Here is a 57671-nt window from a genome sequence, read left to right on the forward strand (position 1 = left end):
CCCGTGTGACCAGAACAGCCGTGGCCGGGCCCTGACCTGCAAAATCACAGACTTCTGCAACACGCTTTATGGGACGTCCTGTAACCCCACCATGTCTAAGGCCGGACAGACAGCAAACATGCGGGGTGAAGGCCATGAGCGCGGCGGTGCAACGCGCAGACGAGCAGCAAGACGAAGTGGACGTCGAGGAGATCAAGAAGACGATCGTCAACGCCTTAGTGACGCGGACGGTACTGCCGCCGTACGAAGAACTACGCGACCTGCACAAAGCGTTGCTGGGGCACATGCAGACGTTGATGCCACTGGCAGAGAAGCGGATCGACCGTCTGAACCGGGCCACTGTGGCCTGGTACTCGAAGCGCAGCAGGTTGAACACCATCCCGCATGAGGTGAGGCAAGGGCTCGGCTCCGGCTTGCGGTCGGCTGAGTGGCACGTCCGGAGCCTGGGCTACACGTGTCAGTTCCTCCTCAACAACTCCGGACTCGCCCAGGAAGGCGACGGGTGACCTAGAGACCGGGCGGGAGCTGCTGCCCATGGGAAGGACCCGCAGCTCCCGCCCTCCCTGAGCACGGTGACTGCGCGGCGGACAGCACCCCGTTCGCCTCGCGGATGTCACCCACCACGCCCAGGAGCGGCGGACACTGCCCCGTCCGCCGTCAGCGGTCCGGCTCCCCATGCCCGCGCCCAACAGGCGATCCGCGAGGCCGGGAACCGGGCCGCACAGCACAACAACCGCAAACGCAAACGCAAACGCAAAACCGGACTACCCCTCAAAACCCTTGCAGGCCAAGGGGTAGCCCGGTGGGAAGTCCGTGATCAGGACCCCGGTGCCGATGGTACCGGGGTGATTGTCCTGTACTCCTGGGCGTTCGCTTTCCGGCGCGATGACGGCACGCTGAAGCCTCGGAACGAGGTGGAGGAGCCGCCAGCAGAGATCGCAGCGGCGCTCAATTGGATCGCGCGGAAGTCCGTGAAGGTGACCGACCTCGACACACCTTCCGTGCTCCGCACCGCCCTGGAGGCGCTGACGCTCAAGCTGGACGGGAAGCGGGCCGCTGAGAACACCATCCACCGCAAGGAGACCGTGTTCAGCAACGCTCTGCGTTACGCGGTGGAGTGTGGCGCGCTGGTCTCCCTGCCGCTGGGCAAGGTGGACTGGAAAGCCCCGGAGACAGACGACGAGATTGATTTCCGGTTCGTCCCCGGCCCGCGTCTGGCCAAGAGCCTGATTGCAGCCGCTGGCGAGCAGGGTGAGCGGGGTAAGCACCTGCGCGCCTTCTTCGGGTGCTTGTACTACGCAGCCATGCGCCCTGCTGAAGCCACTGACCTACGGGAGTCGGCCTGCAAGCTCCCTGAGGAAGGCTGGGGTGAACGCCGATACCCCCGGTGCTGGTCCGCATGCTGCGGGACCACATCGGCACATACGGCACGGCGGAAGACGGCCGTCTGTTTCGGGCTCACCGGGGCGGTCACGTGCTGTCCAAGGAGTATACGGCGAGCTCTGGCAGGCCGCACGGTTCAGCGTGATGTCACCGGAAGAGTTCAAGACCCCGTTGGCCGAGAGGCCGTATTGCTCGAATCGGGTGTGGCTCCCGCCGAGGTCGCCCGGCGGGCCGGGCACAGCATCGCCGTCCTGTTCCGGTTCTACGCCAAGGCGATCCACGGCAACCAGCAACGCTCGAACCATCAGATTGAGTGGGCGCTTAACGCCGCTGACGAGGAGTAGGCCAATGGCCGCTACAACGGCGCCACCTCTGCTCACGTCGGGCAAGGTGGCGCCTTCGTGGCTGAGAGCAGGCGCGGCCTACCTCCGCAGAAGCTCGTGTATAAGGGTCACCACTGCGGCGGCCGTTCCGAGCGCCGCCCCTACGGCCGGGCGTTCCAAGACCAGGTAGGCCGTGAAGACCCCAACGAGTATGAGCAGAAGAGTGCGCGTGCTGATCTGATCCATTTACATCTCCAAGTAGGTGCCTTGGAGCCAGCGTCAGCGGTAGTCAGCCTCGGTTGACGATGTCTGACAACCCCTTCGTAATCTCTTACAGATCCTGACAGTTCATGACGCTAGGTGACATCATGGGCAAGTCATGTGGGAGAGGCAGCCGGGGGGTAACACATGCCACAGTGGCTTAGGCCAAAACTTCCTGAAGGCCCCCTCCGGGTCTTCAACCGTGAACTACACGCGCTGCACGGCAAAGCGGGATACCCCTCAGCCCGAAAGCTCTACCTGGCCGTGGGGAAAGCCGTCAGCCATACGAACATCCACCACGCCTTCGTGAAGCCCACTCTGCCATCGTGGGGTGTCGTTGAAGTGGTTGTGGAGCAGCTAGCCCAGTTGGCCAGGCCCCGTCTTGTAGCTGACGCTGAGATCAACCGCTTCAAGGATCTGTGGGACCAGGCGCATGCCTCAGTTTCTCCCTCCACAAGATCGGCCAGCGGTCCCAAGCCACAGTCAGCAGGCGCAGGTGAGCCGTCATCCGACACCATGCGTCCAGCCCTCCTGCCCAGTGCCTTCTTCAGCAGGCGAAACGCGCTGATCCACCAGGCGATCGTGGATCTACATAGGGCAGGTAGGCCAGTAGGCGTGCCGCAAGTCGCCGCTGAGCTTCAGCTACGCGGCCAACTCGAATTCTGCGGTGGCGAAGACACTATCTGTTCGAGTGCGTGAAGGTTGCCATCAAGGACGCATACGAGGCGGGCATGAGCATGCCCGAGTTCGCTGTCCTGAACGCGCAGAAGGTCCGCACAGCCGCAGACGCTCGCGCAGAATTTATGGCCTCGCTGTTCGAGCCCGGCTCGGACCCCGACCTCGCGCGAAGGGCAGGGGACCGGGTCACCCAGCTGCCTCCGCACTGGGCGCGCCAACAGCCCGGGAGGGCCCCATCACCCTGACTGCCTGCCCCTGACGTGCCTGATCAGGGGCGCGCTTGAGGGGAGATCTGGTCCACGCCTGGTCCACACACGCTGGTCAACGGTGGGATTCCGGCGGCACAGCGTGAGACGGCAGGCACGCAGAAGGGGTGCCCCCGAGCCAGGGGCACCCCTTCTGACCAGCTAGTTCGCTGACCTCGGCGGAGGCTGAGGGATTTGAACCCTCGGTGACATCGCTGCCACGACGGTTTTCAAGATCTCTCGCCGATCATGCAGGCTGCTCGCTCTGCCGCAGGTCAGAGGGGTGCAGGCGTCCCAGCGGAGCCGTCGCCATCGTCGTCGTGCCCGCTACGTGCCCCAGGCTCATGGTTGTGCCCGCTGAGCCAGGAGTCCGCTGCTTCGGCCACCTGGTCGTCACGTCCGGCGACTGGTCGGGCGTAGTGCCGGGTGGTGACGCTGGCGTTCGAGTGGCCGAGCCGGTGCGCGGCGGTCATGACGCCGTACCGATCGGCGACCCACGTGCCGTGTGAAGCCCGGAGGTCGTGCGGGGTCACGTCGGTCAGCCCGGCCGCCGTCACCGCAGGGTCGAAGTACGCCTTACGCCACTGGTTGTAGCGCAGGGGCTTGCCGCCCGGGGTCGTGAACAGGAGCGCATCATCTCCACCGGGCAGGGTCTCCAGGTGTCGGCCGAGCCGCTTCGCGAGGGACGGGCCGACTCGCAGGAGCCGCTTCTGGTGGGACTTCAACGACATGGTGCTCAAAGCGCTTCACGCCGGGCGGTTCCACGTCAACGAGGCTCAGCTTCACCCAGGGGTTGTCATACAGCGTGCGCTCACCATGGATCTGCCAGGGCTCGAGGTCCGCCGGCGCTTCGGTGGTCACTGACCGATCCGGCACCCGGTAGGAGCTACGGCCGTGCACCTCGACGACACCTTCAGCAAGGAGCTTGGCCAGCACCTGCCGCAGGGCCGTACGGCCGATCTCCAAGTCCTCCGACAGGGTCCGCTCGGACGGGAGCTTGGAACCTGGCGAGTACTTGCCCGTAGCGATCCACTCGCGAATCGTGCGGTAGACCCGCTCCGACTTCGGTCCCATCCGGTGAGCACGCTCCTGCCGTCGTTAGGTGTTCGTTGGGTGTAGCTACACCAGCGTATCCGCGTGCCTACTCACGTGAGTAGGCATCGACCGACCAAGACGATCAACCAGTGTCGGATCCCAGCTGATGCACGACGTTCTGGTCTCACCTGATGCTTGACGGTGGGCCTAGACAACATGGGAAGCTCCGTGGGGCTTGTTTGCTTTCACGTTACGGACCGGGACATCGGTCGTGCGGCGGATGACCCGGATCTGTCCGTCCAGCTCGACGGTGATCGTCGTATCCGACACGTGCACGGTCACGGTCTGGCCCGCGTAGGGGCGGCCGAGTGAGACGGTCTGGCGGCAGACCATGACCGTGCCGACCGCACTGACCCGCCGCTGCACACGAACCGGCTCGACGCGGGGCCGTGGAGCCGGTCCCGCGGGCCGCAGTCCCCTCAGACGCCGCACCTCGTCGGGGTTGAGCGGGTTGGTCCGCACCCGCAGCAGCTCCCGCGAGGACAGGTCGAAGAACGACAGCGTCTCCTCGTCGATCCGGATGCCCACCTGGCGGCCACCGAGGATCTCCGCCGCCAGCACCTGGCGCCCGCCCAGGTTCACCAGCCCGCTGTTGTTCACCACCCGGTCCACCTCGAACGCGGACGCGTCACCGGCCGGAAGCGGGGCCGGACCGGCAGCACGCCCTCCCCGGGCCGCCAGCTGCGCGAGATCCGCCACGGACAGATGCGACCGCACGGTCTTGATCCTCACCCCGACAATCACCAGATGGATCACCGAGGTGTCGGCCCAGACCGTCACCGTCAGGCCTGAGCGGGCCGGACCGAGCCAGAACTGCTTGCCCGCGACCTGGAGATTCCCACTCGCAGGCACCACCCGTTCGAACTCCACCGGCCCGCCCTCATCCACCTGCACCACCTCGGGAAGAGTGGCAGGAACAGGCGACGCCTCTGCCGGTTCAGACACCACAGGAGCCATCCGCTGCTGCGGCACCAGCGCGAGCACTCCAGGGATCTTCAGGCCCAGGACGTTCCGCTCCTGCCCAGCAACCGGAGTGAACCGGTCTCCCGGGCACTGTATGTCCAGGGCCTGATGCGGCCGCATGGAGTTGTATTCCTCCACCCACGCATCCAGCGCCGCCTGAGCTGCCTGGATACTCTCGAATGCGCCGCAGTCGTCGAGGAGTTCACGCCGCAACGTCGATGAAACCGCTCGACCTGCCCGTCGTGGTCGGGGAGGCCGGCTGGGTCAGCCGGTGCGCGATCCCGTTCTCCCGGCAGATCCGGTCGAACAGCACCTCACCACCTTGCCCGAACCGGTCGATGAACTGCTTGCCGTTGTCCGTCAGCACCTCTTCCGGAACCCCGAACCTCTGCAAGGCCCCGGCGAACGCCGCACACACCGCCCTCCCAGTCGCCCGCTCGACCACCGACGCGATCACGCAGAACCGGGAATGGTCATCCACTCCGGTCACGACCTTCGCCTCGGACAACTCCCCGGTCAACGGGTCGACCAGCATCACCCCACCGACGATGTCCATCTGCCACAGCTGCATCGCACGGTCCCGCTGCCAGCGCTTGTAATCCGACCGCTTCCGGCGCCGCACCCCCGGCTCCACCAACCCGTGACGGACCAGGATCCGATACACGGTCATCCGCGACGGCACCGGACTCACCGTCCCGGACCGCTCCAGCACATGCGCGATCCGCCGCGGACCCCACTTCGGATGCTTGCGCCGCAGCTCGCACACAGCCGTCTCCACCTCGGCAGACGCCTGATGCGGACACGACGCCGGCCTACGCGAACGATCAGCCAGACCCGCCAGGCCGGAGGCCTGATACCGGGACTTCCACCCGCTCACCGTCTGCCGCGACACCCCCAGCGAAGCCGCGACCTCGGTCACAGTCGCACCCGCCAGCACCGCCAGAACAGCCCGGTATCTCTGCTCAACAACCGACAACTCCACCAGCGCCAATCCCGGCCTCCCCACACACGCCGCCACGACGCGCACAGAAAAGCCGATCACGGCCACTGTCAACCATCAGCTGGGACCGAACTGTCAAGCATCACCCGGGATCGGACAAGACGATCAACCAGAGCGCGGTAGAACTTTCCCTACTCGATCAAGCACCCGTCGTCGCTCCGCTCCTCCGGGCGGACGCGGGCGGCCGGCGGCGCCCGCGCTCATGTCTCCGCCCCGCTCGGCACCGTCGGCCGCCCGCTCCCGCCCAAGAGGCGGGCACACGGGGCATGAGGTCAGAACACATCGTGGATGGGGCGGTCGGCTCCACGGCTTTAGGCAGCCACCTTGGCGCGAGCCTGGAAGATCATGGCCCCACATCGGGCACTTACGGGCAGGTCCACAAGCCTGCCCGATCCGCGGGCCAGCGTAAGGGGCCATGATCACTCGCGCCAAGGCAGCTCCAGCCCAAAGCCGTTCCGCCGACCTCACGTCACCGGCTGACCACAGCGCTACGCCCCGCTAGCGACGATGGACGGGACAAGAGCTCTGGCCCGGCCCTTACGAGTCTTCGTTGCCGTCATTAGCCTCCTCTTCCAGCGCTGCTTCATCCTCTTGACTCTGCCGCTCCTCAGCAGCCTTGAGCCTTTGGTACAACTCATGCTTTATGTCCTGGGCAACAGCATGCATCGGCTTGAGGTCGTCGAGGGTGAAAAGCGGCGGCCATCCAGTGTGCTCCGATTCGAGCTTGATCAGCTCATCGAGCGCGTGCCGCGCGTCGCCAAGCGACTCCTTGAGCACCCGGCGTTCGTCTGCAGCGCGTTGAGCCAGCGGACGGGGAGCGCTAGACTCCGCGGCAGTCCCGACCTCAGCGGAGGGTCCTTCTTCCGAATTCTCCTCATTCCCGGGTTCATCAGCTGCCGACTGCTGACTGCTGATCGCGGGAGCGGGCGACAGGGGAACCGGCGAACTAGAACGTGCTCTACGCGCCATCTCGCTGTTCGCGCGGGGTTCGTCGGATGCCCATACAACATCCCACTGCGTAAGAGGAATCGGCTTCCCCGCCACATCCCGCGCCACCCGGTCGGATGCCTGGAGATCCACTAGAACGTGGACATAGTCGTTAGACTCGACTGCGGTCCCTTGCTTACGTGTGAGCTGGCGCGTGGTGGCAGAGTTTTGCGGCAACCGCACTGCCTCAAATCGCTGCGCCGCTAGGGCGAGTGTCCACAAGCCCAATTCGTTGTCTGCTTGCGCAAGGCCTCCCACAACATCGTTGACGTCGGCGCGGAATGGAACACCTCCCTTATCCTTGGGCGCCATAAGGGCAGAACCAACGTTCCTCGTTAGCAACTTGTCGGCAATCAGTGCCGTACCACCGGCGACCGCCAGCGTGAACCGCGCGTTTACGTCACCCTGCCGAGCGGGCTCGACCAGCGTGGTGAAGTCAGTTGTGGGAACAGGTTCCCAGACGCTAGCAAGCAGATCCTTGGCGAGAACGCCGCCGTTGGCCCAAGCATTGCGGGCCTGCTTGATCACGTCGCGCTTTGCGCTGCGCCATGGAAGGTCCACAATGGGCGCGAGCAAGCCACCGAATCCCTTTTCGGACATTCGACGCTCACCCTTGATAGCCTTGGACTGTTCCTTGAGTGGCTCATAGAGACCTTGATGTGTCAGGGCATGCACGAGATATACAGCGCGCCACAGATCCGTGCCTGGAATTTCGTTGTTCCCGTACTCCTTCGGCAGGTCTTCCGCAGGAGTGCGCCCGACAGCCAGACCGTACACTACTTGGAGATCGTCTTTATCCCAGCCTCCCAACCCAAGCTGTATGACCCGCTTGAGTGCGCGCGTAGCGACTTCAACATTCTGAGCGAACGAGTCCCATTCTTTGAACTCCAAATGCACAGATGCCAGGATGGAGCGCATCGCGTCATCAAAGAGGTCCTCGGCAGCCAGCGCCGGTCCGCTCATGTGCCTTTGCACCCCAACGGTGACCTGGACAGGCACGGCGCATGTTTGGGCCACCTGAATGGCCCTTACCCCCGGCTGAACGCCGACCCAGTCGTTAGCGAATTCCGTGGCGAGTGTACGGCGCCGAGCTTCCCGACTTGCAGCCATCCGCTGGGTCAGAGGCTTATCCCCTGCCTTCTTCACCGGAACCGTCCCAAGCAGCGCATTCACCGCCGCGGTTGCTGCATCATCCACGCTCATGCCGGGACCCGCCAATACCTTCCAAGCGCTTGCCAAACGCGTGATTCCGTCGCGCACCACGAGGGCGTAGATTGATTCGGTGCCGTCCTCGAAAGCGAATTCGACAGGATGAGCGATCAGCGCCCGCGTCACCTTCCGGCTGAGGATTGAAGGCGTGTAGTTGTTGAGGATCAAGGTACTCTGGATCGTCTGCCACACGTGGCTTTTGAGATCTTCTAGGGTCTTATACGTGTAGCGCAGCAGTGTAGACGGATGCCCACTTTCCGTCACGCCTTCTACCCGCGGGTCAGAGGTCTCCATGACCTCCATGCCCGTGCGTGGCTGAATACCCGGAAACAGCTCCAGCAGCCAGGCCCTGGAGAGAACCGACCGGAGTGTCGCACCTTCGACGTGCTCTTCCTGCAACAGACCGCCGGGTGCATTCTTGGACTGCCGGAGCTGCGCAGCCACGGCCGCAGGGGTGACCATGGCCCGAGCCACCGCGTGCCAAGCGTCTACTGGAAGGGAGGTCATGGGATTAGAGGCTCCCGCGGCAACAACCTCACCGCGATCATCTCCCGTCGATAGCGCCGGCAGGTTCCGCTCAACGTTCGAAACGATGATGGTTTCGCCCTCCCAGTTGACTGAGATGGCAGGAGAGGGTGTGGAGCTGTTCATGACGCCTCCGTTGCTCGCTCGCTGATGTGGGAAGCTAGTAGTTGGCGGTCCTGGTCCGGACGACCGGGCTACCAGGTCCGCATACCGGGCTCCGGCAGTGATGCCGGAGCCCGGACCTCGTTCGTCAGAGCTGAAGCGGGCCTTCGACCTTAGGGATCAGCTCCTGGAGCCATTCCCACATGAACCGCCGATGCGGTTGGCGGACCAGCTGCTGGAAGCCGCTGTAGGCGACCTGGTCCGCAGCCTGAAGCAGCGGGCTGCAGCGAGCCGGTACGAGGTATGGATCGCCGACAACGTGACGGGGCTCGCCGAGACGGCGGTGGGCACGGCGCAGACCCGCCTCGGATCCGTCGCCGTCAAAGATGATGAAAGCTTGACTGCCCGCGGCTGCGTGCGCGGCATTGACCCGTCGCGTCCAAGCCTCATACAAATCCTGCTTGAGCTGCCCGTAGTGAACGCCCGGCTCCCCCATCCGGAAGGCACTGCCGACGGCAACTCCCGGCATGAAGCTGATCGCGGCCAGTGCCCGACGAATGACTTCGCGGTATGGTTGCTTCGCAGAAGTTCCTGGCGGACGGCGGACACCATAAACCGGGCGGCCACGCCCTGCGGCGAGTGACACTGCATGCAGGCTGTCGCCCGGGCGAATGTCGAGGTAAGGGTCGGCGTAAAGCTCCGAAAGAAGTGCTTGCCAATGCCCGAGGGGACCGGCACAGGAACCGATATCGACACGAATCCAGCCGAGTACGGCTATCCGACGAGCGTCGCCGCTGTCATCTACGAAGTAGATGCTCGACTTCAGGGATGCGGTGGTCACGGCGACCAACTCCGTACGGGAGAGCAGTCAGCCATGTTCGGCACACGCCGGGCTGTCTTCCTGATGCCTCGGCAGACCGATGGAACAGGGCGGTGGGCACTCCCCTAGCCACGCGCGACGTCTCGCGACGCCGAGCCGACGCGGTTGTCGTCACGCGGGGGTAAAGACGCCCTTGCGTCGTACCTCACCACTGACAACAGCTCGACCGGCCCGGTACCCCCGGCAGCAGAGCCTCCGGGGCAGCCCCCGGCTCCATACGTCGCAGCACGCCCTCGCACCACGTCCAGGCACAACTGTAAGCACATGCCGAGCACGCTGTCCCATAAATCACCCTGAACTTGCATTACTTGGCAAATTATGCCAGCATCTCCGCCGTCGTCAGGCAGTAAATATGGTGTGTTGCTGTCGACTTGCCCCCGAGCGGAACTGGTGGGCGCTCAACGACGCATGTTCTCTGCCCCGGAGACAGGAGCCAGTCTCCAGCAGGGTCGAAGTAGAAGAGGGAGCTGAGCCAGGGCGAGAGCGCTCAGCCGACCGTGCATCGCCATGAGAAAGCAGGGAGGTCTCGGAACGTATCCGAGGCTCCCTGCTGTACTGCACATGACTGCTAGCCAGAACCCGCGGTGGCAAATCGACCGGGGGTTCCCCTGAGGGTTGCTACTCAGGCGTTACCAGACGGTGCCCGCGGCTGGTCGCCACGCGCAGCACGTCCCGCAGTGCGCCAGCCAACTGCGCCGCGACGAGCCTCAGTTTCTCCAGATCTTCGGTCTCATCGTCGAGTACCTGAACTGACTGCCCGAGCAGTTCGGCCGCCATCCCGAGTTGCTCCGCCTCGATGTGGTCCGCCAAGCGGGACATAAAGCCTTCTCGGTCGTCGGTATCCAGGTAGCACGGCTTGCCCTCCGGCCCCGTCCACGGGAGAAGCCTCAGTTTGCTCTGTGCCGTCATTCCTGCGGCTGCCTCTCGGTGGATCTCGCTCATTGCTTCGCCTCTGCTGGCCGGGCCTGGCCGGAGACCGAGTGACACGGGCAGTCACACGCCTCGTAGATCAACGGCACGTCGACCGGCGCCAGAGCTGGAGAGGACTCAGCGCAAGCGTGGTGTGTGCCGATCCGGCAGGCGGTTGATTGGTAGGGGACAACCGAAGCGTCCGGGCTGTCGGGCTGTCGTTGAGAGGGCATCAGCGGGCCCCCAGGAGAGCCGACCGGGCCTCGGTCGACAGATGGGGAGCGACGACGACCGCCGGGTGCTTTCGTGCGCGCCTTTCCCAGGCCAACACGTACGGGCGGACAAGCGCGGTTTCCTCGCCTGCGAGCGCGTAGCGGTGCCTCGACCAGCCGGAGGCCCACCCAGGACAACCGTCGGGTCGTCGGCGGGCGCAGAGAAGACGGGAGCGACCGGTGGGGGCGGCGTTAAGGGGCGGCGGTGCTTGCCCTTGGGGAAGTGCCGCGCCCTGGTGAGGGAGGCGGCGCGGCGGATACGGTTGAGCACGTTGAATCAGCTCCTATCGCTGATGGCCCGGTCCCCTGACATCGCCCGTCGTGGGGACCGGTTTTTCTACGACCGCCCGGAGAGTGCGGCCGTTCTGGCAGGTGACGAGGAGCCCGAACCGATCGGCCTCGGCCACCGCCGCCAGGACCTCCTTCCATGACTCGGCGGAGAGCGCTTCCGGCACCTCCGCTTCGACCGATGTGAATCGGGCGTGCTCCTCCACGCGCGTGGGGAGCCCGACGGCGGACAGCCGGGCGGCGATGGCCGCCGCGCTAACTCCCGGAACGGGCACAGGGCAGCCTCCGTCAACTGGCGATCACTTTCAGTGAAGCTAGTTAACTAGATTAGAGCTAGTGGACTAGATTTTCCATATGCCTGAGCAGCCGCCTTATCTCCGCGTCGCCGACGAACTCCGGCGGCGGATCGCGGAGCACGTATGGGAGCCGGGGGACCGCCTGCCGTCCCGCGCCCAGATCGGCCAGGAGTGCGGGGTGGGCGAGAACGTGGTCCGCCGGGCGCAGGAGTTGCTGATCTCCCAGGGCGTGCTGGAGGGCCGAGCCGGATCGGGTACCTACGTCGCCGAGCCCCGACAGCGGGTGCGGGTTGTCCGGTCGTCAGCGCGCGAGCAGCCCGAGGGGTCGCCGTTCCGTGCGGACATGAGGGCAGTCGGCAAGCACAGCGACTGGGAGAGCCGGACCGATGCCAAGGTGCCGGCCCCGACGGACATCGCGGCGCGACTCGTTATCGCCGAGGGCGAGTTGTGCGTCCGGACGTCGTACGAGTTCCTGGCCGACAGCAGGCCCGTACAGCTGTCGACGAGTTGGGAGCCGTACGACCTCACCGCCGGCACGCTCGTCGTCCTCCCCGAGGGAGGGCCGCACGCCGGGGCGGGCGTCGTGAATCGCATGGCCGTTATCGGAATCACCGTCAGCCATGCCGTGGAGCAGCCGGAGCCCCGGCAGGCGACCGCCGAGGAGGCGTCGCTTCTCGGCATCCAGAAGGCCGCGCTCGTCACGCACATCCGGCGGACGTACTACAGCGATCAGGGGCGGCCCGTGGAGACGGCGGACATCGTCGTACCCGCCGCTCACTGCGAGATCGTGTACGAGATTCCGATCAATCGGGATCGGTAGTCGGCGGGGGCCTCTGAGCCGGTGTCCTACCGTGCCCCTTCCGTGCCCGATCGGTCGGGGAAACATGGGGAACGGCGGTCTCCGGCGGGTAGCGCGCATGACGACGGCCCCCGACCGTCTTGCCTGGTCAGGGGCCGTAACACTGCGGAGGCTGAGGGATTTGAACCCTCGGTGACATCGCTGCCACGACGGTTTTCAAGACCGTTCCCTTAGGCCGCTCGGGCAAGCCTCCCCGCGCCATTCGTGATGGCGCGGGGATCAGCCTAGCGCGTCAGCTGTCACCCTTGCGCTTGCCCAAGGTGACGTCCACCTTGGACACCTTGCCGCCGCGCTTGTAGGTGAGGGTGACCTTGTCGCCGGGCTGGTGGGTCCAGATCTCGCTGATCAGGGTGGGGCCGCTGTCGATGACCGTGTCGTCGAGCTTGGTGATCACGTCGCCGGACTTGAGGCCGGCCTTGTCGGCCGGGCCGCCGGGGACGATGCCGGGGCTGCCGCCGGTGCCGTTGGAGGCGATGGTGGCGCCACTGGTGGAGTCCTTCATGTTGACCGTGGCCTCGATGACCGGGTAGACGGGCTGGCCCGTCTTGATCAGCTGCTCGGCGACGTTCTTGGCCTGGTTGATCGGGATCGCGAAGCCGAGGCCGATGCTGCCGGACTGCTGGGACTCGCCGAGGCCGCTGCCGTTGCCGGCGGACTGGATGGCGGAGTTGATGCCGATGACGCCGCCGTCCGCGTTGAGCAGCGGGCCGCCGGAGTTGCCCGGGTTGATGGAGGCGTCGGTCTGGAGGGCGCTCATGTATGAGGAGTTGCCGCTGCCGCCGTCGCTGGAGGCGACCGGGCGGTTCTTGGCGCTCACGATGCCGGTGGTGACGGTGCCGGAGAGGCCGAAGGGGGCGCCGATGGCGACGGTGGCGTCGCCCACGGCGACCCGGTCGGAGTTGCCGAGGGGCAGCGGGTCGAGCTTGGCGTCCGCGGCGTTCTTGAGCTTGACCACGGCGACGTCGTAGCCCTGGGCGCGGCCGACGACCTGGGCGGTGTACCGCTTGCCGTTGGAGAAGGTGGCGGTCAGCTTGCCGTTGTCGGCGGCCGAGGCGACGACGTGGTTGTTGGTGAGGATGTGGCCCTGCTTGTCGTAGACGAAGCCGGTGCCGGTGCCGCTCTCGCCGTTGTTGCCCTGGGCCTCGATGGTAACGACGCTGGGCAGGGTCTTGTTGGCGATGCTCGACACCGAGCCGGGCGCGCGGCTCTCCGTCTTGGGGTTGCCGTAGGCGGAGACGGTGGTGGTGTCGCCGCTGTCGCTCTCCCGGTCGGCGGCCCAGAAGCCGATGCCGCCGCCGATGCCGCCCGCGACCAGGACGGCGGCCAGCACGGCGGCGACCAGTCCGCGGGGCTTGCGTTCGAAGGGGCCGGAGGACGGCGGCACGGGAGCGGTCCCCCACGGTCCGCCCGGGCCGCCCTGTCCGTCGCCCTGCCCGCCCTGCCCGTCGCCATAGCCGCCCGGCCCGTCGCCATGGCCGCCGTGCGGTTGCCCGCCTTCCGCCGACCACCATTCGCCGGACTGCCCGCCGTCCGGGCCGGGGCCCGGGGCGCCGGGTGCGCCGCCGCCTGCCCCGTCGCCCGCGCCGGCCGACGCCGAGACGGCCGCGGGAGCGGCCGGTGACGCGGGCGGGGGCGTCGACGGGGGCTGGGCGGGGGGCACCGACGGCGCGGGGCCGGGGGCTCCCGGCGATCCCGCGGCGTCGGGCGTGCCTATGGGCCCGTCCGGCCGCGCGCCCGCGGTGGGCTCGTAGTCCGGCGCGGGCGGCACCGCCTGGTTCGGGTGCGGCGCCGGAGGGGCCGGATGCGGCCCGGGCGCGGGCGGGACGGCAGAGCCCTCGTTCTCGGTGCTCACAGCTCTCTCCTCAGGTGCACGACAGATTTTCCTCGACGGCCTGCGTGTACGTCTTACCGTTACGTCTTACCGTCGTCAGCTTTTCCCACAGCGCGTCAGACCGCCGTAAGGAGCGACAGCCCCGTGGACTACCACCCTTTATCCCGGACAATTCGCCCTACCGCCATTCCGTGCGAACGAACGGAGGGGCTGTGTCCACCGGCTCACACCGGGCGGTGGCACCATAACGCGGTGACCTATGCGCGCCCTGCCCGGGACAGCCGCCCCGGACCGCACATCGTCTCCGTCGTCGCCCACCGCGGGGCCTCCGAGGACGCCCCGGAGCACACCCTGGCCGCCTACCGTAAGGCAATCGAGGACGGTGCCGACGCCCTGGAGTGCGATGTCCGGCTGACCGCCGACGGCCATCTCGTCTGTGTGCACGACCGCCGCATCGACCGCACCTCCAACGGCCGGGGCGCGGTCTCGGCGCTGGAGCTGTCCGATCTGGCGACTCTGGACTTCAGCTCCTGGAAGGGCCGGGCCACCGACAGGGAGGAGCCGGACCGCGACAACCGGGACAGCACTTCCGTCCTCACCCTGGAACGGCTCCTGGGGCTCGTCTCGGACGCCGGACGCCGGATCGAACTGGCGATCGAAACCAAGCATCCCACCCGGTGGGCGGGTCAGGTGGAGGACCGGCTGCTCGGGCTGCTGCGCCGGTTCGGCCTGGACGCGCCGCCGCCCGGCGAACGTTCACCCATCCGTGTGATGAGCTTCTCAGCGCGCTCCCTGCACCGGATCCACAGCGGGGCCCCCGCCATCCCCACCGTCTACCTGATGCAGTTCATACTGCCGCGCCACCGGGACGGGCAGCTGCCGCCCGGGGTGCGGATCGCGGGGCCGAGCATCCGGATCGTACGGAACCACCCCGGCTATGTGGCGCGGCTGCAGCGCGAGGGGCACCGAGTGCACGTCTGGACCGTCGATGAACCGGAGGACGTCGAATTGTGCGTCCGCCTGGGCGTTGACGCCCTGATCACCAATCGCCCCAAACAGGTACTGTCCCAACTCGGACGCTCATAATGGGCATTACAAGGCGTGCACCGGCGCGTTCGGTACGTATTCGATCGTGACGAGTGCGTCACACGATGCCACTTGGCCGGTTTCCGCTCCAGCACCGCGGGGCATTCATCCCGTGGCGTGGGGCTAAGGAGGTCTCGGGGGTGGCTTTGGTGGTGGCACGGCAGGTGCCGACGTCGTCGACCATGGCCGTACCCCATGGTCCTGCGGGCGTCCGCGCGGCAAGACAGCGGATGCGCATCGATTTGGGCAGGACTGGGGTATCGGATTCGGTCATAGACGACGCTGTATTGATCCTTTCAGAACTGCTCAGCAACGCATGGCGACACGGCCGCCCCTGGCGTTCCGACCATGGTGGCGGCACGGTCCGGGCTGCATGGACCGTTGACGAGGACGACCGGCTGACGGTCGAGGTGACGGATGGCGGCGGACCCACAAGGCCACTTCCGGCCAAGCCGTCGGTGACCGCACGGGGCGGCCGCGGGCTGAACATCATCACGTCGCTGGCCGAGGAATGGGGCGTGCGGGACGACATCGGCGAAGTCACCGTATGGGCCCTTCTCCCGCCCGACGACGAATTCGCCCGCCGCGTCACGATTCCCTCGGATCTCTCCCCCGAGCGGAATCCCCACCTGGGTGCGGAACTGCCCTCCGGGCTGCGTCCGGGCCTCGACGCGCATCTCGAGGCCGGTCTCGACGCGAACCTCGGCTCGGAGTTCGGCTCGAACCTCGGCCCCGAGCTCGGCTCAAATCTCGGCTCGAACCTCGGCTCGGAGCTCGACGCCGATCTGGGCCCCGGCCTGGGCTCGAATATCGAGGCGAACATCGACCCCGATTTCGATCGCGAGCTGGACTTCGCCGATCTGGACGAGCTCGCGTAGCCGACGCGGCTCAGGGAGCCGACGCGGTTCGGCCAAAGGGCTAGGCTCGCGCCCGTAAACCAGTCGTACGCGCCGTAAGAGAGCACCGCCGCGGCCGTACGCAGACCGTCACGGGCGTACGTACGCAGACCGTCACGGCGTACGAGCAAGCCCTGAGCCGCACGATCGGGAGACAGCCTCACCATGGCCAAGAAGCGCCGCCCCCAGACGAAGGCCGCAGGCCCACGGGTCGCCAACGGCGAGATCCCTGTGGTGGGCGCGCGGGAGCCCTGCCCGTGCGGCTCGGGCCGTCGCTACAAAGCCTGTCACGGCAGGGAAGCCGCACACGCCGTCACCGAGCTGGTGCAGCGCCCCTTCGAGGGGCTCCCCGGCGAATGCGACTGGGTGGCCCTGCGCGAGCTGGTGCCCGCCGCGACCGTCGAGCTGACCCTCGCCGAGGGGCTGCCCGAGGGGGTTCCGTCGGTCACCCTGGCGACCGTGCTGCCCATGGCGTGGCCCGCGCTGCGCCGCGACAACGGCACCGTGCTGCTCGGCCTGCAGAACGACACGCCCTCCGGCGACATCAGCCGCGACCTGGCCGACACCCTGCGCCGCGCGCTGACCGCCGAGCCGGGCACCCCGGTGGCCGCCGAGCGGGCTCCGGGCGACGGTCCGCGGCTGCAGGATCTGCTCGACCCGAAGGGCACTTTCTCGCCGACCCTGCACGAGGGTTTCGAGTTCTGGCTCGAGGACGCCGCGAACGCGACCGGAGAGGTCGCCGCGTCCCTGGAACGGGCCAACGCGGCCGCGATCCCCACCGCGCGGCTCACCGGCGTGGAGGCGGCCTACTGGTGCGAGACGCCGGAGAAGAACCACCTGCGCTGGGTCATGTCCCACCCCGAGGAGAAGCTGCTGGACGCGCTCGCCCGGCTGCACGCCGCGGGTGCCTCCTCGCTCGGCGAGAACACCCGGCTGGTGGGCTCCTTCCGGGCCCATGGGCTCACGGTGCCGGTGTGGGATCTGCCACGCGGGATGAGCGCCGAGGACACCGAGAAGCCGGCCGTGGACCTCGCCGGACGGCTCGTGGAGGCGCTCGCCTCCGACGCCCCGCTGACGCCCGAGCAGCGGCGCGCCCGGGGCGGTCTCACCAACCGTCAGGTGACGCTGAGCTGACGTCCCCCGGACGGCCGGAGGGCGCCGCGGGGGCACGTGACGCCGCTCACAACTCACTGTTACGCCCTGCAAATCGACGTCCGGAAATCCGCGATCGAATTTGCTATCGGCCGATCTCTTGTTACGGTTCTAAAAGCCCGGTCGCTGGTGCATCCCCCGTCGCCAGCGACCGGGCGCTTCCATGTCCGCGTCCGGACGGCGGCGCGGGACGGTGGGACAGGTACGGACCAACTGCCTCCGGCAGCGCGGGAGTTGCTCCCGGGGCCCGGTGAGGGAGTTGCTCCGGGGCTCGTAAGGGAGTTGCTGCGGGGCCCGGAGTGCACGGCGGGGCCCACGGTGCGCGGCACTGGCACGCGCGGGAAGCCCCTCAGCGCCCTGTGCCCGCGAAAAACGCCGTCCCCGGAGCCAGGACGGGCCCGGAGGCCGGGAAGTCGCCTCCCCGGCCTCCTGGCCCTCACACGCCCGCGAGCGTCGCGCTCAGCGGTCCGCCGCGCTCAGCGGCCCCCGAACCCCCGCACCCGGGGCCCGCCTCAGTAGGCGAGCCGGCTGCCTCCGTCGGGCGCGCTGGTGCTGGCCTCGACCAAAGCGTTCACCACCGTGGCCACCTGGGGCAGCCAGGGCCGCCCGGAGCGGCGCAGCGGCTGCCGCTCCCAGCGCACCCGCCCGGAGCCGGTCTGCGACGGCGGCAGCACCACATAGCCGCCCTCGCCGTGGAACCGCAGCGAGCTGGGCACCCAGTCCTGCTGGCTCAGCAGCTCGCCGAGGTCCTCGAGGGAGTACGGCTCCACCAGCAGCGACCAGCGGGTCGGCGTGGCGACCACCGGGCCGAGCCGTACGCCCGCCCGGTCGAAGACCGCCAGCGCCCGTGCCCCGGCGACCGCGGGCAGGCTCACCGCGCAGGGCGCGTGGCCGCCCGTGGCCAGCAGGAGGGGCGCGGAGGGCCGGTTGCCCCACCACCAGCGCACCATGCGCTCGTCCGTGGTGGCGGCGAGGAGAACAGGGTCGAACGGATGTCCACCCGGAACCGCACATTCCGGGTCGGGGCAGCCGCACACTCGCGGCCGTCCGCCGCCGGACCGGAGTCCGACGCCGGGGACCACGGGCCACTGCCACTCGGTGGCGCAGGTGAGCGCCGCACGCAGCAGCGGCGACCGCGCGCCGCGCCGCAGCGAGAACTTGCGTCGCCTTCCGAGGATCTCGCGCATGAGCGCTCGTTCCTTTCCGTTAACGCCGAGGGCTGTCCGTCGCACTACATCGCACTTCAGATGGCACTTCACTTGGACTTACGTGGCGCTGTCCGGCATCGTTCGGCCCGTCACAGCAGGTGGATCACAAGTCACTGCGCGTACAAGGCAGCGCATCACGCCGCGGGCCGAGCGTGGAACGTGGCGAGGGGTGGCGCGCGCATGGCGCTTGCCGTCCGGTTGGTGCCTTCCTCGCCACTCGGGGATGGGCGCGGCCGTTGTGGTCTATGACGCCTGGACCGGCCGCGGGGTTCCGGGGCGATCCGAACTGCCCCTGCCCCTTCTCCGATGTGTACCCGCCGCGGTGGAGACGACGCGCTGTCGAACGACGTCAGTCGACCTCGAAGGGATAGCCTAACGACTTTTTTTCGGCCAAGTTCAATTCCCCCCAGACACCAACAAGACCACCGGGACAATGCTGGACATCGCATCTGCGCTCCGTGTACATCTGGAGACAGTAGCGGCACAGTAGCGGCGCAGCACGACAGGGGGTTTGCGATGCTATTGAGCGAGCCGGACCCGACGGGTGAAGGCAGCGGGCCATGAACTCGCCCCACGCGCCGAAAGTGGCTGGAATCGATCCTGCCCTCCCCTCGCCCACGCAAACTGCCGACCCCGTCACACCGCCCCTGGCGGCGCCCAACTCCGGTGTCCAGGACCGGCTGGCGGGCTGGGTCTCGGACCTCACCACCCTTCATGAGCTCACCGAGCGGCTGGTCCGGACCGACACCCTCGACGAGGCACTGCGCGAACTGCTGCGCGCGGGCGCGTCCCTGGTCGGCGCCCGGCGCGGACTGGTCGCGCTCGAACCGGCCGACGGGCTCGGCCCGGTGATCACCGTGGGGCTCGGTCTCGGCCACGCCGACCTCGGCCAGATCGAGACCATCCCGCGCGGCTCCGCCTCCGCCGGCCATCTCCTGGACGGGCTGCCCGAGCCGGGCGGCGAGCGGCGCGCCGATGTGACCCACCCCGATATCGCCAGTGAGGCCGACCTCGACCCGCGCCACCGCGAGGTGGCCGCGCGGCTCGGCTTCTCCGCGAGCTACGCCGTGCCGCTGGACCCGTTCCACGCCGCCCCCCGCACCACGCCCGGCCTTTCCGCCATCCCCGCGCCCGCCCCCGGCGCGGACGGGTCCGGTGCCGGCACCGGCACCGGCTCCCCGGCGGGCGCGGGCGACCACCCGGCCCCCGGCGTCCCCGGCGTCCCCGGAACGACGAGCGTCACCGACGCCCCACGCGTCCCCGGCATCGGCCATGTCGGTGAATCGGCCGCCGCGTCTTCGCCCGGCCTTACGGCCGCCATGGGCGCCGACGGCCCCTCCGGGCGGCTCGGCGCGGCCGCCTGGCTCTACGACGAGCCCGCCGAGCCCGCGGAGCGCCAGCGCCATCTCGTGGGCCTGTACTGCCAGTACGCCGCCGCCCACATCGCCCGGCTGATCGAGCTCTCCCGCGCCCGCGCCGCCGTCGCGACCGTCCAGGAGGAGCTGCTGCCCACCCGGCTGCCCCGCGTCCCCGGGGTGCGCCTGGCCGTCCGCCACCACCCCGGCCCGCGCGGCGGCGGGGACTGGTACGACGCGCTGCCGCTGCCGGATGGAGCGCTCGGGCTCTCGGTGGGCGGGGTCTCCGGCTCCGGGCCGAGCGCCGTGGTCGCGATGGGGCGGCTGCGGGCCTCGCTGCGGGCGTACGCGGTGATGGAGGGCGAGGACCCGGTCGCCGTGCTGTCCGACCTGGAGCTGCTGCTGCGGCTCACCGAGCCCGCCCGCTCCGCGACCGCCCTCTTCGCCTACTGCGAGCCCGGGACGCGCAAGGTGGTGCTGGCCGGGGCCGGGCACTGCCCGCCGCTGCTCACCGGGGAGCGGCGCACCGAGTTCGTGGAGACCACCCTGTCCGCGCCGCTGGGGATGCTCTCCTGCTGGGAGGCGCCCAGCGTGGAGGTCACACCGTCCTCCGGAGAGACCCTCCTCTTCTACAGCGACGGGCTGCTCCACCGCACCGGGGAGCCGATGGACCGGGCCTTCACCCGGCTGCACACGGCCGCCGCGAGCGCTCCCAAGGGCGTCCGCGGCGACCCGGACGCCTTCGCCGACCATGTGCTCCGTACGGTGCTCCCCGACGGTCCGGCGGCCTCCGTGGGGCGGCCCTCGGAGGACGGCACCGAGGACCTCGTCCTGCTCGTGGCGCACTTCGACTGACGCGGGGCCCACTTCGACTGACTCGGGGCCCACCTCGGCCGACTCGGGGCCCACCTCGGCCGACGCGGGGCCCACGCCGGACGCGTGGCCCACGCCGAGTGACGCGTGGCCCCCTTACGGGTGCGGCTCGAGCGGGACCACGGCCCCCGCTGGAGCCGTGGTCGCCCGGCGCCTCGGGCCCTCCCGGCCGTCAGGCCCCCCACATACGATGGGTGGGGTCCAGTTCGAGGAGGAAGACGTGACCGAGGAGCCCACCTCCGAAGCCCCGGAGACCCCGGAAGGCGAGGAGCCCATCAAGCAGCGGAAGAACGGCCTGTACCCAGGCGTTTCCGACGAGCTCACCGCGAGCATGAAGTCCGGCTGGGCGGACACCGAGCAGCACGATCCGGAGCCCCTCGCACAGGCTCCGCAGACCGCCCGCCGCCGTGCCGCGCTCTCCGCGCGCTTCCCCGGCGATCGCCTGGTCGTCCCCGCGGGCAATCTCCGCACGCGCTCCAACGACACGGACTACAGCTTCCGCGCCTCGACCGAGTACGCGTACCTCACCGGCGACCAGACCGAGGACGGTGTGCTGGTGCTGGAGCCCGAGGCGGGCGGCGGCCACACCGCGACGCTGTATCTGCTGCCGCGCTCCGACCGGGAGAACGGCGAGTTCTGGCTGGACGGCCAGGGCGAGCTGTGGGTCGGCCGCCGGCTCAGCCTTACGGAGGCCGAGAAGCGGCTGGGCCTGCCCGCCAGGGACGTCCGCAAGCTGGCCGACGAGCTCCGGGACGCCACCGGCCCGGTCCGTATCGTGCGCGGCCACGACGCCGGGCTGGAGACCGCCCTGACCGACAAGGTCACCGGTGAGCGCGACGAGGAGCTGCGGGTCTTCCTCAGTGAGCAGCGTCTGGTCAAGGACGAGTTCGAGATCGGTCAGCTGCAGGCGGCGGTCGACTCGACGGTCCGCGGCTTCGAGGATGTCGTCAAGGTTCTGGACAAGGCGCGGGCCACATCGGAGCGCTATATCGAAGGAACGTTCTTCCTTCGGGCCCGGGTCGAGGGCCACGACGTCGGCTACGGCACCATCGCCGCCGCGGGCCCGCACGCCACCACCCTGCACTGGGTGCGCAACGACGGCCCGGTCCGCTCCGGCGAGCTGCTCCTGCTGGACGCGGGTGTGGAGACCACCACCCTCTACACCGCCGACGTGACCCGCACCCTGCCGGTGAACGGCACCTACAGCCCGCTGCAGCGCAAGGTCTACGAGGCGGTCCACGAGGCGCAGGAGGCGGGCATCGCCGCGGTCCGGCCGGGCGCGAAGTACCGCGACTTCCACGACGCCGCACAGCACGTCCTCGCCACCAGGCTCGTCGAGTGGGGCCTGGTCGAGGGCCCGGTGGAGCGGGTGCTGGAGCTGGGGCTGCAGCGCCGCTGGACGCTGCACGGCACCGGCCACATGCTCGGCATGGACGTCCACGACTGCGCCGCGGCCCGCACCGAGACCTATGTGGACGGCACCCTGGAGCCCGGTATGTGCCTGACGGTCGAGCCGGGGCTGTACTTCCAGCCCGACGACCTGACCGTGCCGGAGGAGTACCGGGGCATCGGCGTCCGGATCGAGGACGACATCCTGGTGACGGAGGACGGCAACCGCGTGCTGTCGGCCGCGCTGCCGCGGACCGCCGATGACGTCGAGGCGTGGATGGCCCGCCTCACCGGCTGAGACAGCCATACGGCGGCTCATCGCCCGATCGTGCGGGTCCCGTGGGGAGCGGCGGCGCCGCTCCCCACGGTGCGCTCAGTTCCGCCCCGGCACCTTGCGGGTGGTCACCGCGATCCGGTTCCAGGAGTTGATCGTGAAGATGAGGGCGATGAGCTGAGCCAGCTCCCGCTCCTCGAAGTGCCGGGCGGCCCGCTCGTAGACCTCGTCCGGGACGCCGCCGGGCAGCAGCGTGACCGCCTCGGTGAGCGCCAGGGCGGCCTGCTCCTTCTCGGTGTAGAACCCGGCCTCCCCGGCCTCCTCCCACACCCCCACCAGAGCGATGCGCTCCTTGCTCTCGCCCGCCTCGTGGGCGTCGGCGGTGTGCATATGGAGGCAGTAGGCGCAGTGGTTGAGCTGGGAGGAGCGGATCTGCACCAGCTCCACCAGGGCCGGGTCCAGGCCCTCGCGGGCGGCCGCGTCCAGGCTGATCAGCGCCTTGAACGCCTTGGGGGCGGCCTTGGCGAAGTTGACCCGCCCGGTCGTCCGCCGCGCCGCCGTCGCGGTCTCTGCCGTCGCCTCTGCCGTCGTGGCCTCTGTCGCCGTGGCCGTCCGCGTCGTCGCCGTCTGTGTCGGTGTCGAAGTCGTCATGGGAATGAAATTAGGCCGCTAAGCGACCCTCTGTAGGGTGCATTTCCATGGCGGATTCATGGGTCAATTCGGCGGAGATCCTCGGCAGTGACCTCCATCTGGAGCTGACCCGCGCGGGCAGCCGCAGGACCGCCCTGATGGCCGCGCTGCGCGAGGCCATCCGCGACGGGCGGCTCGCCCCGGACACCCGGCTGCCGCCTTACCGTTCCCTCGCCGCCGACCTGGGCATCGCCCGGAACACGGTCGCCGACGCCTACGCCGAGTTGGTCGCCGAGGGCTGGCTCACCGCCCGCCAGGGCTCCGGGACCCGGGTGGCGCCCCGCCCCGCGTCGCCCCCGCCCCGGCGGCGCACGCCCGGCCGGGAGCGCGGCGGGCGGCCGTCCGGGGCGACCGGCGGCCGCCGCGGGCCCCGGCCCGCCCCGCGCCCGGTGCACAACCTGCTCCAGGGCCAGCCGGACGCCGCTTCCTTCCCCCGCGCCGGCTGGCTCGCCTCGGCCCGCCGCGCCCTGACCGCCGCGCCCCACGAGGCGTTCGGCCCCGGCGATCCGCGCGGCCGCCCGGAGCTGCGCCGTGCCCTGGCCGACTACCTCGCCCGCGTCCGCGGCGTACGCACCGACCCCGAGCGGATCGTCGTCTGCGCGGGCTTCGCGCACGCGGTGCGGCTGCTGAGCGACACCCGGCTGCTGCGGCCCCGGATGGCCGTCGAGTCCTACGGCCTGGACTTCCACCGCTCGCTGCTGAGATCGGCCGGGATCCGTACGGTCCCGCTCCCCCTGGACGCCGATGGCGCCCTTACGGAGGGACTGGCCGACCTCGACGGCGTACGGGCGGCCCTGCTCACCCCCGCCCACCAGTTCCCCACCGGCGGTCCGCTGCACCCCGGGCGGCGGGCCGCGGCCGTCGCCTGGGCGCGGGAGAGCGGTGGTCTGCTGCTGGAGGACGACTACGACGGGGAGTTCCGCTACGACCGCCGTCCGGTGGGCGCCGTCCAGGGCCTCGACCCCGACCGGGTGCTCTACCTCGGCTCGGCCAGCAAGAGCCTCTCCCCGGCGCTGCGGCTGGGCTGGATGGTGCTGCCGGACCATCTGGTCGACGGCCTGCTGGCCACCAAGGGGGAGCGCGAGGGATGGACCGGCGTCCTCGACCAGCTGACCCTCGCGGACTTCATCGAATCGGGCGGGTACGACCGCCATGTGCGCCGTATGCGCCAGCAGTACCGCCGCCGACGGGATCAGCTCGTCGCCGCCCTCGCCGAACGGGCGCCCCATATCCGCGTCTCGGGGATCGCGGCAGGTCTGCACGCGGTGCTGGAGCTGCCGCCCGGCACCGAGCGGTCCGCCCTGCGCGCCGCCGCCTGGCAGGGGCTGGCGCTCGACGGCCTCGGCGGCTACCGCCACCCGGACGCCACCACACCCCATCGCGACGGGCTCGTGGTGGGCTACGCGACCCCGCCCGAGCACTCGTTCGCAGGGGCGCTGGACGCGCTGTGCCGCGCCCTGCCGCCCGAACAGACGGCCACCTGAGGCCGGCCGAGCAGACGGCCACCTGAGGCCGGCCGAACGGACGGCCGCCTGAGGTTGGAGACGGCCACCCGGCGGTTGCGGCGGCCACCTGACGTTCAGGCGGTCATGACGCCTTGAGCAGCGCTCCTTCACGCCACTTGAGAATCTTGTCGAAGCTCACCACCACCCCGCCGCGACCCGGACGGTCGCGATAGCGGACATGGTCGGTGAGGGCCTCGATGAGAAAGAGCCCCCGTCCGTGCTCCGCCTGTGGCGGGGCCGGACTGCGCGGCTGCTGTGGTCTCGGCGCGCCCGCCGGGCGCCGCTCGTTCCGGGTGCGGGCCTCGCGGCGGACGGTGCCGCGTCCGGCGAAGCCGGGACCGGAGTCGGTGACCTCGATACGGCAGGTGTCGCCGTCGATATAGGCCGTGACTCGATAATCCCCGCCCGTGCCGTCGCGACCCCCGTGCTCCACCGCGTTCGCACACGCCTCGGAGAGGGCGACCGACAGATCGTAGGAGATCTCCGGATCCACTCCGGCCGTCTCCATGGTGCCGAGGAGCAGTCGTCGTGCGAGCGGAACGCTCGCCGCCTCGCGGGGCAAATGGAGTGACCACCAGATGCTCATGCTCCAGCCTCCCGGCCGCGGCTCGACATACCGTTACGTATTGCCTGGGTCCATGGTCCGTAAGCGTGTTATTGACGTGACTCCGCTCATTCAGCGGACGCGCTCGATGCGCGAACCGGTGTATGGGCCTGTCCTGGTGTGCGCCGGTACGCCCCACCCGCCGTAGGGAACGCGTCCACCCAGTGGGATGATGGCGCGGCCATGGCTTCCCCTGTCGCCCGTGCCGGCGCCGATCTGCGAATGCTGCGGGCCGCGGTGTTCACCGCGGTCTGCGTCGTGCTGTCCGCGACGGGGCATGTGCTGGGCTCCTGTGCCACCGTGCCGCTGTGGACGCTGGGCGTGGGCTGCGCGGCGATGTTCACGGTGGCGCTGTCGCTGGCCGGGCGGGAGCGGTCGCTGCCGGGGATCGCGGCCGTGCTGGCCGTCGGGCAGCTGGCGCTGCACGCGCTCTTCGCGCTCGGACAGGACCGGGCCGCGGCGGCCGAGGAGGCCGCCCATCGGGCCGACGCCGCCCAGGGCCATGTGATCGGCCTGGCCGCCAGGCTGCTGTGCGCTTCGGGCCCCGGACGGCTCGACGCCGCGACGGCCCATCGGATCGTCACCCACGCGGGCATCGACCCGTCCGCCGCGCACGGCGGCCCGCACACCATGCCGGCGTCCATCGCCCCCGCGGGGCAGGCGGCCGGGATGGAGAGCCTGCTGCCGTCGCTGCCCATGACCCTGGGCCATCTGCTCGCCGCGCTGGCCATCGGCTGGCTGCTGCGCCGGGGCGAGATGGCCGTATGGCGGGCGGTGCGGCTGTCGGTGGACGGGGCCCGAGGGGTCGCGGAGGCCGCGCTCGTACGGGCGCTGCGCGCCGCCCTGAGGCTCGTAAGGGTGCTCCTGGCCCCTTCGCAGGCGCCTTACGGCGGGCAGAGCCGTCCGCGCACGGCCGAGCGGGACGAGGGCGGGACGACGGCCCTCGTCCTCCAGCACAGCGTGATCAGGCGGGGACCGCCGGTCTGCGTCCTCGCGGCCTGACCGACGCGACGCTCCTCCAGCGGGACCGGAGGGCGGCCGCGACGTCGCCGCACGCGCGCCCACCCATCTGATCATTCCTGTTCCTGGAGTGTTGACATGAACGCCATGCGTCTCCGCCGTCTGCCGGTCCTCGGATGCCTCACCGCGGGCGGCCTGGTGCTGCTCACCGCGGGCCCGGCCTTCGCGCACGTGAGCGTGCAGCCGGGTCAGGCCGAGAAGGGCGGCTACAGCACCATCAACTTCAAGGTGCCCAACGAGCGCGACGACTCCTCCACCGTCAAGCTCGAGGTGACCCTCCCCGCCGACCACCCGCTCGCCTCGGTGATGCCCCAGCCAGTGCCCGGCTGGGACGTCAAGGTCACCAAGTCCAAGCTCCCCAAGCCCATGGAGATGCACGGCGAGAAGATCAGCGAGGCGGTCACCAAGGTCACCTGGACCGGCGGCAAGATCGAGCCGGGGATGTTCCAGCAGTTCCCGCTCTCGGTCGGCCAGCTGCCCGACGACGCCGACCAGCTCGCCTTCAAGGCCCTCCAGACGTACGACGACAAGGAGGTCGTGCGCTGGATCGAGGAGCCCAAGGAGGGTGCCGCCGAGCCCGAGAACCCGGCTCCGGTGCTCAAGCTGGTCGCCCCGGCCGAGGGCTCGGACGGCGACGGCGCCGCCGCGGCGTCCGGCCAGGACAAGGACTCCGAGAAGGCCGGAGCGGAGAATTCCGCCTCCAAGGACGCCTCGGACGACGAGGACGGCAGCGACACCACCGCCCGGGTGCTGGGCATCGCGGGCATCGTCATCGGCGCCGCCGGTGTCGTCTTCGGCGTGGTCGCCAGCCGCCGCCGCTCCGCCTGACCGCCGACCACTCGACCGCATGCGCGTAACCGCCGGTGACCACGGGTCCTGAACCGACCGCGTGATCCCGGCGGGGCGGCGGGCCCTCGCACCCGCCGCCCCCGCGCGCCACCGATCCACCCCCTTCTCTGGGAGAACAGCTCCATGCGCACCAAAATCCTGGCCACCGCGCTCGTCGCCACCGCCGCGCTCACCCTCAGCGCCTGCGGTGGCTCGGACGACGGGGGCAAGGGCGACAACGCCGCCGCCGAGGTCAAGGGCGGCCAGAGGTCGGGGCAGGCCATCGTCCTCGACCAGCCGAAGGCCAAGCCGGACCTCGCCCTCACCGGCACCGACGGCAAGAAGTACGACCTGCTGAAGGAGACCGAGGGCCGGCCCACCCTGCTCTTCTTCGGCTACACCCACTGCCCGGACGTCTGCCCGCTGACCATGAGCAACGTCGGCATCGCCGTGAAGAAGCTCCCCAAGGCCGAGCGGGAGAAGCTGCGGGTCGTCTTCGTCAGCACCGACCCCGCCCGGGACACCCCCAAGCGGATCCGCTCCTGGCTGGACGCCCAGGGCGGCACCGACTTCGTCGGCCTGACCGGCGACTTCAACACCGTCGAGGCCGCCGCGCGGCCGCTGGGCATCTACATCGAGAAGCCGAAGAAGGAGAAGGACGGCAGCATCACCGTCAGCCACGGCGCCGAGGTGATCGGCTTCTCGCCCAAGGACGACAAGGGCCACTGGATCTACACGACGGAGGCCACGGCGGATCGTTACGCCAAGGATCTGCCAAAGATCATCGAGGGGCGGAACCCGTGATGGCGACAGGTCCCGGCATCCGTAAGGCTGCCGCCGCGGTCCTCACCGTCGGTCTGTCCGCCGCGCTCGCCGCCTGCGGGAGCGAGGACAGCGGCGGCGGTGACAGCGGGGACCACGCGGGCCACAAGGGCGCCCCCAAGCTGTCCGTGAGCGGTGCCTATGTCTCGCAGCCGCCCATGGACGACATGGCGGCGGGCTACCTGGCCGTACGGAACGCCGGTGGCGGCGCCGACGAGCTGACGTCCGTCACCACCCCGCTCGCCTCCGAGGTCACCCTGCACACCACCAAGGGCAACCGGATGAAGCAGGTGAGCTCGCTCGATGTCCCGGCCGACGGCCGGCTCGAGCTGACCAGCGGCGGAGATCATCTGATGCTGACAAATCTCAGCCACCGGCCGAAGGTCGGTGAGAGGGTCAGCTTCACCCTCCACTTCGCCACCTCCGACCCCATCGAGATCAAAGTCCCGGTCGAGCCGACGACGTACCGCCCCAAGGACTGACGCCCGATGCCCTCGCTGACCTCCCTGGCCCCCGCCGGGCCCACCGCGCCTCCCGCCCGGACCACCGCGACCGCCCGGCGGCTGATGGCGATCTGCGGCACCCTGCTCGCCGCGCTGCTGTGCGCGCTGAGCGTGGGCGCGAGCTCCGCGTCCGCGCATGCCGCGCTCACCTCGACCGACCCCGCCGACGGCTCGGTGGTGAAGACCGCCCCCCGAGAGGTCACGCTGAACTTCTCGGAGGGCGTGCTGCTCTCCGGCGACTCGGTGCGCGTGCTCGACCCCAAGGGCAAGCGCGTGGACACCGGGAAGACCGCCCATGTCGACGGCAAGTCGTCGACCGCCGCCGCCGGGCTGCACTCCGGACTGCCGGACGGCACCTACACGGTGGCGTGGAAGGCGGTCTCGGAGGACAGCCACCCGGTGAGCGGCGCGTTCACCTTCTCCATCGGCGCCCCGTCCAAGACCACGGCGAAGGTGCCCACGGGCGACGCGTCCGACTCCACCGTCAGCACGCTCTACGGGATCGGCCGGTACGCCGCCTACGGCGGTTTCGCGGCGCTCGTGGGCGGCTGTGTGTTCGCCGGGCTCTGCCGGTCCTCGCGCCCGGTGCGGAAGATCGCCGTGGGCGGCTGGGTGACGGCCTTCACGGCCAGTCTGCTGCTGTTGCTGCTGCGCGGGCCGTACACCGACGGCGAGGGGATCGGCGGGATCCTCGACCTCGGCAGGCTGGGCGATGTGCTGTCCACCAAACCGGGCGCGGCGTTGCTGTCCCGGCTGCTGCTGCTCGGCGCGGCGGCGGTCTTCCTGGCCGTCCTCTTCGGCTCGTACACCCGGCGCACCGGGGAGGGGGAGGCGGACGCGCGGCGCCGCCAGGACCTCGCCTTCGGGCTCGGCTTCGGCGGCACGGTGATGGCGGTGGGCCTCGCCGCGACCTGGGCGATGGCCGAGCACGCCTCGGTGGGCCTGCAGCGGCAGCTGGCCATGCCGGTGGACGTGATCCATCTGATCGCGGTCGGGGTCTGGCTGGGCGGTCTGGCCTCGCTCGCGGTGACGCTCCGGACCGGTGAGCCGATCGAGCGGGCGGCCGTGCGCCGCTTCTCGCGGCTGGCCTTCGGCTCGGTCGTCGCCCTGGTGGTCACCGGGCTGTACCAGTCGTGGCGGCAGGTGGGCTCCTGGGGCGCGCTGACCGACACCGAGTACGGGCGATGGCTGCTGGTCAAGGTGGGCCTGGTGGCGGTGCTGGTGGGCATCGCCGCCGTCTCGCGCCGCTGGACCGGGCGCCTTACGGAGGCCACGGAGGCGGGCGAGGCGCAAGCGGACGCGGAGGCCGAGGCGGAGAGCGATGCCGAGGTCTATGCCGAGACCGATACCGAGGCCGATGTCGAGACCACGGCCGACGAGACCAAGGCCGGGGCCAAGGCGGCGGTGAAGGCCGCGCGGCCGGTCCGTACCGGTGCGGCCGACGCGGCCGTCGACACCCCCGCCGACGCCCCTGTCGACGCCCCTGTCGACGCCCCTGTCGACGCCCTCGCCGACGCCGGAACCGAGTCCGGTGACGGGCCCGGCGGCGACTCGGGTACCGGCGCCGCCGACGACGATCCCGTACGCACCACCCAGCTCGCCCGTCAGCGGGCCGCCAAGGACAAGACCGCCACGCTGCGGGAGCGCGACGCCGACCGCGAGCGCAGCGGGCTGCGCCGGTCGGTGCTCGCCGAGACCATCGTGGCCGTCGTGCTCCTCGCGGTGGCCACCGTGCTCAGTGGCACCCAGCCCGGCCGGGCCGAAACCGAGCAAGCGAAGGCCCCGGCCGCAACCCCCGGCGACCAGCTGAACGTCGACCCGGTGAGCGTGCTGATCCCCTACAACACGGGTCCCAAGAGCGGCCGCGGCAAGGCCGTGGTGATGATCGAACCCGCGCTGCCGGGTGACAACGCGCTGCACGTCTTCACCACCGACCTGGCCGACCGTCCCGTGGACGTGCCCGAGGTCAAGCTGTCGCTGACGCTCAAGGGCAAGGGGATCGGGCCGCTGCGCATCCCGCTCGAGCGCCTCTCGACCGGGCACTGGAGCGCCAAGACCGTCCAGCTCCCCATGGCCGGCACCTGGCAGCTCTCCCTGACCGTACGAACCTCCGACATCGACCAGGTGACGGAGACCAGGAACGTGAAAGTCGCTCAATGACCACAGAGCAAGCACCCTCGTCCGGCATCTCCCGACGGCGTCTGCTGGGCTCGGCGGGCGCCGCCGGAGCGGCCGGACTGGTCGCCGGCGGAGCCGCCGGAGCCTACGCGTCCGAGGCGACGCGGGAGGCACCCGCCCCCCTCAGCTCGCTGGGCGCGACCGCCGTGCCCTTCCACGGCAGGCGCCAGGCGGGCATCACCACCCCCCTCCAGGCCCACGGTCATCTCCTCGCCTTCGACCTGGCGCCCGGTGCGAACCGTAAGGCGGCCGCCGCACTGCTGCGCCGCTGGTCGCGGACGGCCAAGGAGCTGATGGCGGGCGAGGCCCCACCGGACGACACGGGGATCGCGCTCGACGCCGGTCCCTCGTCCCTTACGGTCACCTTCGGCTTCGGCCGGACCTTCTTCGGCAAGGCGGCGGTCACGGACCGGCTGCCGGAGGCGCTCGCCCCGCTCCCCGACTTCGTCTCGGACGCGCTCGACCCCAAGCTCAGCAACGGTGATCTGTGGATCCAGATCGCCGCCAATGACGCGCTGGTCGCCTTCCACGCGCTGCGCGCCCTGCAGCGCGAGGCCGCGGACACGGCCCGGCCGCGCTGGCAGATGAACGGCTTCAACCGGTCCCCCGGTGCCACCGGCCGCCCCATGACGACCCGCAACCTCATGGGCCAGATCGACGGCACCAACAACCCGAAGCCGGCCGACGACGACTTCGAGCGGCGGATCTTCGTACCGGAGAGGGGCGAGCCCGCGTGGATGGCGGGCGGTTCGTACGCGGTCGTCCGGCGCGTCCGGATGCTGCTGGACTCCTGGGACCACCTGTCCCTGGAGCGGCAGGAGAAGGTGGTCGGCCGCCGTAAGTCCGACGGCGCCCCGCTGTCCGGCGGCACCGAGACCACCCCGGTTCAGCTCGACAAGGTCGACAAGAACGGTGCGCTGGCCATCGCGGGCGCCGCCCACGTGCGGGTCGCGGCGCCCGCGTCCAACCAGGGCGCCGCGATGCTGCGCAGGCCCTTCTCGTACCACGACGGCTTCCGCGACGACGGGGCGCCGGACGCCGGGCTGCTTTTCATCGCCTGGCAGGCGGACCCGATGAAGGGGTTCGTACCGGTGCAGCGGAAGCTGGACCTGGGCGACGATCTGTCGCGGTTCCTGCGGCACGAGGCCAGCGCGCTGTTCGCGGTGCCTCCGGGCTGCGCCCCGGGGGAGTACGTGGGTCAGGCACTCTTGGAGGCATAGGAAAAGGGGACGAGCCGCCCCGGGGCATCGCGTCCGAGGAGTGTCCGTACGGGTGTCCACCATGCGGGTCGGAAGCCCCGGCCGACGCGGGTATCGTGGCGGTCTCGTCTGATCACAGGGAGCGACCGTGATGTCGGCCAGCCGCTATGCCTACCTCGGCCCCGAGGGCACCTTCACCGAGGCCGCGCTGCGGTCCATGCCGGAGGCCGCCACCCGGGAGCTGGTGCCGATGGTCTCCGTACCGGTGGCGCTCGACGCGGTGCGCTCCGGAGCCGCGGCCGCCGCCCTGGTGCCCATCGAGAACTCGGTCGAGGGCGGGGTCACCGCGACCCTCGACGAGCTCGCCACCGGCGAACCGCTGATGATCTACCGCGAGGTGCTGCTGTCGATCAGCTTCGCGCTGCTGGTGCGGCCGGGCACCGCGATCGCGGACATCAAGACGGTGACCGGGCATCCGGTGTCCCAGCCACAGGTGCGCAACTGGCTGGCGGCGAACCTCCCGGACGCCCTGTGGGAGTCGGCCGCCTCGAACGCGGACGGTGCGCGGCTGGTGCAGGAGGGGCGGTACGACGCGGCGTTCGCGGGCGAGTTCGCGGCGTCCAGGTACGGTCTGGAGCCGCTGGTCAGCGACATCCACGACGCGCAGAACGCGATGACCCGCTTTGTGCTGGCCGGCCGCCCGGCCCGGCCCGCCGCCCGGACGGGCGCCGACAAGACGTCCGTGGTGATCTGGCTCGGTGACGACCACCCGGGCGCACTGCTGGAGCTGCTGCAGGAGTTCTCCGCGCGCGGGGTCAACATGATGCGGATCGAGTCGCGCCCGACCGGCGAGGGCATCGGCCGCTACTGCTTCTCGGTGGACTGTGAGGGGCACATCACCGACCGGCGGGTGAGCTCGGCCCTGATGGGGCTGAAGCGGATCTGCCCGAAGGTGCGGTTCCTGGGCTCGTACCCCCGGGCGGGTGTGACGGCCGACGACATGGCGCCGCTGCGGCACGGGACGTCGGACGAGGCGTTCACGGAGGCGGCGGAGTGGCTGGCCCGCTGCCAGGACGGCCGGGCCTGAGCCGGACGCCGGGGGACGCACTGGGCGTCAACAGAATCGCTGCGGAAAAGTTATCCACAGGCTGATGCCTCACGCTGGGGATAAGTCGACATCCCCAATCCGACACAGCGGGCGTATCGCGACATTCTTCACATTGGCCGCCACTGTCGAACATCACTCACTTGTCACCCCAATTCGCTCGACCAACTCTTTGGAGTGAGGGATTCCTCTCTTGTGGAGTGTGTGAAAGCGGTTCGATAGGGGAATCCATCGCCGAGCATCTGGGCGGCCTTGACGATCACTGCGACATCCACAGATCTCACACACAGCCTGTGGATAACTTCGGGGATTCCCTCCACGCCTGTGGACAACCAACCGCCAACTCACCCTGTACACAAGGGAAGAAGGTCGACTCGGCGCCGCCTCTTTGCCCCTTTTCGGGGATTGCGGAAGCATTCCTTGACGGCGACCGTCACAGGAATTCCCCGGTTTACCCACAGCCCCAAAAGGGGGCAAAACCGGACGCAAAGGAATATCGCGTCGAGCACCCGAGGTCACACCGGTAACCTGGGGGGGTGATTGACCTTCGCCTGCTCCGTGAGGACCCCGATCGTGTGCGCGCCTCCCAGCGCGCTCGTGGAGAGGACGTCGGCATCGTCGACGCGCTCCTGACCGCCGACGAGCGGCGCAGGTCCTCCAGTGTCCGCTTCGACGAGCTTCGCGCCGAGCAGAAGGCGCTCGGCAAGCTCATCCCCAAGGCCTCCGGTGACGAGAAGGCCGAGCTGCTGAAGAAGGCGGGCGAGCTCTCCGCCGCCGTCAAGGCGGCCGACGCCGAGCAGGACGTGGCCGCCGAGGAGACCCAGCGGCTCCTGCTCCAGCTGGGCAATCTGGTCCACCCCGAGGTTCCGGTCGGCGGCGAGGACGACTTCGCCGTCCTGGAGACCGTCGGCACCCCGCGCGACTTCGAGGCCGAGGGCTTCGCGCCCAAGGACCACCTGGAGCTCGGCGAGCTGCTCGGCGCGATCGACACCGAGCGCGGCGCCAAGGTCTCCGGCTCCCGCTTCTACTACCTGACCGGCATCGGCGCCCTGCTGGAGTTCGCACTGGTGAACGCGGCGATGGCGCAGGCCACCGCGGCGGGTTTCACCCCGATGCTCACCCCGGCGCTGGTCAAGCCGAAGGCCATGGAGGGCACCGGCTTCCTCGGCCAGGCCGCCGAGGACGTCTACCACCTCGACAAGGACGACCTCTTCCTGGTGGGCACCTCCGAGGTGCCGCTGGCCGCGTACCACATGGACGAGATCCTGGAGGCGGACCAGTTGCCGCGGCGCTACGCCGGGTTCTCCTCCTGCTTCCGCCGTGAGGCCGGGTCGTACGGCAAGGACACCCGGGGGATCTTCCGGGTGCACCAGTTCGACAAGGTCGAGATGTTCGTCTACACGACGCCGGAAGAGGCGGAGGCCGAGCACCAGCGGCTGCTGGAGTGGGAGAAGCAGTGGCTGACCTCGCTGGAGCTGCCGTTCCGGGTGGTCGACCTGGCCTCGGGTGACCTGGGCTCGTCGGCGACGCGGAAGTTCGACTGCGAGGCGTGGATCCCGACGCAGGGCAAGTACCGCGAGCTGACCTCGACCTCCAACACCACCGAGTTCCAGTCGCGGCGGCTGTCGGTCCGGATGCGCGAGGGCAAGCGGGTCCGTCCGCTGGCCACGCTCAACGGCACGCTGTGCGCGATCACCCGGACCATCGTCGCGATCCTCGAGAACCACCAGCGGGCCGACGGCTCGGTGCGGGTGCCCGAGGCGCTGCGGCCGTTCCTCGGCGGGCGCGAGGTCCTGGAACCGGTCACCCGGTGAGCGGCGGCGACGACCTTCCGTACCGCCTGGTCGCGACCGATCTCGACGGGACGCTGCTGCGTCCCGACCACACCGTCTCGGCGCGGACCCGTGACGCGCTCACCGCGGCCACCGCGGCGGGCGCGGCGCACATCGTGGTCACCGGGCGGACCGTCCCGGTGGCCCGGCACATACTCGACGACCTCGGCTACGAGGGGCTCGCGGTGTGCGGCCAGGGCGCCCAGCTCTACCACGCGGGCGAGCACCGGCTGCTGACCTCCGTCACGCTGGACCGCCAGGTGGCGCTGCTGGCGCTGGAGAAGATCGAGGCGGAGATCGGCCCGCTGTTCCTGGCCGCGGCCCGCGACGGGCTGGACGGCGAGGTGCTGTTCGGCGAGGGGTACCGGATGGACCACGAGGGGATGTCCCTGGTGCCGTTCACGGAGCCGGCCGAGCTGTGGTCGCGGCCCATCAGCAAGCTCTACATCCAGCACGCCGAGCTGGGCGACGACGCGCTCGCGGACGCCGCCCGGACCGCCGCCGGGGGCCTGGTCGGGGTGACGATGGCCGGCACCGGGCTGGTGGAGCTGCTGCCGCTGGGGCTGACGAAGGCCACGGGTCTGTCGCTGGCCGCGCGCCGGCTGGGGATGACCGCGGAGGACGCGATCGCCTTCGGCGACATGCCCAATGACATCCCGATGTTCGGCTGGGCCGAGCACGCGGTCGCGATGGCCAACGCGCACCAGGACCTCAAGGCCGTCGCCGACGAGATCACCGCGTCCAACGCGGAGGACGGCATCGCCGTGGTGCTGGAGCGGCTCTTCCCGGCGGCTGCGACGAGCGGCTGAACCGGCCGGATGCCGGTGCGGCCGCCTCGGCGGACCGCCCGGCATCCGGGCTCGGCAGCGGGGATGGTCAGCCTCAGCCGAAGATCTTGACCGCCTGGTAGTACGTCCAGGCCGTGCCGTTGCACGACGTCTTGGTGGCACCGCTGTAGGCGTTGCACACCCGCTTCAGGTCCTCGTAAAAGGCGCTGTCGATGCGCGCCTTGTTGGCGTCGAAGATGCCCATCGCCTTGTGGTTGCGGTAGCCGAAGTCATGCCGCGCGCAGGCGGTCTGGAAGGGGAAGCCGAACGGGTTGTCGGGGGAGCTGCTGCAGTAGTCGGTGGACCAGTCGAACTGGTAGGCGGACCAGGCACCCTGGTTGTTCCGTGCCGCGAGCCAGGTGTTGTAGCTGCTGGCGCTGGTCTGGGTCCAGCTGGCGAGGACCTGCCGCTTGTCCGCGGGGACCGCCTGGGCGGGTGCGGCCAGGGCGATGGTGGCGGCCGCGGTGACGGCTGTGGCGGCGAGACTCGTGACGAGGCGACGCATTCGGGTTCCCTCCGTTTTTACTCCTGACACCCCCTCAAAAGCTCATGACGAAGGGAGGGGGCGGCGCGGTGTGATCCAGCGCACGCCAAGAGTTCGCCAGGTCCCTGACAACCGTCAAGATCTACATCGACGTAGAGATGAACAGAGTTCGACCACCAGAGTTTCGGAGTTTTCTCCAACTACCGCAGGTACGCGGGCCGTTCAGGAAGCACGCCAGGGCATCCGGGAGGGAGGGGTGAACCGCGGCCCCGGGCCCTTGACCCTGCGGAGGATCGGGGAGGTCTCCATGTCCCGCACGGAGGTCAGCTCGGCGATACGGGTCGTCAGATAGGTGTAGAGGGCCGGGACATCGGCGCAGACCACGGTCGCCAGCAGATTCTTCGTCCCGGTGGTCGCACACGCGAACGCCACCTCGGGGTGGTTCGCGAGCGTCTGCCCGGTGGCGGCGAGCTCCGACGGCCGTACCGACAGCCAAATCGCGGTGGTGACGTCCTGACGGAACAACCGGTGGGAGTAGTCGACGTCGAAGTACAGGGTGCCGTCGGCGCGCAGATCGGCCAGCCGGCGGCGCACCGTGGACTGCGACCAGCCGGTGGCGGCGGTCAGTTCGGCCAGCGGCGCCCGCCCGTCCCCCGCGAGGACGCCCAGCAGCTTGCGGTCCTCGGCGCCCACCGGTCCGCGCGGGCCCTTCGACCGGTCCGGGGCGGGCGGGCGCAGCCGCGCGATCTGCTCGGCCGTCAGCGCGTCGGACTTGTTGACCAGGCTCCGCTCCCCACCGAAGAACTCATGCAGCACGCAGTGGGCGCTCACCCCCACCACCCGTGGCGTCTGCGGGAGTTTGCGCAGCAGCAGGGCGTCGCTGTCCTGGCCGGACGCGGCCCGGGTCGACGCGGAGACCTCGGTACCGTCGGAGAGCACATGCACCCAGGAGGTGTCGGGCCGCCGGGCCAGCGCCTCGGCCACCGGCAGGGCGGCGTCCGGCAGGCACCGCACCCGCACCATCCAGACCACATCGCCGACCGCCGCCGGGTCGGTGAGCCCCAGCACCCGGAGCGCGCCGGTCGTCCGCAGCCGGGTGTAGCGGCGGGCCACGGTCTGGTCGGAGACGCCCAGCACCTCGGCGAGCCGGCTGAAGGGGGCCCGGCCGTCGAGCTGGAGGGCGTGCACCAGCGCCCGGTCCAGGTCGTCGTACGCGTCGGATTCCACCGCACCAAGCTAGCGGGTGTCGGATATCGCCGCCGGGGCGCGGGTGGCTGGAGGAACGGCCAGGTCGGGAACGACCGTAAGGGCCGCGGGATCGCCATCGGGGCCGGTCCGCCTCATCCCTTTGTCGGATGCGCCGAACCACGGAGTCAGTCATGCGCAGATCATGGTGGCCGCTCGCCGCCATCACCCTCGGCAACTTCATGCTGCTGATAGACGTCACGATCGTGAACACCGCGCTGCCCCAGGTGGCACGGGGGCTGGACGCGTCCTTCACCTCCCTCCAGTGGGTGATGGACATCTACGCGCTGGCGCTGGCCGCGCTGCTGATGGTGGCCGGATCGGCGGCGGACCTCTTCGGACGACGGCGGCTGTACCTCGTCGGCCTCGCGGTGTTCGCGATCTCCTCCCTGGTCTGCGGTCTGGCACCGGACGCCGGGGTGCTGATCGCGGCCCGCGCCGTGCAGGGCGTGGGGGCCGCGGCCATGTTCGCCACCAACACCCCGCTGCTGATGGCCACGTACTCCGGCCGCGACCGCGGAATCGCCTTCGGCGTATGGGGCGGTACGAGCGGGGCGGCCGCGGCGGTCGGCCCGGTGCTGGGCGGGGTGCTGACCGAGTATGTCGACTGGCGCGCGATCTTCCTGGTCAATCTGCCGCTGACGGCGATCGCGGTGTGGATCACGGTCCGTTCCATCGAGGAGTCGCGCGGTACGGCCGGGGTGCGCATCGACTGGCCGGGCGCCGCCTCGTTCACGGTGTGCGCCGGGGCGCTGACGTACGGGCTGATGCGCGGCGGCGAGGAGGGCTGGGCCGACACCGGCACGGTCACCTCACTGGCGGCGGCCGCGGTCGCGCTGATCGCCTTCGTCCTGCTGGAGCGCGGGAAGCGGCAGCCGCTGCTGGACCTGGGGCTGATGCGCCGCCCGACGTTCGCGGTGCTCATGGCGGCGGCCCTGCTGCTCCAGGCGGCGGCCTTCCCGTACCTCACCTACGCCGGGCTGTGGCTGCAGTCGGTGCTGGACATGAGCCCGGTACAGGCGGGGCTCGCGGTGACGCCGATGGCGGGCGTCTCGCTGGTCGTCGGCGCGGCGGGCGGACGACTGCTGGACCGGGTCGCCCCCGGGCGGGCACTCGGCGGCGGACTGCTCCTGGTGGGCACGGGCGCGCTGGTCAACGCGGCCATGGTGACCCCGGACGCGGACTGGACCGCCTTCGTCCCCGGTCTGGCCCTCGCCGGTCTGGGGATCGGCCTGGCCATGCCGGTACTGGTCTCGGCCGCCCTCGGCTCGGCCCCGCCGGAGCGGGCGGGCATGGCCAGCGGCGCGGTGAACACCTTCCGGCAAATGGGCTACGCGCTGGGGATCGCCGTCCTGGGCACGGTGTTCGCGACACGGGTGCGGGACATGGTGGACGGCGGCGACACCGTCCCGGCCCGCGCGGCCGGGCAGGCCGCCGAGGCCATCAGCGGCGGCCACGCCGACGCCGTGATCGCCGCCGCGCCCCCGGCCCGGACGGACGCGGCGCGCGCCCTGGTCCACGAGTCGTTCGCGGCCGGTCTCGACCGCATCTGCGTCATCGCGGGCATCGCGGCCCTGGTGGCGGGCCTCCTGGTCCTCACCGTCGTCCGCGGCGGCCCCGGCGGCACGCCCCCGAAGCCGACCCCCGAGAAATCCCCGCCGGAGCCGGTCCACGCCTGAGCGGTGGCCGAGGCGGTACAACGAGGGGCGGGCGCCCGACGGCGCCCGCCCCTCGCGGCGTCGAAGCCGACGTCCGTCAACGTGCGTGGTGCGAGTAACCCTTCCGCGATCGGATCGTTGTTCCATATACGCGTTATGCGCGGAGGCAACGCGAGCTGGAGCCTCGGCCGGGCGACGGATCGACGGGCAGCGATGTCACGGCGGTTGGGTCCGAAAGAGGTTGGCAGCCTCCGCTCCTGGTCCCTGGATACGGGCGGCCTGGCCCCTGGCTGGTGGGGCGTGACCACCACTCGAATCCACACCGGAAGGCACACGTATGCCACCCGAGATCGCACTACTGGAGTCGCGCGCGCTGCGCGACAGCGTCATCGAACGGACGGATGTCCTCGACAAGGTCAAGATCCTGACCATGCTGCCCGATGGGCTGCATATCACCACGCGCATGGTCGCGGAGTACTTCGAGGTTGGGGAAGAAGCCGTCAAGAGTCTGGCCAAACGGCATCGGGAGGAGTTCCAGAGCAACGGGATGCGTATCCTCCGAGGCTCTGAGCTGCAGGTCTTTGAAAGGTCCAACTTGGACCTTTCAGATTCGAGTTATCCACAGGGCCGCGCCCACCTCACTCTCTACCCCCGCCGCGCGGTACTCAACGTGGCAATGCTGCTGCGGGACAGCAATATCGCCAGGCGGGTACGCACCTATCTCCTCGATATCGAGGAGTCGGCCCGGAGCGGACCGGAAACCGGGGCGGAGCAGCTTCCGCTCGAACAGGTCCTCACCGAGCGGATGCTGGCCGGGCCGATCGGCGGCCGTCTCGACGCCGTCGAGGCGTGTCTGGCGGATGTCGGCTCCACGCTGCGGGAGCTGGCGCCGTGGATGGCCAGGGTCTCCGCCCGGCTGGACGGCATGGACCGGCGGCTCGACGCGCACGGCCGGGTCATCTGTGCCATGAGTGAGCGGCTCTGCGATCTCGGCGAGGACATGACCGAGGTCCGCAGGGACGTCGCCACGCTCAAGGCCGAGGCGGCTCAGCGGCGGGCGCGGCGCGCCAAGCGCCGGCGCGGGTAGGGAGCGGAAGGGCCTGGTGGGTGGGGTGATGCCCTGCCCGCCGGGCTCTTCGATGCCAAGTTGTAGGATGACTGGGCAACCGGGTGAATCGACGATCGATATGAGGGAGCCGAGAGGGATGGCGTTGCGGGCGGCGGGGCGGCGGTCGCTGGTCGACACCGTGGTGGAGCAGTTGCGCGCGCAGCTCACCGAGGGTGAGTGGCAGGTCGGGGACCGTGTGCCCACCGAACATGCCCTCGCCGAACAGCTCCAGGTCGGCCGGAACACGGTCCGCGAGGCGGTCCGCGTCCTCGTGCACGCGGGGATGCTGCGGTCCCGGCAGGGCGAGGGCACCTTCGTGGTCTCCACGACCGACCCTTCCGAGGTCATGCGGGATGTGCGGCGCGCCGGGATCCGGGATGTGCTGGAGCTGCGGATCGCGCTGGAGGCGGAGGGCGCGCGGCTGGCCGCGCTCCGGCACGGCCCCGCCGATCTGCGGCGGATGCGGGCGGCGCTGGAGTCGCTAGAGGCGTTCGAGCGGGACGGGGAGCGGCCCGCCGTCGGCCACCATGCGCTGCACGCCGCCCATGACCTCGAGTTCCACACCGCCGTGGTGGACGCCGCGCACAACGCCGCGCTGACCGCGACCTACGGCTGGTTCAGCAGCTCGGTGCGGGACTCACTGGTGGCCTCGCTCGGCGACCGCGAGGTGCCGAGCATCGTCCCCGCCGACCACCGTGCCCTGGTCGACGCGATCGCCTCCGGCGACCCGGCCGCCGCCGAGGCGGCGGCTCGGGCGCTGCTGGAGGCGCCGAAACGCGCCATCGAGGCGCTGCTCGCCACCGGCTGAGGCCCCTCTCGGCGGGGCTCATAGCGCCCGGCCGCCTCAACCTCTTCACTGCCGCCTCAACCTCATCACTACGGAACGGAGCTCTTCTTGCCACGCCCGCACACCCCCGGCCCCGAGGCCGAGCCCCTGCTCGTGGACGCCGAGACGGATCTGCGGCCGACCCCCGAGGTGGCCGCCGCGCGGCGTGCCCTGCGGGCCCACCCCGCGCTCCTCCTGATCGGCATCGTGCTGGCGTCGCTCAACATGCGGGCCGCGCTCGCCGGGGTTTCCCCGCTCCTCGGCGAGATCAGCGGCCACTTCGGGCTGTCCGCGACCACGGGCAGCCTGGTCACCACCATTCCGCTGGTCTTCATGGGTCTGGCCTCGCCCTTCGCGCCCCGGCTCGCCCGGCGCTGGGGCACCGAGGCGGTGCTGCTGAGCGCGCTGGTGCTGCTGATCGGCGGCATACTGCTGCGGGTGGCGCCGCCCATGCCGGCGCTCTTCGTCGGGGGCGCCCTCGTCGGCAGCGGGATCGCGTTCCTCAATGTGCTGATGCCGGGCCTGGTCAAGCGGGACTTCCCGCACCGGGCCGCCGGAATGACCGCGCTCTACACCACCTCGATGATCGGCGGGGCGACGGTCTCCGCCGCCTCCGCCGTGCCCCTGGAGAACGCGCTCGGCGGCTGGCGGGGTTCGCTCGCCTCCTGGTCGCTGCTGGCGGCGGTCGCGGCGCTGGTCTGGATACCGCAGACGGTGCTCGCGCGGCGCGGAACGCACCACGGTGAGCCCGCGGCGACGCCGGTAAGGACGACGCCGGTGAGGACGACGCCCGTAGGGACGACGCCGGACGCGGGGTCGCGGCTGGGCCGTTCCGCGCTGGCCTGGCAGGTCACGCTGTTCATGGGGTTGCAGTCGTCGATCGCGTACGTCTGCATCGCCTGGATGCCGACGATCTTCACCGATCACGGCATGAGCAAGAGCGCGGCCGGACTGGTGTTCGCGTTCAGCACGATGCTGCAGATGGTCGGTTCGTTCGTGGTGCCCACTCTCGCCGGGCGGATGCGCTCCCAGCGGACGCTGGCCGTCGCCGTCGCGGCGCTGATGGGCGCCGGTATCGCGGGCCTGCTGGTGGCTCCCGCCGCCGGGGCGTGGGTGTGGGCGGCGCTGATCGGCGTCGGCCAGGGCGGGGCCGTGGGGCTCGCGCTGACCATGATGGTGCTGCGGACCGGGGACGCCCACACCTCGGCGCGGCTGTCCGGCATGGCACAGACCTGGGGCTATCTGCTGGCCGCGGTGGGCCCGCTGGCGCTCGGCGTGGTGCACCAGACCACCGGCGGCTGGACGCTGCCGCTCACGCTGATGCTGGCGGTGTGCGGGGCGCTGGCGGTGCTGGGCCTGGGCGCGGGCCGCGACCGCAGGATCCGGGCCTGAGCGGCGGTCGACGCGGCCCCGGACACACGGGTGGCGGCGGCCGTCATCCCGACGACCGCCGCCACCGCGGAGACGATCTGAGGCCGCTCCGCCGTCCCGGCGCGATGGCGACCGTAAGGCGCGCATGAACCCCTGGGGCGAACCCTGGGCGAGCCCCTGAGCGCCGGGCGGCCGTCACCGCCGGACGGCCGTCACCTCGCGCGGGTGATCACTCCGTGTGTCACTCCGTGGTCACTCCTCCCCCGCGAGGGTCAGCGTGCGCAGCTTGCGGCCCGCGTACCAGGTCGCGGCCACGGTCACGACCAGCAGCAGGATGACGCCGGTCGCCAGGCCGACGTCCGACGTGATCACATCGCCGTCCGCGACCTTCTGCGCGAGCGCCAGCGCCCACTGCTGCACGCTGAGCTTGCGGGCCCCGGCCACCAGGCTGCCGAAGAAGGTCTCCCAGACCAGGGCGTAGACCAGCCCCGCGATCACCGCGTGCCGGGTCACGGTGCCCAGCAGCAGGAAGACCGCGCTGTAGGCGACCGAGGCCACGGCGGCGGCGACGGCGTAGCCGACGGCCAGCTGGTTCGCGTTGCCGTTCAGCACGAAGCCCGCGAGCAGGGTGGGGATCGCGGAGAAGGCGACCGTGACGCCGATCGCCACGATCAGCTTGGTGATGATGATCGTCGGCCGCTTCACCGGCTTGGCCAGCAGATAGATGACCGAGCCGTCGTCGATTTCCGGGCCGATCGCGCCCGTACCGGCGATCACGCCGATCAGCGGGACCATGGTGGCCATCGCGAAGCCGCCGAGGATCGCGTCGGCCGTGTGGTCGTCCGCGCCGGTCAGCAGCCGTACGGCCACCGAGATCAGCAGCAGCAGACCGGGGAGGGTGAAGAGAATCAGCGCACGGCGGCGACCGAGCAGGGCCCGGTAGGTGAGCCGCGCGACGGTGGGGTGGTAGAGCGAGGACATCGCTGTGGGCTCCTTTCAGGCCGCGACGAGGTAGGAGAAGACGCTCTCCAGGGACTCGTCGGAGGGCGAGACCGTGAGGAGTCGGATGCCCTGGTCACGGGCGACCCGGGGCAGCAGTTCGGTGAAGCGGGCGAAGTCCACCGCCTGGATGTGCAGCCCGCCGTCGACGCCGGTGCTCGCGTCGACCTCTATACCGGTGGTCGACGGGTCGGCGATCAGGGCGGCCGCGAGCGCGCGGTCGTCGCTGGACCGTACGAGGTAGCGGTGCGGACGGTCCGTCATCAGCCGGCGGATCTTGCGGAAGTCGCCGGAGGCGGCGTGCCGCCCCGCGACGATCACCTCGATGTGCGCCGCCAGCTGCTCGACCTCCTCGAGGATGTGTGAGGAGAACAGCACGGTGCGGCCCTCGGCGCCCATCCGCCGCAGCAGATCCATCAGCTGCATCCGCTGCCGGGGGTCCATGCCGTTGAACGGCTCGTCCAGGAGGAGCACCGACGGCTCGTGCACCAGCGCGGAGGCCATCTTCACGCGCTGGCGCATGCCCTTGCTGTACGTGGCGATCTTCCGGGAGCCCGCGTAGTCCATCTCGACGGTGTCGAGCGCCTTACGGGCGGCTCCACGCGGATCGGGCAGCCCGTGCAGTTCGGCGTTGGCGATCACGAACTCACGGCCGGTGAGGAAGTCGTACATCGCCTCCCGCTCGGGGACGATCCCGATGTGGCGGTACGCCTGCTCATTGCGCCAGATCGGGGTTCCGTCGAGGGTCACGGACCCGGTGGAGGGGGCCAGGAAGCCGCCCATCATGTTGATGAGGGTGGACTTGCCGGCGCCGTTGGGGCCGAGGAGCCCGGTGACACCGGGGCCGATGTCCATGGTCACGTCGTTGACGGCCACGACGTTCCCGAACCACCGGGAGACGTTGTCGATGGCGATCGTGGTCACAGGCCGACCTTTCGGTAGCGGCGCATCAGCAGCCCGTACGAGCCGGCGATCAGGCCGAGGAGAACGAGGACGTAGACGAGCCCGGTCCCGGTGCCGGGGCCGACTCCGCCGGGGAAGGAGGAGGTGGCACCGAGGAACGCCGTCTGCACCCCGTCGATGATGGTGATCGGCGAGAACAGCCCGATCCAGCTCACCGGGCCGGTGTTGCCCTGGTCCCAGGCGATGGCCTGGACGGCGGACACCGCGCCGTAGGAGATGGTCAGCAGGGCGATGACGGCGGCGACGCCGAAGCCGCGGCGCGGGGTGAGCGCGGCGACGACCAGGCTGATGCCGGCGAAGAGGAGCGAGAGCAGAGCCACGGAGACCAGTCCTTGTGCGAAGCCCTTCGTCTGATCGGCGAAGTCCAGCTTGGCGAGCAGTGCCCCGACGTAGAGGATCAGCAGGGGCGCGCCGGTGAGGATGAACAGCGCGGAGGCCATGGCGGCGAACTTGGCCACCACGTAGTCCATCGTTTCGATGGGCCGCGAGAAGTAGAGCGGGACCGTCTTGAAGCGGAGGTCCCGGGAGACGGACTGCGGCGCCTGGGAGGCGGTGTAGAGGCCGATGACGGCCTGCAGCATGATCGCGTAGCGGGTGTACTCGACGGTGAGCTTGTCCGCGCTGGTGGCGATGGCCACCGCGACGATGATCGCGGCGGGCATGCACATCACGGCGAACAGCAGCATCGGCGCGACCTTGGACTTGGCCGAGCGGCCGAGGCCGTAGGCGCCGCGCAGGCTCTGGGAGAAGAGCGAGCGGCGGGCGTAGGCGCGGCCGAGGCGCGGGCCCTCGTAGTGGCGGTAGCCGATGTTGTGAATGACGTCGGCGCGCTGCTGGGTCACGGTCTCAGGCGGCATCGACGGCACCTCCGTTCCCATGTGCGCTTGCGGCGGCGTTCGCGGCGTCCACGGCCTCCGCGGCGTTCGCGGCGTTCGCGTCCTCGTCGTCGGACCGGAAGATCTCCGCGATGCGGTGGCGGCGCTGCTCCATGCGGACCAGACCGAGGCCGAGGCCGGCGATGGTGTCGCGGACCGTGTCGTACGTCTCCTCGCCCGCGACGTCGACCAGCAGCACATGGTCGGAGCCGGGCGACCCGTCGGCGCCGCGGCCGGCCGGCTGGACGGTGAGCCCGGCCCGGTCGAGCGCGGTGCGCAGCGCCGTGGTGCCGTCCGGGTGGTCGGCGGTGTCGGTCACCTCGACCGCGAGCGAGGCCGTGGCCTGGGTGAAGTCACTGGTGGAGCTGGAGCGGAGCAGCTTGCCGCCGTCGATGACCACGACGTGGTCGCAGGTGCGCTCCAGCTCGCCGAGCAGATGCGAGGTGACCAGGACCGAGATGCCGAAGTCGGTGTGCACGCGGCGGATCAGCCCGAGCATGTCGTCGCGGCCGACCGGGTCCAGTCCGTTGGTCGGCTCGTCCAGCAGCACCAGGCGCGGGTCGTGCACCAGGGCCTGGGCCAGCTTGACCCGCTGCTTCATGCCCGTGGAGTAGCCGCCCATGGGGCGGTACCGCTCCTCGTACAGCCCTACGTGGCGCAGCGTGTCGGCCGTGCGCTCGCGGGCCGCGGAGGGTGGCAGCCCGGACATGCGCGCCATGTGGACGACGAACTCGGTGGCCGAGACATCGGGCGGCAGACAGTCGTGCTCGGGCATGTAGCCGACGCTTTCGCGGATGGCGCTGCCGTCCTTCGCCACATCGAGGCCGAGCACGGAAGCGCGGCCCTCGCTGGCGGGGGACAACCCGAGCAGGATCTTGATCAGCGTGGACTTACCGGCGCCGTTGGCACCCACCAGGCCGGTGACCCCTGGTGCGATGTCGACGGTCAGCCGGTCGAGCGCGGTGACGCGGGGGAACCGCTTGCTCAGACTTTCGGTGGCGATCACAGTCACGTGTTCGACGGTAGTGGTGTGAGACACAGGCGGCGTCACTCCATACGGTGGGATTCGCCTCGTCCTCGGGTCTGACGCGCCCGTAGGGGACAGGCCCCGACCGGCGGGGGTTACCGAGGGTATCCACAGCCGGTCCGGGGGCTTATGCCCGATGTGCCGCGGGGGCCGGCCGGGACCGCGCCCATCCTGGGTACCACGCGGTGAACAGGGCCGGAAGGACGAACCCGGCGAACTGCGCCGCCAGCGCCGCCGCCACGCCCAGACCGGCGGAGACGACCACGGCCATGGCTGCGGCGGAGAGGGTGAAGGCAATGGACCAGGTCCGGGTGATCACCACATTGATGTGCCGGAACGCGTAGGTGTCCCACACCTCGGGCGGTGCCTGGCGCCGGGCGATACCGGTGGTGAAGGGCCGCCCCACGGCGAGCGTCGTCCAAGCGGTGACGGCCAGCCAGCCCAGCGCCAGCGCGCCGACGTAGTCCTTGAGTCCACTGTCGGGGCGGGCGAAGGCGAAGATCGTCAGCACGGTGAAGAAGGCCACCGTGCTGCACTCGAGGATGAGGGCGTCGGTGGCCAGGCCCGCCCGACGGGCCCGGATCAGCATCGCGGCCCCCAGCACCAGCCCGGCCAGGGCGCCCCACTGCCAGCCCAGCGTGGACACGATCGCGAGGGCGATCCATGGCATGAATCCGCGCAAGTAACTCATTTGGCCCCACGTGCCCTGCGAGACCGGTCCTATGCCTGATGCGCTGCCCGGCCCGTGGATTCCCCTTCGGGGAGGGGGAGCTACGAAAGCACCCGGCCGGAGTCGGACCTTCCGGCCGGGAACGGGAACGCTCGTCTTCCGGCCGGGGACGGGAACGCTCGTCTTCCGGCCGGGGACGGGAACGTCAGAGGCCCGGTGCGCCCCAGACCGGGAACCAGCGGCTCAGGTCCTCCTCGATCCGCAGATCGTCCCCGAGCAGCGCCCGCATCTGGAGCTCCAGCGCGTTGTCCCGCTTCTCCGTGGCGCCCGGCAGCGGCGCGAAGGGGTAGAAGGTGCCGCGCTTGTAGAGGTACACCAGCGCGAGCGAACGCCCCTCCGGATCCTGGAAGCCGATCAGCGAGCACAGCAGCTGGGGGCCGAAGCCTCCGTCCTGGAGCAGCGAATTGACCGCGTGCAGATCGTTCACCAGCGAGGCCACATCGTCCGGCCGCTGCCGGGCCAGCAGCCAGGTGTAGCCGTACGCGTCCTGACTGAACTCCACGGGCACCCCGCCCCGGTCCGCGTCCGCGTCCGCGTCCAGCAGCTCCCGCACATCCCGCTGGAGCTGGGAGAAGGCGCCGCCCTCCACGCTCGCGAAGCAGACCGAGCCCCGCCCGGTCGGGGTGAACCCGGCCCCCGCCTCCAGGCTGACCGCGGCCCCCGGGAGCCCGAAGAGCCGGTCCAGGTCGGGGCGCACCGGTTTGCTGCGGCCCAGGATGGCGTCCAGCAGCCTCATGCCTCAGCCCCTTCCCGCCTGGCCCAGCTGGGTGGAGACGCGGGCGAGCTGGTCGAGCCGCCGCTCCAGCGTCGGATGCGAGGAGAACAGCCGGCTGACGCTCTCGCCGGAGAGCGCGGGCGCGAAGAAGAACGCGTTGTACGGCTCGACCTTGCGCAGGTCCCGGGTCGGGATCCGGGCCATCTGCCCCGTCACCTTGGTGAGCGCGGCGGCAAGCGCCGAGGGCCGCCCGGTCAGCAGCGCACCGGCGCGGTCGGCGGACAGCTCGCGGTAGCGGGACAGCAGCCGGGTCAGCAGGAAGCTGATCGCGTAGACCACGGCGCTGATCAGCGGGATGAGCAGCACCGCGATGCCCACGTTGTTGTTGCGGCTGCCACGGCTGAGCCCGCCCCACAGCGCCGCGCGGGTCATGATGCCCGCCAGCACGCCGAGGAAGGAGGCGATGGTCATGACCGCCACATCGCGGTGGGCCACATGCGACAGCTCATGGGCGAGCACGCCCTCCAGCTCCTCCGGCTCCAGCCGCCGCAGCAGGCCGGTGGTGGCGCACACCAGCGCGTTGCGCTGGTTGCGGCCGGTGGCGAAGGCGTTCGGCACATCGGTGTCGGCGATGGCCACCCGGGGCTTGGGCATGTCCGCGAGCGCGCACAGCCGGTCCACCGCACCGTGCAGCTCGGGGGCCTGCTGCGGGGTGACCTCCCGGGCGCCCATGCTGAACGCCGCGATCCGATCGCTGAACCAGAACTGCGCCACGAACAGCCCTCCCGCGATGATCACGATCAGCGGCCAGGCGCCCTTGAACACGGCGAGCAGCACGCCGATGAAGACCACATAGAGCAGCCCGATGAAGAACATGGTCGTGACCATGCGCGCGGTCAGCCCACGGTCCGGGGCATAGCGGGTATGCGGCATGAGATGCCTCCCCAGTGACGCGACGCCAAAGGCTCTATACCCGATTCTGCCGCTTATCGGGCGATCCGCGCCGTGCGCGGTCGCCCTTTATCCGGCTTATTCGCGTCATTCGCCTTGTTCAGCCCCATGCGGCGAGCTGTACCGCTTACCGCGCTATCTGGGCCGCGCCCTCCGTGGCGATCTTCTCGAAGACCCCGAGATCGGCCGCGAAGATCGAATCGGGGATCGGCCAGTGCAGCACGATCTCCTCGATGCCCAGCTCGGCATGGCGTCCGGCGAAGTCCACAAACGCGTCCACCGAGCTCAGCGGCCCTGTGCCATCCGGGGTGAAGCCGGTGAGAAAGATCTTGTCGAGGTCGCCGGCGTCCCGCCCGGCCTCCGCGCACGCCTTGCCCAGCCGGTCGATCTGGCCGCCGATGGCGGCCAGCGAATCGGCCGGGGTGCCCGTCTCGGAGGTCTTCGGATCGCCCGTGGTGACCCACGCCTGGCCGTACCGCGCCGCGAGCCGCAGCCCGCGCGGACCGGTGGCGGCCACCGCGAACGGCAGCCGCGGCCGCTGCACACAGCCGGGGATGTCGCGCGCCTCGTACGCGCTGTAGTGCGTGCCCTCGTACGTCACCACGTCGTGCGTCAGCAGCCGGTCGAGCAGCTCGACGAACTCGCCGAACCGGTCCGCCCGCTCCCTGGGCGACCACGGCTCCTCGCCGCCGCGCAGCAGCGTCGTCGCGTCGAAGCCGGAGCCGCCCGCGCCGATGCCGAGCGTGATCCGCCCGCCGGACACGTCGTCCAGCGTGATCAGCTCCTTGGCCAGCGTCACCGGATGCCGGAAGTTCGGGGAGGTGACGAGGGTGCCCAGGCGCAGCCGCGAGGTCGCCGCGGCGGCCGCCGTCAGCGTGGGGACCGCCCCGAACCAGGGGCCGTCGCGGAAGCTGCGCCAGGACAGGTGGTCATAGGTGTACGCGGCGTGGAAACCCAGCTCCTCGGCGCGCTGCCATGTCGTCCGGCCGCCCTCGGACCAGCGGTGGATGGGCAGGATCACGGTGCTCACTCGCATACCGCGAGCCTAAGCGGTGGGTGTGACAACGCCGCACCGAGGCGTACGAGACGTACCGCGCCGAGCCGAGCCGCACCGAGCCGTACGAGACGCACCGAGCCGTACGAGACGTACCGAGCCGAGCCGCACCGACGAGAAGCCCGCTCGAGCAGGCCCACCCGAACACGTGCACTCACCGCTGAGTGGCATATGCGGGAGGATGGTTGCCGTGACTCCTGCGACCGACCGGCCGAACACCCCGGCCCCAGAGCGTTTCCGCCCCGCCCCGGCCCGGCCCCGGCTGATCGCCACCGACCTCGACGGCACCCTGCTGCGGGACGACAAGACGGTCTCCGACCGCACCGTGGCGGCGCTCGCGGCGGCCGAGCGGGCGGGCATCGAGGTGTTCTTCGTCACCGGCCGCCCGGCCCGCTGGATGGACGTCGTCAGCGCCCATGTGCACGGCCACGGCCTGGCGATCTGCGCCAACGGCGCCGCCGTCGTCGATCTGCACCAGGGCGGGCTGCCGGTCGAGGTCCGCCCGCTCGCCACCGACCGGGCCCTCGCCATCGTGGAGGCGCTCCGCGAGGCCGCCCCCGGCACGTCCTTCGCGGTCGAGCGCAGCGGCGGGATCTTCTACGAACCGCGGTACCCGCCCTTCCACCTCGACCCGGGCGCGATCGTCGCCCCCGCCGAGAAGCTGCTCCACGACGGATTCGCGCACGCCGACATGCCGGTCCTCAAACTGCTCGCCCACCACCCCGAACTGGCGCCCGACGACTTCCTCCAGCTGGCCCGCTCGGTGGCCGGGGCCCACGGCGACTTCACCCGCTCCAGCCCGTCCGCCCTGCTGGAGGTCAGCGGTCTCGGGGTCAGCAAGGCCAGCACCCTGGCCCGGTGCTGTGCCGAGCGCGGGATCTCGGCCGCGGAGGTCGTGGCGTTCGGGGACATGCCCAACGACCTGGAGATGCTGATGTGGGCGGGCACCTCGTACGCGATGGCCAACGCCCACCCGGATGTGCTCGCCGCGACCACCCACCGCACGGGCGCCAACACCGAGGACGGCGTCGCCGCCGTCATCGAGCGCATGCTGTCGCGGTGAGCGGACCGGCACCGTCCCCGGCCGCGCGGCCGGGGACGGTGCTCCTGACCGGATTCACCAGAAACCGGGTTTACCAGAAACCGGATTTACCAGAAGACGACGAGGTAGCCGTTGCCGCCCGCGGTGCCGTTGCCGCCCGTGCCGCCCGCGGAGCCGCTGACGCCGGCGGCGCCGCCGCCACCACCGTTGCCACCCGCGCTGCTGTTCGTCGAGGGCAGCTGGACGATGCCGTCGACCGCGTCGCCGCCCTCGCCGCCGCCCAGGACGCCGGACTCGCCGTTCTCACCGGTCCGGTTGACCGCGTAGACGCTGCTGCAGCTGCTGCCGGTGCCGCCGGTCCCGCCGGTGCCCGGAGTACCCGGGGCGGTCGTGGCGCCACCACCGCCACCGCCGTGGCTACCGCCCGTGGCGGTGAGCTCGGTCCCGCTGATGGAGGCCAGGGTCGTCGAGCTGCCGTTCCCGCCGGCCGTACCCGCGGTACCGGTCGCGACACCACCGGGACCACCGGTACCGGCGGTGCCGCCGGTACCCAGGTCCACCGTGTAGGTGGCGAACGGAACGACCGGGATGACGCACCACGTGAAGCCGCCGGAGCCGCCGCCACCGCCGGGTCCGCCCACGTTGCTGCTGCTGCCGCCACCACCGCCGCCACCGCCACCGCCGGCGCCCCATGCCTGGATGTGCACCGAGGTGACCCCCGGAGGCGGCGTGAAGGTGCCGTCCGCGGTGAACTCCTGCACCCCGTGGAGAACGGTCGGCGGCTTGGGCGGCTTGGGACGGCCGTACCCGGCCGGGTCATCCGCCGAGGCGGCGGGCGACATGGTCAGCAGCTGGCTGGACAGAGCCGCCGCCGTCGCGACGGAGGCGAAGAGGACCCGGCGGCGCGTCCGGGAACGATGAGGAGTAGGGCTCTGGCTGTTCACGTCATGACTTCCTTCCCCGCGTATGGCCAAGCTGCCGCGGAGTGCGAAGGGATACGAAGGACCGAGCGGCCCGCGAGCCTCATCTCACCCACGGTTCAAGCGATCCGCATCCTGACAAGCCGATAGTTGGACCGCGTAGGTGAGCCGTTGACCCGGGTGGGCGACAACTCCCGCCCCACGACGCAGTCTCACCGGCCAACACGCCAGGCCCTTGGCCCGGCCATCGGTCGGTCAGTGCCCGCCCAGACCTCCGGCCCGGTAGCGGCCCCTCAGATACCTTCGCTCGGCGAAAGCACCCAGGCCCCCACCCGGCCGGCGGCCGTGACGCCCCCGGCCCGACAGCGGCGCCTCAGGAGAACCCCACCGGGCAGCAGCGCCTCAGGCGTCCTCGCTCGGCAGGGGTGCCTCCCACACCACTGCCGTGCCGCGGCCGTCCTCCCCGAGGCCGGGGCCGAAGGTGCTCGATCCGCCCAGTGCCTCGGCCCGCCGCGCCAGGTTGGCCAGGCCGCTGCGCCGGCCGTCCGCGGGCACGCCCACCCCGTCGTCCGCGACCGTCAGCCGGACCGCCGGCCGGCCGTCCGCGAGCCGGGCGGTGGCGTCCACGACCACCTCGATCCGCTCCGCCCGGGCATGCCGGAACGCGTTGGACAGCGACTCGCGCAGTGCCGCGACGAGATGGGCGCCGGTCACCGACACGATCAGGTCGTCCACCGGGCCCACGAAGGTCAGCGACGGCTGGAAGCCCAGCGGCACGGCGGCCGCCCTGACCTCCCGCAGTACCCGGCCGCGCAGCCCGGGCGGCGTCTCCGGCGGGGTCTGCTGCAACGCGAAGACCGCCGTCCGTACCTCCTGGATGGTGGCGCCCAGCTCCTCGACGGCCCGCTCGATCCGCTCCCGTACCTCCGGCACGTCCGACCGGCGCTCCGCGCTCTCCAGCAGCATCCCGGTCGCGAAGAGCCGCTGGACGACGAGGTCGTGGAGATCGCGGGCGATCCGGTCGCGCTCCTCGAGGACCGCGAGCCGCTCCCGGTCGCGCTGCGCCTCGGCGAGCACCAGCGCGACCGCCGCCTGCGCCGCGAACTGGGCGGCCAGGGTGCGCTCGGTCGCGGTGAACGGGTCGGCGTCGCGCTCCCGCGCGGTGGCCAGTACGCCGAGCACCCGGTCCCCGCTGCTCAGCGGCACCATCATGCTCGGCCCGTAGCGCCCGGGGACGCCGGTGCCGAACAGCGGGTCGGCGGCCGGGTCCTCGATGAGCACCGGCTGCCCGGCCAGCAGTCTCGGAACGGCCGGGGAACGGGCCGGAAGCACCGCGCCCAGCAGCCCGGACCGCTCATCGGCGGCCACCGCCACGGCCTTCAGCCCATCACCGCCGTCCTCCGGCAGCAGCACGATGCCCACCGCCGCGTCCGCGAGCTCCCGGGCCTTCTCGGCGACCACGGCCGGTCCGTCCCCGGCCCCGCCGGACAGCACCGCCTGGGTCACGGCCACCGACCCCTCGATCCAGCGCTCGCGCTGCCGGGTGGCCCCCTGGACACGGGTGTGGCCGATGGCGATCCCCGCCTCGGTCGCCAGCACCTCGACCAGATGCCGGTCGGAGTCGGTGAACGGACCGCCATCCCGCTTCTCGGCGAGACAGAGGACGCCGAAGATCTCCTCACCGACGCGCAGTGGAACGGTGAGATACGGGCCTGGTGGCTGACACGGGCCCGGCGGTTGGGACGGGCGCGACGGCTGGGACGGGCCCGACGGCTGGGACGGGCCCGACGGCTCGGCGGGCGAGGGCGGTCCGGCGCGGCGTGCGTCGGCGAGCAGCTCCGCGCACCGCTCCCGGTCGGCCTCTGTCATGCCGTACATGACCACATCGGCCAGGCCCTGGCCGGCGGCGGCGCCGCCTTCGGCGTGGTGCACCCCGAGCGCGGCGCGGCGGGCGCCGACCAGCTCGGCCGCGGTACGGACGATCCGGTCGAGGACGGTGTGCGCGTCCGGCCCCGTGCCGAGCGAGCGCATCGCCTCCAGCAGCCGCGGCAGCCGCGCCGTGAGCTCGGTGGACAGCCCCCGCAGACCGCGGGTCGCCTCCGCGGCCACATCCAGGGGATCGGGGGAGGGGGCAGCGGCCGCCATGCGTCGAGCCTAATGAATGCCGCAGGTAAACGCCCTGTTGTCGGCGCTGGGCACCGCTTCCGCCGCCTCGGGCGTGCCGTAGGGCGGCCCACACGGGCCCAGGTCAACCCATGCGGCAGCTCATGCCCCTGCCCGGCCGCGCGCCTGTGGCACCGGCGGCAGACGCCGCGGGCCCCGCGCGTCCGGTGCCGGGGGGGGAGCCTCCCAGCGGCGCCGGGGCGCGCATGCCAGGCGTCGCGGGCCCCGCGAAGATCCGCCGGACAGCCCTTACGGAGTGTCCGGCGGACCACGCGGCGAAGGCTTCGCCCCCGGACCCCGGACCCCGGGGTCCGGGATCCGGGATCCGGGGTCCGGGGCAGAGCCGTGATGATCCGTCCGCCCCGGGGATCCTGGTCCCGCATCAGCCGGAACGCCGCCTGTGCGCACAGGAACGCCCCCGTGAGGTTGGTGTCCACGACTGCCCCGGACCCCGGGGTCTGGGGCGGAGCCCCAGTTGAGGGAAGGGGCGGGGAGGGGAGCAGCCCGCCGCAGGCGCCACGACCCGCCGGACAGGCCCTCACCCACTCACCCACACCCGGCTACCCGGCTACCCGGCGCCCACCAGGACTCCACCCTCCACCGCCTCGCGCTCCAGCATCCGGCGGAATCGGCCCTCGGCCGAGGCCAGTTCCGCGTACGTCCCGCGCTGGACGGCGCGGCCGCCGTCGAGGACGATCACCTCGTCCACCGCGTCCAGGCCCGCCAGCCGGTGAGTGATCAGGACAGTGGTGCGCCCCTGGGTCGCCGACAGCAGGTCGGCCGTCAGGGCGTCGGCCGTGGGCAGGTCCAGGTGCTCGGCGGGCTCGTCCAGGACCAGCACCGGGAAGTCCGCCAGCAGCGCGCGGGCCAGCGCCAGCCGCTGCCGCTGACCGCCGGAGAGCCGTGCGCCCTGCTCGCCGACGAGCGTGTCCAGGCCGTCCGGCAGCCCGTCCACCCAGTCCAGCAGCCGGGCCGCGGCCAGTGCCGCGCGCAGCTCGTCATCGCTCGCGCCGGGGCGCGCCAGCCGCAGGTTCTCGCGCAGCGAGCTGTCGAACACATGGGCGTCCTGGGCGCAGAGGCCCACCAGCCGCCGCACCGCGTCCCCGTCCAGGGCGGCGGCGTTCCGGTCCGCCAGGGTGTACGTGCCGCCCTCGGTGTCCAGGAAGCGGAGCAGCACTTGGGCGAGGGTGGTCTTGCCCGCCCCCGACGGGCCGACGACCGCGACCCGGCGGCCCGGGCGCAGCTCCAGCCCGAACCCGTCCAGGGCGGGGACGGACTGCCCGGGGTGGCGGGCGGTGATCCCGCGCAGCACCAGCGGATACGGCGCACTCGGCGCCTCCTCAAGCCCCGCCTCCTCACGCCCCGCCTCCTCGGGCTCGCGCACCGGAAGCGGCTCGTCCAGCACCTCGTACACCCGCTCCGCGGCCCGCCGCACCCGCTGCCGGTGCTGCACCGCGAGCGGCAGCCCCGCGACGGCCTCGAAGGCGGCGAGCGGGGTCAGCACCACGACCGCCAGCCACACCCCGTGGATCCGGCCGTCCGCCACGGCCGGGACCCCGACCCACGCCGCGGCCGCCACGGTCAGCCCGCAGACCAGCGCGGACAGCCCGGCGCCCGTACCGGCGGCGGCCGCCGTCCGCCGGGCGATCCGGGTGAGCACCCCGTCGGCCCGGCGCACGGCGTCCAACCGCCGTGGCAGCGCGCCCGCGACGGTCAACTCGGCCGTCCCCGCGAGCAGATCCACGACCTGCGCCGACAGGGCACCGCGCGCCGGTGCCAGCCGCCGCTCCGCGCGCCGCGCGAGCGCCCCGGACACGGCGGGCACCACAACCCCCGCCACCAGCAGCCCCGCCGCCAGCACGGCCCCGGCCTCGGGCAGCACCCAGGTGAGGAAGCCCACCGAGGCCGCGCCGACGGTCAGCGCGGTGCCGACGGGCAGCAGCCAGCGCAGGAAGTAGTCCTGGACGGTGTCCACATCGGCCACCAGCCGGGAGAGCAGATCGCCGCGGCGCGTCCGGCCGAGCCCGGCGGGCGCCAGCCGCTCCAGCCTCCGGTAGACGGCGACCCGCAGCTCGGCCAGCACCCTCAGCACGGCGTCGTGCGAGACCAGGCGCTCGGCGTAGCGGAAGACGGCCCGGCCGATCCCGAACGCCCGGGTCGCGGTGACCGCCACCATCAGATAGAGCACGGGCGGCTGCTGCGCGGCCCGCGAGATCAGCCACCCGGAGACGGCCATCAGCCCGACCGCGCTCAGCAGGGCGAGGCTCCCGAGCGACAACGCCAGCCCAAACCGCCCCCGCCCCCCACGCGCGGCCGCCCGCACCCGCGCCAAAGCACCCCGGCGGGGACGCGTGGCCGAACCGTGCGACGCGGCCAGGCCGTGGGACGCGCTCACGGCGTCCGGCACAACGGAGCCATCCGGCGTGGCCAGGCCCGTACCGTCCGGCCCACGCCGCGCAGCGTCCGGCCGCCCACCGGGTCCGTCGTCCGCCATCAGCTCGTGCGCGGCCGCGGACGTCCGCCCCATACCCGCAGTCGCCTCCGGCGTGGACTCGCGCGCCCCTGCGCGCGGGCGCCCGGCCGCGCGCGCGGCATCCACCACCGACCCGGGCCGATCCGCGGACAGCGGGGACAGCCCACCAGAATCGGCAACCCCGGAGCCCGGCCGCGCCTCCGCGCCCGCGTCCGGCGCGGACACGCTCGCCTCGGCACCCGGATCCGCGTCCGCACACGCGACGGACCGGCGGACGCCGTCCCCGCGAGAGGCGGACCGTAGAGCGACGGTCGGCCCCGGGCGGACGCCGCCCGCCGCCGACGCGCGCTCAACCGCGGACAGCGAGGACAACCCACCAGAACCAGCACCCCCGGGCCCCCGGCCCGAACCCGGCCCCGAACCCGGCCCCGGCAAACGCAGCACCCGGTCCGCCAGCGGCAGCAGTGCCGGGCGGTGGACGACCAGGAGGACCGTGCGGCCCTCGGCGAGCCGGCGTACCGCCTCGACGACAGACGCCTCCGTCTCGCCGTCCAGGTTCGCCGTCGGCTCGTCCAGGAGCAGCACCGGGCGGTCGGCCAGGAAGGCGCGGGCCAGGGCGATCCGTTGGCGTTGGCCCGCGGAGAGTCCGGCGCCCATCTCACCCAGCCGGGTCTCGATGCCGTCCGGCAGCGCGGAGACGAAACGCAGCGCGTCCGCGTCGCGCAGGGCGGCTCGTACCCCCTCGTCGTCGGCGTCCGGCCGGGCCAGCCGGACGTTCTCCGCGATCGTCCCGGCGAAGAGGTACGGGCGCTGGGGCACCCAGGCGATCTGGCGCCGCCAGCTCTCCGGGTCCAGGGAGGCCAGGTCCCGGCCCCCGATCAGCACCCGGCCCTCGTGCGGTGCCGCGAAGCCCAGCACGGCGTTCAGCAGGGTCGACTTCCCGGCGCCACTGGGGCCCACGACGGCGACCGTCTCCCCCGGGCGGATCTCGCACGAGGTCCGGGCGAGGGACGGTTCGGTGCGCCCGGGGTGGCGGACCATCAGCCCGTCCAGCGCCAGCACGACGTCCCGGGCGTCGGGGGCGGGCGAGCCGCCCGCCCCCGAGGGCTCGCGCTCCAGCACCGCGAAGACCTCGTCCGCCGCCGTCAGCCCCTCCGCCGCCGCGTGGTACTGCGCGCCCACCTGCCGCAGCGGCAGATACGCCTCGGGGGCGAGCACCAGCACCACCAGTCCGGTGAAGAGGTCCATCTCGCCGTGCACCAGCCGCATTCCGATGTCGACCGCGACCAGTGCGACCGACACCGTGGAGAGCAGTTCCAGGGCCAGGGAGGACAGAAAGGCCAGCCGGAGCGTCTTGAGCGTGGCCCGCCGGTAGTCGGCCGTGATCGCACGGATCGATGCGGCCTGGGCCTTGGCCCGGCCGAAGACCTTGAGGGTGGGCAGCCCGGCCACGACATCGAGGAAGTGCCCGGACAGCCGGGACAGCAGCCGCCACTGGCGGTCCATCCGGGACTGGGTGGCCCAGCCGATGAGCATCATGAACAGCGGAATCAGCGGCAGCGTGGCGACGATGATCAGCGCGGAGATCCAGTCCGCGGTGACGATCCGGGCGAGC

44 protein-coding genes, 1 tRNA gene and 5 pseudogenes (1 of these 50 running past the window's edge) are annotated in these 57671 nt (G+C 71.0%); 24 read left to right on the forward strand and 26 right to left on the reverse strand.

What is annotated here, in order from left to right:
* Window positions 1–134 precede the first annotated feature (134 nt).
* From JK364_RS40800 to JK364_RS55940, 3 genes are all read left to right on the forward strand, one after another.
* Window positions 135–506 carry a DUF6415 family natural product biosynthesis protein gene (locus tag JK364_RS40800; protein WP_201856492.1) on the forward strand — a complete coding sequence of 124 codons (372 nt, stop codon included), beginning with the start codon at window positions 135–137 and terminating at the stop codon, window positions 504–506.
* A gap of 339 nt (window positions 507–845) precedes the next feature.
* On the forward strand, window positions 846–1727 hold the full coding sequence (locus JK364_RS40805) for a site-specific integrase (RefSeq protein WP_201856493.1): 882 nt from the start codon (window positions 846–848) through the stop codon (window positions 1725–1727).
* A 756-nt stretch (window positions 1728–2483) separates the two neighbouring features.
* Entirely contained in the window at window positions 2484–2666 is a 183-nt protein-coding gene (locus JK364_RS55940; protein WP_230993275.1) for a DnaB-like helicase N-terminal domain-containing protein, read from the forward strand.
* Window positions 2667–3165: 499 nt separating this feature from the next.
* Here the strand turns inward: JK364_RS55940 and JK364_RS40815 are convergent.
* The 7 genes and pseudogenes from JK364_RS40815 to JK364_RS40845 form a co-directional block, all read right to left on the reverse strand.
* A pseudogene (locus JK364_RS40815) lies at window positions 3166–3612 on the reverse strand (tyrosine-type recombinase/integrase); the annotation flags it as partial.
* Window positions 3587–3964, reverse strand: a pseudogene (locus tag JK364_RS40820) (winged helix-turn-helix domain-containing protein); the annotation flags it as partial. The pseudogenes JK364_RS40815 and JK364_RS40820, both read right to left, overlap by 26 nt.
* Window positions 3965–4132: 168 nt before the next feature.
* A pseudogene (locus tag JK364_RS58205) lies at window positions 4133–5924 on the reverse strand (IS481 family transposase).
* 561 nt (window positions 5925–6485) lie between these two features.
* Window positions 6486–8795, reverse strand: coding sequence for a hypothetical protein (locus JK364_RS40830; RefSeq protein ID WP_201856494.1), 2310 nt, complete (start codon window positions 8793–8795; stop codon window positions 6486–6488).
* Between the two features lie 124 nt (window positions 8796–8919).
* Entirely contained in the window at window positions 8920–9612 is a 693-nt protein-coding gene (locus tag JK364_RS40835) for a hypothetical protein (protein WP_201856495.1), read from the reverse strand.
* A gap of 657 nt (window positions 9613–10269) precedes the next feature.
* Window positions 10270–10560 (reverse strand): hypothetical protein, encoded by a 291-nt coding sequence (locus JK364_RS40840; RefSeq protein WP_201856602.1) that lies wholly within the window; start codon window positions 10558–10560, stop codon window positions 10270–10272.
* A 556-nt stretch (window positions 10561–11116) separates the two neighbouring features.
* A complete protein-coding gene (locus tag JK364_RS40845) occupies window positions 11117–11395 on the reverse strand; it encodes a hypothetical protein (RefSeq protein ID WP_201856496.1) in 279 nt (92 codons plus the stop codon).
* 79 nt (window positions 11396–11474) lie between these two features.
* On the opposite strand from JK364_RS40845, the gene JK364_RS40850 reads away from it, so the two are divergent.
* Entirely contained in the window at window positions 11475–12236 is a 762-nt protein-coding gene (locus JK364_RS40850; protein ID WP_201856497.1) for a GntR family transcriptional regulator, read from the forward strand.
* A 145-nt stretch (window positions 12237–12381) separates the two neighbouring features.
* On the opposite strand, the gene JK364_RS40855 is transcribed toward JK364_RS40850, so the two are convergent.
* Together JK364_RS40855 and JK364_RS40860 are read right to left on the reverse strand one after the other, a co-directional pair.
* A tRNA-Ser gene (locus JK364_RS40855) sits at window positions 12382–12468 on the reverse strand.
* 39 nt (window positions 12469–12507) lie between these two features.
* Complete coding sequence (locus JK364_RS40860; RefSeq protein WP_201856498.1) at window positions 12508–14127, reverse strand: S1C family serine protease; 1620 nt, start codon at window positions 14125–14127, stop codon at window positions 12508–12510.
* Window positions 14128–14358: 231 nt separating this feature from the next.
* On the opposite strand from JK364_RS40860, the gene JK364_RS40865 reads away from it, so the two are divergent.
* From JK364_RS40865 to JK364_RS40875, 3 genes and pseudogenes are all read left to right on the forward strand, one after another.
* The gene (locus JK364_RS40865) at window positions 14359–15192 is read left to right on the forward strand and encodes a glycerophosphodiester phosphodiesterase (protein WP_201856499.1); all 834 of its coding nucleotides are present in this window, start codon (window positions 14359–14361) and stop codon (window positions 15190–15192) included.
* A 53-nt stretch (window positions 15193–15245) separates the two neighbouring features.
* Window positions 15246–15794 (forward strand): annotated as a pseudogene (locus JK364_RS55955) (ATP-binding protein); the annotation flags it as partial.
* 459 nt (window positions 15795–16253) lie between these two features.
* Entirely contained in the window at window positions 16254–17222 is a 969-nt protein-coding gene (locus JK364_RS40875) for a DUF5926 family protein (RefSeq protein WP_201856500.1), read from the forward strand.
* A 530-nt stretch (window positions 17223–17752) separates the two neighbouring features.
* Here JK364_RS40875 and JK364_RS40880 read toward each other — a convergent pair.
* Window positions 17753–18427 (reverse strand): bifunctional DNA primase/polymerase, encoded by a 675-nt coding sequence (locus tag JK364_RS40880; protein ID WP_201856501.1) that lies wholly within the window; start codon window positions 18425–18427, stop codon window positions 17753–17755.
* Window positions 18428–19008: 581 nt separating this feature from the next.
* On the opposite strand from JK364_RS40880, the gene JK364_RS40885 reads away from it, so the two are divergent.
* Complete coding sequence (locus JK364_RS40885) at window positions 19009–20658, forward strand: GAF domain-containing SpoIIE family protein phosphatase (RefSeq protein ID WP_201856502.1); 1650 nt, start codon at window positions 19009–19011, stop codon at window positions 20656–20658.
* 208 nt (window positions 20659–20866) lie between these two features.
* Window positions 20867–22363, forward strand: a complete 1497-nt coding sequence (locus JK364_RS40890; protein ID WP_201856503.1) for an aminopeptidase P family protein — start codon at window positions 20867–20869, stop codon at window positions 22361–22363.
* 75 nt (window positions 22364–22438) lie between these two features.
* Here JK364_RS40890 and JK364_RS40895 read toward each other — a convergent pair whose 3' ends face one another.
* Window positions 22439–22990 (reverse strand): carboxymuconolactone decarboxylase family protein, encoded by a 552-nt coding sequence (locus JK364_RS40895; RefSeq protein WP_201856504.1) that lies wholly within the window; start codon window positions 22988–22990, stop codon window positions 22439–22441.
* 47 nt (window positions 22991–23037) lie between these two features.
* Here JK364_RS40895 and pdxR point away from each other — a divergent pair, with 47 nt between their 5' ends.
* Entirely contained in the window at window positions 23038–24513 is a 1476-nt protein-coding gene (gene pdxR / locus JK364_RS40900; RefSeq protein ID WP_201856505.1) for a MocR-like pyridoxine biosynthesis transcription factor PdxR, read from the forward strand.
* Between the two features lie 103 nt (window positions 24514–24616).
* Here the strand turns inward: pdxR and JK364_RS40905 are convergent, their stop codons facing one another.
* On the reverse strand, window positions 24617–25120 hold the full coding sequence (locus JK364_RS40905) for an ATP-binding protein (protein ID WP_201856506.1): 504 nt from the start codon (window positions 25118–25120) through the stop codon (window positions 24617–24619).
* 201 nt (window positions 25121–25321) lie between these two features.
* Here JK364_RS40905 and JK364_RS40910 point away from each other — a divergent pair, with 201 nt between their 5' ends.
* The 9 genes from JK364_RS40910 (at window position 25322) to JK364_RS40950 (ending at window position 35434) form a co-directional block, all read left to right on the forward strand.
* Window positions 25322–26140: a hypothetical protein gene (locus JK364_RS40910; protein WP_201856507.1), complete on the forward strand. Its 819-nt coding sequence runs from the start codon at window positions 25322–25324 to the stop codon at window positions 26138–26140.
* Window positions 26141–26236: 96 nt separating this feature from the next.
* Complete coding sequence (locus JK364_RS40915; protein WP_372462063.1) at window positions 26237–26986, forward strand: YcnI family copper-binding membrane protein; 750 nt, start codon at window positions 26237–26239, stop codon at window positions 26984–26986.
* Window positions 26987–27130: 144 nt separating this feature from the next.
* Window positions 27131–27790, forward strand: coding sequence for an SCO family protein (locus JK364_RS40920; RefSeq protein ID WP_201856508.1), 660 nt, complete (start codon window positions 27131–27133; stop codon window positions 27788–27790).
* Window positions 27790–28290 (forward strand): copper chaperone PCu(A)C, encoded by a 501-nt coding sequence (locus tag JK364_RS40925; RefSeq protein WP_201856509.1) that lies wholly within the window; start codon window positions 27790–27792, stop codon window positions 28288–28290. The genes JK364_RS40920 and JK364_RS40925 overlap by 1 nt, the downstream gene beginning before the upstream one ends.
* 6 nt (window positions 28291–28296) lie before the next feature.
* Window positions 28297–30471, forward strand: a complete 2175-nt coding sequence (locus tag JK364_RS40930) for a copper resistance CopC/CopD family protein (protein WP_201856510.1) — start codon at window positions 28297–28299, stop codon at window positions 30469–30471.
* Window positions 30468–31709, forward strand: coding sequence for an iron uptake transporter deferrochelatase/peroxidase subunit (efeB, locus tag JK364_RS40935; RefSeq protein ID WP_201856511.1), 1242 nt, complete (start codon window positions 30468–30470; stop codon window positions 31707–31709). Before JK364_RS40930 ends, efeB begins: the two co-directional genes overlap by 4 nt.
* 130 nt (window positions 31710–31839) lie before the next feature.
* Window positions 31840–32775, forward strand: a complete 936-nt coding sequence (gene pheA / locus JK364_RS40940) for a prephenate dehydratase (protein WP_201856512.1) — start codon at window positions 31840–31842, stop codon at window positions 32773–32775.
* Window positions 32776–33329: 554 nt separating this feature from the next.
* A complete protein-coding gene (gene serS, locus JK364_RS40945; RefSeq protein ID WP_201856513.1) occupies window positions 33330–34607 on the forward strand; it encodes a serine--tRNA ligase in 1278 nt (425 codons plus the stop codon).
* On the forward strand, window positions 34604–35434 hold the full coding sequence (locus JK364_RS40950) for an HAD family hydrolase (protein WP_201856514.1): 831 nt from the start codon (window positions 34604–34606) through the stop codon (window positions 35432–35434). The genes serS and JK364_RS40950 overlap by 4 nt, the downstream gene beginning before the upstream one ends.
* 73 nt (window positions 35435–35507) lie before the next feature.
* Here the strand turns inward: JK364_RS40950 and JK364_RS40955 are convergent, their stop codons facing one another.
* Together JK364_RS40955 and JK364_RS40960 are read right to left on the reverse strand one after the other, a co-directional pair.
* The gene (locus JK364_RS40955; protein WP_201856515.1) at window positions 35508–35957 is read right to left on the reverse strand and encodes a phospholipase; all 450 of its coding nucleotides are present in this window, start codon (window positions 35955–35957) and stop codon (window positions 35508–35510) included.
* A 201-nt stretch (window positions 35958–36158) separates the two neighbouring features.
* Window positions 36159–37163 carry an Lrp/AsnC family transcriptional regulator gene (locus JK364_RS40960; RefSeq protein WP_201856516.1) on the reverse strand — a complete coding sequence of 335 codons (1005 nt, stop codon included), beginning with the start codon at window positions 37161–37163 and terminating at the stop codon, window positions 36159–36161.
* Between the two features lie 152 nt (window positions 37164–37315).
* On the opposite strand from JK364_RS40960, the gene JK364_RS40965 reads away from it, so the two are divergent.
* From JK364_RS40965 to JK364_RS40980, 4 genes are all read left to right on the forward strand, one after another.
* The gene (locus JK364_RS40965) at window positions 37316–38860 is read left to right on the forward strand and encodes an MFS transporter (RefSeq protein WP_201856517.1); all 1545 of its coding nucleotides are present in this window, start codon (window positions 37316–37318) and stop codon (window positions 38858–38860) included.
* Window positions 38861–39176: 316 nt separating this feature from the next.
* Window positions 39177–39926, forward strand: coding sequence for a hypothetical protein (locus JK364_RS40970; RefSeq protein ID WP_201856518.1), 750 nt, complete (start codon window positions 39177–39179; stop codon window positions 39924–39926).
* 118 nt (window positions 39927–40044) lie between these two features.
* Window positions 40045–40755, forward strand: a complete 711-nt coding sequence (locus tag JK364_RS40975) for a FadR/GntR family transcriptional regulator (RefSeq protein ID WP_201856519.1) — start codon at window positions 40045–40047, stop codon at window positions 40753–40755.
* Between the two features lie 87 nt (window positions 40756–40842).
* Window positions 40843–42165: a CynX/NimT family MFS transporter gene (locus JK364_RS40980; protein ID WP_201856520.1), complete on the forward strand. Its 1323-nt coding sequence runs from the start codon at window positions 40843–40845 to the stop codon at window positions 42163–42165.
* 231 nt (window positions 42166–42396) lie between these two features.
* Here the strand turns inward: JK364_RS40980 and JK364_RS40985 are convergent, their stop codons facing one another.
* The 8 genes from JK364_RS40985 to JK364_RS41020 form a co-directional block, all read right to left on the reverse strand.
* A complete protein-coding gene (locus JK364_RS40985; protein ID WP_201856521.1) occupies window positions 42397–43125 on the reverse strand; it encodes an ABC transporter permease subunit in 729 nt (242 codons plus the stop codon).
* A gap of 15 nt (window positions 43126–43140) precedes the next feature.
* Entirely contained in the window at window positions 43141–44067 is a 927-nt protein-coding gene (locus JK364_RS40990; RefSeq protein WP_201856522.1) for an ABC transporter ATP-binding protein, read from the reverse strand.
* Window positions 44064–44984 (reverse strand): ABC transporter permease, encoded by a 921-nt coding sequence (locus tag JK364_RS40995; protein ID WP_372462064.1) that lies wholly within the window; start codon window positions 44982–44984, stop codon window positions 44064–44066. The genes JK364_RS40990 and JK364_RS40995 overlap by 4 nt, the downstream gene beginning before the upstream one ends.
* Window positions 44953–46020, reverse strand: coding sequence for an ABC transporter ATP-binding protein (locus tag JK364_RS41000; protein WP_201856524.1), 1068 nt, complete (start codon window positions 46018–46020; stop codon window positions 44953–44955). Before JK364_RS41000 ends, JK364_RS40995 begins: the two co-directional genes overlap by 32 nt.
* Before the next feature lie 115 nt (window positions 46021–46135).
* Entirely contained in the window at window positions 46136–46699 is a 564-nt protein-coding gene (locus JK364_RS41005) for a hypothetical protein (RefSeq protein WP_201856525.1), read from the reverse strand.
* Between the two features lie 184 nt (window positions 46700–46883).
* Window positions 46884–47474 (reverse strand): PspA-associated protein PspAB, encoded by a 591-nt coding sequence (pspAB, locus tag JK364_RS41010; RefSeq protein WP_201856526.1) that lies wholly within the window; start codon window positions 47472–47474, stop codon window positions 46884–46886.
* Between the two features lie 3 nt (window positions 47475–47477).
* Window positions 47478–48386 (reverse strand): zinc metalloprotease HtpX, encoded by a 909-nt coding sequence (gene htpX, locus JK364_RS41015; RefSeq protein ID WP_201856527.1) that lies wholly within the window; start codon window positions 48384–48386, stop codon window positions 47478–47480.
* A 145-nt stretch (window positions 48387–48531) separates the two neighbouring features.
* Window positions 48532–49440 (reverse strand): LLM class flavin-dependent oxidoreductase, encoded by a 909-nt coding sequence (locus JK364_RS41020; RefSeq protein ID WP_201856528.1) that lies wholly within the window; start codon window positions 49438–49440, stop codon window positions 48532–48534.
* 199 nt (window positions 49441–49639) lie between these two features.
* On the opposite strand from JK364_RS41020, the gene JK364_RS41025 reads away from it, so the two are divergent.
* On the forward strand, window positions 49640–50521 hold the full coding sequence (locus JK364_RS41025; RefSeq protein ID WP_230993269.1) for a Cof-type HAD-IIB family hydrolase: 882 nt from the start codon (window positions 49640–49642) through the stop codon (window positions 50519–50521).
* A gap of 86 nt (window positions 50522–50607) precedes the next feature.
* Here JK364_RS41025 and JK364_RS41030 read toward each other — a convergent pair whose 3' ends face one another.
* The 4 genes and pseudogenes from JK364_RS41030 to cydD all read right to left on the reverse strand — a co-directional run.
* Window positions 50608–51444: a hypothetical protein gene (locus JK364_RS41030; protein ID WP_201856530.1), complete on the reverse strand. Its 837-nt coding sequence runs from the start codon at window positions 51442–51444 to the stop codon at window positions 50608–50610.
* Between the two features lie 378 nt (window positions 51445–51822).
* Window positions 51823–53565 (reverse strand): GAF domain-containing sensor histidine kinase, encoded by a 1743-nt coding sequence (locus JK364_RS41035; protein ID WP_201856531.1) that lies wholly within the window; start codon window positions 53563–53565, stop codon window positions 51823–51825.
* Window positions 53566–53930: 365 nt separating this feature from the next.
* A pseudogene (locus tag JK364_RS55960) lies at window positions 53931–54026 on the reverse strand (3-oxoacyl-ACP reductase); the annotation flags it as partial.
* 125 nt (window positions 54027–54151) lie between these two features.
* Window positions 54152–57671 carry the 3' portion of a thiol reductant ABC exporter subunit CydD gene (gene cydD / locus JK364_RS41040; RefSeq protein ID WP_201856532.1) on the reverse strand. The gene runs 446 nt beyond the window's last position, so 3520 of the gene's 3966 nt are visible here — the last part of the coding sequence; its start codon lies off the right edge, out of view; it ends in the stop codon at window positions 54152–54154.

Origin of the sequence: Streptomyces endocoffeicus, from assembly GCF_016741935.1 — a bacterium.
GTDB lineage: Bacteria > Actinomycetota > Actinomycetes > Streptomycetales > Streptomycetaceae > Streptomyces > Streptomyces endocoffeicus.

Bases quoted from the DNA above. Each gene is read 5' to 3' on its own strand.
- JK364_RS40800 (WP_201856492.1), top strand. From the start codon at position 135: ATGAGCGCGGCGGTGCAACGCGCAGACGAGCAGCAAGACGAAGTGGAC.
- JK364_RS55940 (WP_230993275.1), top strand. From the start codon at position 2,484: ATGCGTCCAGCCCTCCTGCCCAGTGCCTTCTTCAGCAGGCGAAACGCG.
- JK364_RS40830 (WP_201856494.1), bottom strand. From the start codon at position 8,795: ATGAACAGCTCCACACCCTCTCCTGCCATCTCAGTCAACTGGGAGGGC.
- JK364_RS40840 (WP_201856602.1), bottom strand. From the start codon at position 10,560: ATGACGGCACAGAGCAAACTGAGGCTTCTCCCGTGGACGGGGCCGGAG.
- JK364_RS40850 (WP_201856497.1), top strand. From the start codon at position 11,475: ATGCCTGAGCAGCCGCCTTATCTCCGCGTCGCCGACGAACTCCGGCGG.
- JK364_RS40875 (WP_201856500.1), top strand. From the start codon at position 16,254: ATGGCCAAGAAGCGCCGCCCCCAGACGAAGGCCGCAGGCCCACGGGTC.
- JK364_RS40880 (WP_201856501.1), bottom strand. From the start codon at position 18,427: ATGCGCGAGATCCTCGGAAGGCGACGCAAGTTCTCGCTGCGGCGCGGC.
- JK364_RS40885 (WP_201856502.1), top strand. From the start codon at position 19,009: ATGAACTCGCCCCACGCGCCGAAAGTGGCTGGAATCGATCCTGCCCTC.
- JK364_RS40890 (WP_201856503.1), top strand. From the start codon at position 20,867: ATGGGTGGGGTCCAGTTCGAGGAGGAAGACGTGACCGAGGAGCCCACC.
- JK364_RS40895 (WP_201856504.1), bottom strand. From the start codon at position 22,990: ATGACGACTTCGACACCGACACAGACGGCGACGACGCGGACGGCCACG.
- pdxR (WP_201856505.1), top strand. From the start codon at position 23,038: ATGGCGGATTCATGGGTCAATTCGGCGGAGATCCTCGGCAGTGACCTC.
- JK364_RS40905 (WP_201856506.1), bottom strand. From the start codon at position 25,120: ATGAGCATCTGGTGGTCACTCCATTTGCCCCGCGAGGCGGCGAGCGTT.
- JK364_RS40910 (WP_201856507.1), top strand. From the start codon at position 25,322: ATGGCTTCCCCTGTCGCCCGTGCCGGCGCCGATCTGCGAATGCTGCGG.
- JK364_RS40915 (WP_372462063.1), top strand. From the start codon at position 26,237: ATGAACGCCATGCGTCTCCGCCGTCTGCCGGTCCTCGGATGCCTCACC.
- JK364_RS40920 (WP_201856508.1), top strand. From the start codon at position 27,131: ATGCGCACCAAAATCCTGGCCACCGCGCTCGTCGCCACCGCCGCGCTC.
- JK364_RS40925 (WP_201856509.1), top strand. From the start codon at position 27,790: ATGGCGACAGGTCCCGGCATCCGTAAGGCTGCCGCCGCGGTCCTCACC.
- JK364_RS40930 (WP_201856510.1), top strand. From the start codon at position 28,297: ATGCCCTCGCTGACCTCCCTGGCCCCCGCCGGGCCCACCGCGCCTCCC.
- efeB (WP_201856511.1), top strand. From the start codon at position 30,468: ATGACCACAGAGCAAGCACCCTCGTCCGGCATCTCCCGACGGCGTCTG.
- pheA (WP_201856512.1), top strand. From the start codon at position 31,840: ATGTCGGCCAGCCGCTATGCCTACCTCGGCCCCGAGGGCACCTTCACC.
- JK364_RS40955 (WP_201856515.1), bottom strand. From the start codon at position 35,957: ATGCGTCGCCTCGTCACGAGTCTCGCCGCCACAGCCGTCACCGCGGCC.
- JK364_RS40965 (WP_201856517.1), top strand. From the start codon at position 37,316: ATGCGCAGATCATGGTGGCCGCTCGCCGCCATCACCCTCGGCAACTTC.
- JK364_RS40970 (WP_201856518.1), top strand. From the start codon at position 39,177: ATGCCACCCGAGATCGCACTACTGGAGTCGCGCGCGCTGCGCGACAGC.
- JK364_RS40975 (WP_201856519.1), top strand. From the start codon at position 40,045: ATGGCGTTGCGGGCGGCGGGGCGGCGGTCGCTGGTCGACACCGTGGTG.
- JK364_RS40985 (WP_201856521.1), bottom strand. From the start codon at position 43,125: ATGTCCTCGCTCTACCACCCCACCGTCGCGCGGCTCACCTACCGGGCC.
- JK364_RS40995 (WP_372462064.1), bottom strand. From the start codon at position 44,984: ATGGGAACGGAGGTGCCGTCGATGCCGCCTGAGACCGTGACCCAGCAG.
- JK364_RS41005 (WP_201856525.1), bottom strand. From the start codon at position 46,699: ATGAGTTACTTGCGCGGATTCATGCCATGGATCGCCCTCGCGATCGTG.
- pspAB (WP_201856526.1), bottom strand. From the start codon at position 47,474: ATGAGGCTGCTGGACGCCATCCTGGGCCGCAGCAAACCGGTGCGCCCC.
- htpX (WP_201856527.1), bottom strand. From the start codon at position 48,386: ATGCCGCATACCCGCTATGCCCCGGACCGTGGGCTGACCGCGCGCATG.
- JK364_RS41020 (WP_201856528.1), bottom strand. From the start codon at position 49,440: ATGCGAGTGAGCACCGTGATCCTGCCCATCCACCGCTGGTCCGAGGGC.
- JK364_RS41025 (WP_230993269.1), top strand. From the start codon at position 49,640: ATGGTTGCCGTGACTCCTGCGACCGACCGGCCGAACACCCCGGCCCCA.
- JK364_RS41035 (WP_201856531.1), bottom strand. From the start codon at position 53,565: ATGGCGGCCGCTGCCCCCTCCCCCGATCCCCTGGATGTGGCCGCGGAG.